The organism is Streptomyces sp. NPDC005435, from assembly GCF_040703155.1.
In the GTDB taxonomy this organism is placed as follows: domain Bacteria; phylum Actinomycetota; class Actinomycetes; order Streptomycetales; family Streptomycetaceae; genus Streptomyces.
Genome location: NZ_JBEXEQ010000007.1, coordinates 169736 through 224984, shown reverse-complemented (window position 1 = coordinate 224984; position 55249 = coordinate 169736). Strand labels below are relative to the sequence as shown.

The window sequence follows — 55249 nt, the reverse complement described above, 5'->3', positions numbered from 1 at the left end:
CGACGCCATGCTGGCCCAGATGGCGCGCGGCCTCGGCCACGCGCAGGACGCGGCCCGCTACGCCGCCCGCGCCCGGAACTACCGCAACGTCTTCGACCCCTCGACCGGCTTCTTCCGCGCCCGCGACGCCTCCGGCGCCTTCACCGGACCCGCCGACCCGGCCCGGGGCACCGGCTTCCACGAGGGCACGGCGTGGCAGTACCAGTGGCTCGTACCGCAGGACCTGCCCGGCATGATCGGCCTCATCGGCGGCCCGGCGGCGGCCGGACAGCGCCTGGACTCCTTCTTCGCCTACGACCGGCTCCTCGCCGACCCCGAGGGCACCGCCCGCGAGGTGTGGGTGCACGGCGATCCGTACGACTACTACAACGCCGCCACCTACAACCCGCAGAACGAGCCCGACCTGATCGCCCCCTACACCTATCTCTCCACGGGCCAGCCCTGGAAGACCACCGACGTGGTGCACGCCGCGCTGACCCTCTTCACCGACACCCCGGCCGGGATGACCGGCAACGACGACCTCGGCACGATGTCCGCCTGGATGGTCCTCTCCTCGATCGGGATCTTCCCTGTCCAGCCGGGCTACGACACCTGGGGCCTGTCCACCCCCGTCTTCGACCGCGTGGACCTCGCCCTGGACCGCCGCTACTGGCCGCGGGGCGCCCTCACCGTCACCGCGCCGGGCACCTCGGCCGACGCCCGGTACGTCCAGGGCGTCCGCCGGGACGGCACCGCACTGCGGCGGACCTGGCTGACGACGGGCGCCCTGCGCTCCCTGCGCACGCTGGCGTTCACGGTCGGCCCGCGCCCGTCCGAGTGGGGCACGGAGCCCGGGGCCGCGCCCCCGGTACTGAGATGACCTCATGGTCTGACGAGTCCCGCCCCCTCCCCGGGGGCGAGACTTTATCTGCTGTTAACTGAGCGTAACGTGATCGCACTTGACCGTAATCGGGGTTCGGGGATTGACTGCACACAACCACCCGTCGACGACGCGAGGCACGCCCTTGACTTCCGACCCGCTCGCTCCCCTCGACCTCGCCTTCTGGAACATGGAGTCCGACCGGCACCCGATGCACCTGGGCGCCCTCGGGATCTTCGCCACGCACTCGCCGGCCGCGGGCGCGCACGCCGCCGACCTGCTGGCCGCGCGCGCCGCCGCCGTGCCCGGGCTGCGGATGCGCATCCGCGACGTGTGGCAGCCCCTCGCCTTCGGCGGCGCCACCCGCGAGGAGGTCCCGGACTTCGACCCCCTCGACCACGTACGGCTGCACGCCCCGACCGCCGACTTCCACGCCATGGCGGGACGGCTCATGCAGCGCCCGCTCGGGCGCGGGCGGCCGCCGTGGGAGGCGCACGTACTGCCCGGCGAGGACGGTGTGTCCTTCGCCGTGCTGTTCAAGTTCCACCACGCCCTCGCCGACGGCCTGCGCGCGCTGAAGCTCGCGGCCGGCCTCCTCGACCCCGTCGAGCTGCCCGAGCGCGCCCCGCGCCCCGCCGAGCCGCCGCGCGGGCTGCTCTCCGAGGTGCGCGCGCTGCCCGGACGCGTCCCGGGGCTGGTCAGGGACGCCCTGTCCGACGTGGGCCGGGCCCTGGACATCGGCGCCTCGCTGGCCCGCTCCACCCTCGGGATGCGGCCCACCCCCGCGCTGACCTCCGCGCCCAGCGGCACCCGCCGGATCGCCGGGGCCGTGCTCGACATCGACGACGTGCACCGTATCCGCAAGAGCGTCGGCGGCACCGTCAACGACGTACTGATCGCCGTCGTCGCCGGAGCCCTGCGCCGCTGGCTGGACGAGCGCGGCGACGGCAGCGAGGGCGTCTCGCCGCGCGCCCTCATCCCCGTCTCCCGGCGCCGCCCGCGCACCGCCCACCCCCAGGGCAACCGGCTCTCCGGGTACTTGATACGGCTTCCCGTCGGCGACCCCGACCCCCTGGGCCGCCTGGACGCGGTGCGCACCGCGATGTTGCGCAACAAGGACGCGGGCCCGCACCGGGGCGCCGGCGCCGTCGCCCTGCTCGCGGACCATGTGCCCGCGCTCGGGCACCGGCTCGGCGGTCCGCTGGTCGGCCAGGCCGCCCGGCTCTGGTTCGACATCCTCGTCACCAGCGTGCCCCTGCCCGGCATCGGCCTGAAGCTCGGCGGCCACCAGCTCACGGAGGTCTATCCGCTCGCCCCGCTGGCCCCCGGCCAGTCCCTCGCGGTCGCCATCTCGACCTACCGGGGACGCGTCCACTACGGCCTCGTCGCGGACGCCCGCGCGGTGCCCGACCTGGACGTACTGGCCCGCGCGCTCACGGCGGAGACGGCCGCGCTGACCGCCGCCTGCGAGGACTGCTGAGCGACGGCCCGCCAGGCTTGCCGATCACGGTCCGGGAGATATCGGTCACCGGCCCCGGTCCCGGGTTTGGTCCCGGGGCCGGGCGCTCCGTAAAATTCCCCGTTCGACAGCGTGCGCCATTCCGGGCGCCGCTCGGCTGATCAGGGAAGCGGCAGCGCGATGACGGTGACAGAGGACGGCGCGGCGTCCATGGGCTCGGTGTCCACGGAGGCCGTCGACGAGGTGGTCCACGGACCCGGCATCGACCCGGAGCGCCTGGCCGTCTGCCTGAGCGTGCTGGAGGAGCTGGACCGGATCGACGTGGACCACCCCGACGCGATCGCGGTGCGCCGGGCCACCTCGCACATCTACCGCACGGTCAAGCAGCGCCGCCGCCAGGAGCGCCGCGCCGCCAAGACCGCGCACGACCGCGCCGTCACCGAGGCCACCGCCACCGGCTCCGCCGAGCGCATCGACGACGAGACCGAGGGCATCCTGCCCACCTCCAAGGTCGAGGCCGGCCGGATCGCGGGCATACTCCAGCGCCCGCGCTCCTGCTACACCTGCAAGACCCGTTACGTCGAGGTCGACTACTTCTACCACCAGCTCTGTCCCGACTGCGCCCGGCTCAACCGCGACAAGCGCGACGCCCGCGCCGACCTCACCGGCAAGCGCGCCCTGCTCACCGGCGGCCGCGCCAAGATCGGCATGTACATCGCGCTCCGGCTGCTGCGCGACGGCGCCCACACCACGATCACCACGCGCTTCCCCAAGGACGCCATCCGCCGCTTCAAGGCGATGGAGGACTCCGCGGACTGGATGCACCGCCTGGAGGTCGTCGGCATCGACCTGCGCGACCCCGCCCAGGCCGTGGCCCTCGCCGACCAGGTCGCCGACGCGGGCCCGCTGGACATCCTCGTCAACAACGCCACCCAGACCGTGCGCCGGCTGCCCTCCGCCTACGCCGCCCTGGTCGACGGCGAGAGCGCGCCGCTGCCCGCCGGCGAGCTGCCCGCCCACCACGTCATCGGCGCCTTCAACTCGGGCGCCGTGGACGGCCTGGCCGCGCTGCCCCTCGGCACCAGCGGCATCGAGGCCCAGAAGGTCGCCGACCTCGCCCTGGTCGCGGGCAACGCGAGCGTGGCCCGGCACCTGGACGGCACCGCCATCGACGCGGGCGGCCTGCTCCCCGACGTGGTCGACACCAACACCTGGGTGCAGACCATCGAGCAGATCTCCCCGGTGGAGCTGCTTGAGACCCAGCTGTGCAACTACACGGCACCGTTCATCCTGATCAGCAAGCTCCGCCCGGCGATGGCCGAGGCCGCGAAGAAGGCGGCGAGCGGACGGGCGTACGTCGTGAACGTCTCCGCCATGGAGGGCGTCTTCGCCCGTGGCTACAAGGGCGCGGGCCACCCGAACACCAACGCCGCCAAGGCCGCGATGAACATGGTGACGCGCACCAGCGGCCAGGAGATGTTCGACACCGACCGCATCCTGATGACCTCGGTCGACACCGGCTGGATCACCGACGAGCGCCCCCACTTCGACAAGCTCCGCCTCGCCGAGGAGGGCTTCCACGCCCCGCTCGACCTGGTCGACGGCGCCGCGCGTGTATACGACCCGATCGTGCGCGGCGAGCACGGCGACGACCTGTTCGGCGTCTTCATGAAGGACTACGCGCCCGGCAAGTGGTGAACCGCACCGGCACCGTGTGACGGTCCGTAGGCCGAGTGGGTGAACCCGGCGGACGGTCACGCGGTGCCCGTGTCATGAAATGGCAACACATCACGGGGTATTGAGGCCGGGGCGACCCACAATGCTTACGTCTTGTTTGCACTCACTGTCGAGCGGAGCCCCGCTCATTTGGTTAACCTGAACGGAGAGGGGCGACCCGACACAGAGGGAGTGCGCGGTGACACCGGAGAAGACGAATCGCGAACAGGGCCCCGACGAACGCCCGGAGCGGACCCGCCGCAGGCCCGGAGAACTCGGCAGCCTCGACGTATGGGCCCGCTCCGCCCCGATCCGCCTGGCCGGCTACGAGGACGACCTCGCCGAGCCGCACATCCTGCCCAGCGTGGACTGACGCACGGCACACCGTCGTGATCACCTCTGTGTGGGCGTGACACACTCGCGCCCATGCAGATCAGAGAAGCCGTGGCCGCCGACTGGCCGCGGATCTGGCCGTTCTGGCACCGGATCGTCGCCGCCGGGGAGACCTACACCTGGGACCCCGGCACCCCCGAGGAAGCGGCCCGGCGACTGTGGACCGACCCGCCCCGCCGGGTCTACGTCGCCGAGGACGCGGACGGCACCCTGACCGGCTCCGCCTACCTCACCCCGAACTACGGCGGCCCCGCCGAGGGCATCGCCAACGCCGCCTTCATGGTCGACCCCGACCACGGCGGACGCGGGGTCGGCCGCGCCCTCGCCGAACACGTCCTCGCCGAGGCACGGGCCCACGGCTACCGCGCGATGGTCTTCAACGCCGTCGTGGAGACCAACCCCGCCGTCCGCCTGTGGACCGGCCTCGGCTTCACCGTCCTCGGCACGGTCCCGGACGCCTTCGCCCACCCCCGGCACGGCCGGGTCGGCCTGCACATCATGTACCGGGCGCTCTGAGGCCCGACAGGCGCTACGGCTCCAGCGGCGCCGTACGCGGCCACGGCAGCCGCCGCTCCAACTCCTCGGCCACCGCCAGCAGTACGGGCTCGCTGCCCGGACGCCCCACCAGCTGCACCGCGCACGGCGCACCCGAGTCGGAGAGCCGGCCCAACGGCACCGACATCGCGGGCCAGCCGGTCAGGTTCCAGGCCGGGGTGAAGGGCGAACAGGCGCTGTTCACCGCGAGGTTGGCCGCCCAGCCGCGCTCGTGCCAGGCCTCGGCCTTCGGACCGCGCCGGGCCAGCGCCGGGGTCAGCAGCACATCGTGCTCGGCGAAGAACGGCTCAAGGCGCGCCCGCAGCCGCTCCCGCGCCTTCCCGGTGCGCACCGAGTCCAGGAAGCGACGGCCGACGGCCGCGTGCGTCCGGGTGCGCGGGGCGAGCAGCGCCTGGTCCAGTTCGGCCGCGTCCACCGCCGTACCCGCCGTCCACGTGCTCAGCGCGGTCACGCCGAGGTCCAGCGGATAGGGCGGCTCGGCCCGCTCGACCGTGTGACCCGCCTCCGCCAGCAGGTCCGCCGCCCGCCGCACCGCGGCCGAGTACGCCCCGTTCACGGGGAACCCGGCCATCGGACTGCGCAGCCCCACCGCGATCCGGCGCGGCGCGGGCTCGGCGGGACCGGTGAACTCCGTGTCCGCGAGCACCGACAGCATCAGCCGCAGATCCTCGGTCGTGGTCGCCAGGGGACCGTTCTCGGACATCCCGAACCAGTCGCCGTTGCCGATCCCGGCCGGCACCACCCCGTGCCCCGGCTTCAGCGTGACCAGACCGCAGTGGGCGGCCGGGATGCGCAGCGAGCCCATGCCGTCGTTGCCCACCGCGAGCGGCACCATGCCCGCCGCCACGGCCGCCGCGCTGCCCCCGGAGGAGCCGCCCGCCGTGCGCGTGAGGTCCCACGGGTTGCGGGCGATGCCGTACACGCTGTCGGAGGTGCCGAAGACGCACAGCTCCGGCACGTTCGTCAGCCCCACGACCACCGCGCCCGCCGCCCGCAGCCGGGCCACCGTGACATGGTCCTCGGCGGCCGGGGTGTCCGGCGTCGCCGCCGAGCCGTTGCGCACCGACTCACCGCGCACCGACAGGTTGTCCTTCACCGCCACCGGCACGCCCGCGAGCGGGAGGCGGTCCAGATCGCCCCGGGCCGCGACCTCGTCCGCCTCCGCGAGCGCCGCCTCGGCCCGTACCGCACGGAAGGCGCCCACCCGCCCGTCGAGCCGTTCGATCCGCGCCAGATGGTCGGCGACCACCTCGCGCGGGGTGGCGCGCTTCTCGCGCACGGCGGCGGCGATCTCGGCGGCGCTCCGGCCGGCCCAGTCGTTCACGGACGCTCCTCGTTGCTGTCTGGGCGCGCCCGACGCTGGACGCGCAGGGGCCAACTGTGCACGCTCGCGCGCTCCGCGTCGAGAGCCCGGCGTGGCATCCCGCCTGTGAGATGCGCCTGCTCAGCGGCTTGCCGTGAGCCGGGTCGGCGGCAGATAGTCCCGCACGTACGTCCGCGCCCAGCACGCGCCCGTCTCCCGCAGTTCCCGCCGGTCGGTGAATCGGTAGCGGAAGAGCCGGGCCCGGATGTGGCGCGGCGGGGCCTCCGGTGGGAAGGGGGAGCGGCGCAGCAGGCGCAGCGTGGCCCGGTCGCCCTCCAGGAGCCGTTCCACCAGCCCGCCGAACCACTCCCCGGCATAGCCCGGCGACAGCGCGGCGAACCACATCAGCCAGTCCAGGCGCAGATGGTACGGCGCGAACTGGCGGGGCCAGTGCCCGAGTTCACCCGGTTTTCCCCGGAACTCGTACGCCCGCCAGTCGGAGTCCTGCCGGGGCGGATCGTCGTAGGTGCCCTCGATCACCACCTCGTAGCGCACCCGGCCCACGCTGCCGAACGCGCCGTAGGTGTTGACCAGGTGCAGCGGGTCGTAGGAGCGGTTCATCACCTGGCGGCGGGAGACCATGTTCAGCACCGGGCGATGGCTGAGGAAGAGCAGTCCCGCGCCGACCGCGAGCACCAGGACCTCGTACCAGAGCGGCGCCGGCGGCACGGAGGGCGCGTCCGTGGGGAGGAGCAGCGCGGAGAACGCGAGCACGATGGTGATCCAGTTCAGCCAGGCGAAGTTGCCGGAGAGCACCAGCCAGAGCTGGGTCACGATCATCAGCGCGGCGGCGGCCGAGGCGATCGGCTGCGGGGTGAACAGCAGGAAGGGGACGACGAGTTGGGTGAAGTGGTTGGCAGCCACCTCCAGCCGGTGCAGGGGCTTCGGCAGCTGGTGGAAGAAGCGGCTCAGCGGGCCCGGCATCGGCTGGGTCTCATGGTGGTAGTAGAGGCACGTCAGGTCGCGCCAGCACCGGTCGCCGCGGATCTTGATCAGCCCGGCCCCGAACTCCACCCGGAACAGCACCCAGCGCAGCAGGAACAGCACGACGACCGGGGGCGCCACCTCGTCGTTGCCGAGGAAGGCCGAAAGGAAGCCGACCTCCAGGAGCAGCGACTCCCAGCCGAACGCGTACCAGGTCTGGCCGACGTTCACGATCGACAGGTACAGCGCCCACGGCACCAGCCACAGCAGCACCCCGGCCCACAGCGGCAGCAGCGAGTCCACCCCCGCGAGCAGCGCCGCCGACACCGCGCAGCCCGCCCACGCGCACCCGGCGAAGAGACGGTCCGAGTAGCGCAGGTGGAACAGGCTCGGTGCCCGGCGGAAACTCGTGCGCGCCAGATAGCGGGGGACCGGCGTCATCCCGCGCTCGCCGAGCAGCGCCCGGAACTGGAGGGCCGCCGTCAGGAACGCCACGAGATACAGCGCGGCCAGGCCCCGCTGGAACACCAGCCGGCTCAGCCAGTACCCGGGTGCGGTGAACCAGTCCACGACGCTCCTGCCTCCCGCGCGGCCGCTCCGGACGCGGCCGCTCGACGCCCGCCACTCCATGTACCGCGCGCCCCCGCCCCGCTAACCGGACGCCTGTGCAGCACTCGAAGAATCCGCCGATTGCTGGCAAGGTGGCTCCATGGCTGAACGGGGAGCGAGTGCCCTGTCACTCCCGGAGGACTCGCCCGCCCACCCGGACACGATCCTGGCGCTCAACGGCATGGGCACCTTCGACTGGGACCTGGACGCGGGTCTCTTCCACATGGACGCCCGCGCCCACGAGGTGTTCGACCTGCTCCCCGAGGAGTACGACGGCCGCCTGGCGTCCCTCTCCGCGCGGATGCCGCCGCCCGAGGCCGCCCACCTCGACGCCGTCGTCGCCCGCGCCATCAAGGACGGCAGCGAGCACTACGGCACCTACTTCCGCGTCCGCCGCCGCGACGGCAGCTACCGCTGGACCCACAGCCAGGGCGCCATCCGCCGCGACCCCACCGGGCGCCCGCACCGGGTCGTCGGCATCGTCCGCGACGCCACCCGGGAACTCGCCGAGAGCCCCGTGCACGGGCCGCGCACCCTGCGCGACGAGGCGTTCCGCCGCCAGTCCAACGTCGTCCAGGTCATCACCGCCGCCCTCGCCCACGCCCGCAGCGTCCACGACGTGATCGACGTCCTCAAGGACACCCACGGCATCCGCCACCTCGGCGTGGCCAGCGTGGTCATGGGCCTGGTCGAGGCCGGGCGCATCCGGCTGGTCGCCGAGGGCCTGGCGGGGAGCTTCGTACCCGGCACCCGGATCACCCGCGTCGACGAGCCGTACCCGATGAGCGAGGTCGTCCGCACCCTCGCGCCCCGCTTCATCGAGTCCCCGGAGGAGTTCGCCGACGGCTACCCCATCCTCTGGCCGCACCTCACCGGACTGCACATCACCTCCGCCGCCTACCTCCCGCTCATCGCCCAGGGCCGCCCCATCGGCGCCCTCGGCCTGCTCTACAGCGACCGGCGCGGCTTCTCCGCCGAGGAGCGGGCCGTCCTGGTCGCGCTCGGCAGCAGCATCGCGCAGAGCCTCCAGCGCGCCATGCTCTACGAGCAGGACAAGGACCTCGCCCAGAACCTCCAGCAGGCCATGCTGCCCCGCACCATTCCCAGCGTGCGCGGCGCCGAGGTGGCCGTGCGCTACCGCTCGGCGGCCCTCGGCCGCGACATCGGCGGCGACTGGTACGACCTGATCCCGCTGCCCGGCGGCCGGGTCGGCGCGGTCATCGGCGACGTCCAGGGCCACGACACCCACGCCGCCGCCGTCATGGGCCAGCTCAGGATCGTGCTGCGCGCCTACGCCGCCGAGGGGCACACCCCGGCCGCGGTGATGGCCCGCGCCTCCGTCTTCCTGCACGAACTCGACACCGACCGGTTCGCCACCTGCCTCTACGCCCAGGCCGACCTGTCCACCGGCGTCGTCCAGATGGTCCGCGCCGGCCACCTCGACCCGCTCCTGCGCTACTCCGACGGCACCTGCCGCCGCGTCTTCGTCGAGGGCGGGCTGCCGCTCGGCCTGTCCGCCGAGTTCGGCCGTCTGGAGTACCCGGTCACCACCCTGGAACTCGACCCCGGCCGCACCCTGGTCCTGTGCACGGACGGCCTGGTCGAACAGCCCGGGGCCGACCTGGACGACGGGATGCGCGCCCTCGCCTCCGCCGTCGCCGCCGGACCCCAGGACGTCCGCGAACTCGCCGGGCGGCTGATCGGCATGGCCGAGGAGCGCGGCGGCGAGGACGACGTGGCCCTGCTCCTGCTCCGGCGCCGCGTCCCGGACGCGCCCCTCGCCGGCGGCCGGCTGCGCCGCCATGTCGCCCCCGGCGACCCCGAGGCCCTCTCCCGCGCCCGCCACATGATCCGCACCGCCGTCCGCGCCTGGGGCGCCCGGGACCGGGCCGACGACATCGAACTGGTCACCGACGAGCTGGTCACCAACGTCCTCATGCACACGGAGGGCTCGGCGGCCGTCACCCTCCGGGTGCTCGAAGGGGCCGGGCGCAGACTGCGCGTCGAGGTGGAGGACTCCTCCAGCGCCCTGCCGCGCCGCCGGGACGCGGGCGCGGAGGGGGTCTCCGGGCGCGGGCTGCTCCTGGTGGAGCTGCTGGCCGATCAGTGGGGCGTGGAGGCGCGGGGCGGGGGCAAGGCGGTGTGGTGCGAGTTCGAGGTGGGCGAGGCGGACGGCGGGGACGGCTGACGCACGCCTGCCGCCGGACGCCGGTCCGGACGCGTCCGCCTGGCACTGTCGGTGCCGGATGGCACCCTGGACCTATGCCGGAACTGCCCGAGGTGGAAGCGCTCAGGGACTTCCTCGCCGAGCACCTGGCGGGGCGCCGGGTGGTGCGCGTCCTGCCGGTGGCCGTCAGCGTCCTCAAGACGTACGACCCGCCGCCCGCCGCCCTGGAGGGCGCGGAGATCACCGCCGTGCGCCGGTACGGGAAGTTCCTGGACCTGGAGACCGACGGCGGCCTCCACCTCATCACCCATCTGGCCCGCGCGGGCTGGCTCCAGTGGCGCGACCAGCTCCCGGACGGCCCGCCCCGCCCCGGCAAGGGACCGCTGGCCCTGCGCGTCGCCCTGGACACGGGCGAGGGCTTCGACCTGACCGAGGCGGGGACACAGAAGCGGCTCGCGGTGTACGTCGTGCGCGACCCGGCCGAGGTGCCCGGCATCGCCCGCCTGGGCCCCGATCCGCTGGCCGACGGCTTCGACCAGGAGCGCTTCTCCGCGCTGCTCAAGGGCGAGCGGCGGCAGCTCAAGGGCGCGCTGCGGGACCAGTCCCTGATCGCCGGCGTCGGCAACGCCTACAGCGACGAGATCCTGCACGCCGCGAAGATGTCCCCGTTCAAGCTCGCGGCCTCGCTGACGCCCGAGGAGACCGCCCGGCTGTACGAGGCGCTGCGCACCACCCTCACCGAGGCGGTGGAGCGGTCGCGGGGAGTCGCCGCCGGGCGGCTGAAGGCGGAGAAGAAGAGCGGGCTGCGCGTCCACGGCCGCACCGGCGAACCCTGCCCGGTGTGCGGGGACACGATTCGCGAGGTCTCCTTCAGCGACTCCTCGCTCCAGTACTGCCCGACGTGCCAGACAGGCGGGAAGCCGCTGGCGGACCGGCGGCTGTCGCGGCTGCTGAAGTGAACGGGCCCTCTCCGTAAGGGCGTTCAGTGGGCCGGGAGGGTCACCAGGCGCTGGCCGTCCGAGGTGCGCACGTCGTAGTGGTCGATGTCGCCGGGGCTCATCGACGAGCCGACGGTCGTGGACGTGGTACCGCTCTCGTGCGCCCCGACGTTCCAGCCGCCGACCGCCTGCTCCGACCCGTCACGGCCGACCACGAAGAGGCGGCACGAGTGCGGACCGGAGGCGTCGCGCACCTTCACGCTCAGCCCGCTGCCCCAGTCCGCGCCCTCGGCCGTGACCTGGGCCCATACGCCGGTACGGGGATCGGTGGCCGCCGTAACCCGCGCTTCCGGCGCGGCACTCGACCCCAGCTGCAGCGCCAGCGCCGAACCGGCGACCGCCAGCACGACGGAGGCGGCGAGCCCGTACAGGAACTGCCGGCGCCGCGCCCTGCGCCGTACGCCGATCTCCCCGAGCAGCCGCTCCAGCAGCCGGGGGCCGGGCTGGGCGAGCGGCGGCACGAACTGCGGTGTAGCCTGCCGGAACAGCATCAACTGCCGTGCCGTGGGCCCGAATTCGGTCGCCCGTGCCGTGCACTGGGGACACTCCACGAGATGGTCCTCGAAGCGGAAGGCATCCGCCTCGTCCAGCACGCCGAGCGCATAAGCGCCGACGTCGCGATGCCTTTCCAGGGACCTCATGCCGAAACCTCGTGCCGGTGGGTGCGGGTGGGGGGTTACTCGTTGCACCCATCCGTACGCAGAGCACGGCCGAATCACTCAAGCCACACGCAGAATCACGGCGAAGAGATTCGGAGCGGGCGGCGGTTTGGATTGGTGCGAATTCCGGTCCGTTTCGGAGGCGGGGAAAGGGCCTGGTCAGAGGGTGTGGGACGGGGCCGGCGGGGGCCGCTCGCGGGCGCGTGGTCCGCTGGAACGGCTGGTCACATTCAGGTCTCGGCGACGGCCGAAGCGCGTTGTGGGGCTGGGCAGTTGAGGAAACCGGCCCACGCCGTGGCCGCGCTCCACCGTCGCCACGTGCGGCGTGTACCCCTGGTACCGGTCCGCGCGTCCGCGTTCCCGTGCCGATTCGCGGTCGACCGGTACGCCTGGTGTGTGCCAGTGTCTTCGACAGCGCGGGGCGGTACGCCTTCGCGGCAGGACGGGGGGAGCGACAGATGTGCCGGACGAATGTGGCCGCCAAGGAGGCGGAGATCGCTCGGTTCCTCTCCCGGTTCCCGCGGGCGGCCGACGCCGGCCGTGGCCATCCCGCTCTCCAGGGGTGTGAGGACGTCCGCTGGTCCGGGTTCCCGGAGTGCCCGGCCGGGATTCCGGTGCTGCTCCACAGCCTCCTTGACCGGACCGCCGCGTCCGAGGCCGACCGCGTGCTCACCAACTGCCTTTACAACAGCATCAGCGAGATGAACGTTGCCGTGCCGGTGGTGCTGCCGTTCCTGATCCGCCTTGCCGGTGACCCGCAGGTGCCCGTGCGGTCCGAACTGCTGGGCCATCTGGTCACGTTCGTCGAGTTCTCCGAGCCGGTCGACACCGAAGTCGAAGCCATGGTGCTCTGGTTCGGCAGCGACAGCGATCACCCCGAACGGGCACAGTGCCGGGCCGTGTTCGCGGAACACGCGAGCGCGGTGGCGATCCTCGCCGAGGAACTGCCCAGCCCCGACGACCGGGCGAAACTTCTTCAGGCCGCCGGACTCGGGTGAGTCTCCCGCGCTCACGTGGGCGACCTACCCAGGCCACGATGCCGCCCCGCGCGTCAGGGGCGACCCCGACCACGAACTCGTGATCCGGACCGCCCGACCGTTTCGCAGCACGGCAACGCGACCCTGATTCCAGGCCCTCAGTCGCCCACGAACCACAAGTAGCTCCCCGGTGTCGCCGCGCACGCTTCGAGGAATTCCGTGAGGTCGAGCAGGGCGGCCTTCTCGCGTTCGTCGGTGCATTCGCGGGCCAGGGCGGCCGCCTCCTCGCGGGCGACTTGGGCTTCCTGTTCGTTGAACAGGGTGTCGCCGTAGGGGTCCACCCAGCCGAGCTTGCCCGGGCCGTAACGGTCGAGGGGGCTCAGGGCGCTTGCCAGGGCTTCGCCGTGGCGGTGCGAGGAGCGCAGCAAGGTGTCCCGGGACGCTCCCTTGCGCTGGGGGCGCCCCGAGTGCAGTTCCAGGTCGATTCCCATGGCCTCTGCTTTCGTCTCGAAGTACTCGAAGAACTCGAAGAATCGGAGTCGGCTCACATCGGGAAGGACAGGAGCCGCACCGCCCCGCCGGGCCACCCCGCCCCCGCCCGCAGCGGTGTCCACATCGTACGGAGAGGCATGAGGGCGGGTCCCCCGGGCTGTTCGACCGAGACGTCCACGGTCAGGGCGTGCCAGCCGAGGTGTTCGTAGAAGGGGACGAGCGGGGGACGGCAGAAGAGGAGGCCGTGGGCGGGGCCCAGGGTGCGGGCGTGATCGAGGGCGGCGGTGAGGACGCGGCGGGCGAGACCCTGGCCGCGTACGTCCGGGGCGACGGCCACCCCGCCGATGCCGATGGCCTGCGTCGTCAAGGAGCCGATGGACAAAGGGAGTTCGAGCAGGCCCGTGTGGGCGGCCAGACGGCCGTTCAGCCGGATGCCGAAGTGGATCTCCTTGGGGAGGAAGGTCAGACCGGTGTCGGCGACGCCGAACGGGTCGGGGCCGCCGCCGAGGATTTCCGCCTGGTCGGCCGGGGTGTAGTGCGGGAGGCGGACTGCCGTTCCGGCCGGGGGAGGGGACACGTGATCCATCCCCGCATGATCGTCCCGCCTGCCGCTCCTTGGCCAGCCGCAGGGCTCGGAAAACGGCCGGCCACCCCGCAGCCGGTCAGAACAGATGGATCGCCAGATGCCCCAGCGGCAGCCCCAGCCGCCACGCCGGTGTCCACACCTTCGGCCCGTCGTCCTCCCCGAAGGGCGCCGCGCGGCCCGGGACCGCGTCCAGGTCCGGGGCGAGCAGTTCCGTTTCTTCCAGCCAGCGCCAGGCCGAGGTGGCGAGGGCCAGGTCGGGGGAGGGGCCGGTGGACTCCGCCGTCAACGTGGTCAGGCGCTCCTGGACCCAGTCCTGCCAGAGGTGGTCGTAGGCCGTCAGCGAGAGCCAGTGCTCCAGGTGGGAGACCACACGGACGCAGGAGAGTTCGCCGTCGGTGTCGGAGAGGAAGACGGTGAGGGCGAGGGCGTCGCGGCCCGCGCGGAACTCGAAGGACGTCGGGGGCATCAGATCGCCGGTGCGCAGCAGCTCGTCGGCGATGTACTCGGCGTACAACCAGGCCATGGGAACGGTGAGTTCACCGCCGCCGGCATCGCCTGTGCTCTCGTGACCTCTGTGCTGCATCCCAGCCTGCCTTCCTCCGGTGCGTGCGTACGTGTCGCCCGAACCCGGCCCCCGCCCGGAACACGGATGAGGACAGCTCATGGCCCCGGCACCGGTCACGGCAAGGCGCTTTGCCGAGACTTGACCCGGCATCCGGTTTCAGCGCGGTTCGGTCGCGTATCCGGGCAGCACACGGCGCAGGGCGCGCAGCGCGTAGTAGGCACGGGACTTCACGGTACCGGCCGGTATGCCCAGGATCTCGGCGGCCTCCGCCACGCTCGCACCGCGGAAGTACACGAGTACCAGGACGTCACGGTGCTCGGGTGTGAGAGTCTTCACGGCCTGCCGTACGTCGAGCGCGGCGGCGGCCCGTTCGGCGTGGTCGGCCGTGACGCGCGCGGTCTCGGGGATCTCGTCCACGATCTCCGGCGGCCGGGCCCGGCGGGCGCGCCGGGCGTCGATCGCCAGCCGCCGCGCGACCGTCAGCAGCCAGGGCCGTACGGACTCGAACCCGGCGGCGTGCAGCGCCTCGGGATGCTGCCACGCGCGCACCAGCGTCTCCTGCACGAGATCCTCGGCACGCTGGCGGTCCCCGTCGCTGAGCCGGAGGAGCAGGGCGAACAGGGGGCGGCCGTGCTCGCGCTGGAGCGCGGCCAGTTCGTGCTCGGCGGTCGTCGTCCCGGGTGCGGTGAAGGTCACGGCCGTCATGGCCGTATGGCAGCGCAGCGCGGCGGTGGGGGACAGGGCGCGCGCGGGGTTGTGCGACGGGCGGTCGATTCCGTCGGTGAGCGGTCCGACGAGCGGTCGCCCCGCGCGCCCTCGTGGCCTGTCGCCCGGTCCCCGCTGGGCCGATCGGGCCTCCCGGCCCACCCGCCCGGGGAGTCCCCTTCGTCCTCGCCCACCCCCATGGCTTCATCTGTCAATACGACAATTCCGGCTACGTGACCACGCAGGGGTGAGTCGATGATCCGACGCAAGCACCAGGTGGCCCTGGCGCTCACCGCCGTCCTGGCGGCGGCGGCCGCCTGTCAGAACCAGGAGCGGGGCGCCCCGGACGCCGGGCGGCAGGCGCCGGTCGCCACCCGGGGCTTCACCCTCGTCGCCTCGGGCGGCATCGTGCCGCACGCCACCGTCGCGGACCGGGCGGGCTTCGACGCGAACGGCAATGGCAATGGCAACGGCAGCGGTGACGGCAGCGGCGACGACGGGACCAACGGCGACGGCGGCAGCCCCGGCAGCGGCTACGACTTCGGCCCCATGCTCGCCGCCGTGCAGCCCGCCGTCTCCGACGCCGACCTCGCGCTCTGCCGCCTCGACCCGGTACCCGGTGACGACACCGGCCCCGCCGCCGCGTCCCTCCCGCAGCTCGCCCGCGCGCTCGCCGCCACCGGGTACGACAGCTGCGCGACCGCCGCCGCCGACGCCCTCGTGGACCCCTCGGGCGTCCCGCGCACCCTCAACGCCCTGGACGGCGCCGGACTCCGGCACGCCGGCACCGCGCGGACCCAGGCCGAGGCGGGCACGACGCCGCTGCTCCAGGCGGGCCCGGCCAAGGTCGCGCATCTGTCGTACACCTACGACCCCGGGCAGCGGGCCGGCGACAGCCCCGAGTGGACCGTCGCCGCGCTCAACGAGCAGCGGGTGATCGCCGGTGCCCGCGCCGCGCGGAAGGCGGGCGCCGATGTGGTCGTGCTGTCCCTGGACTGGGGCGACGGCTGGCAGGACGCGCCCAACGACGCGGTGACCGCGCTCGCCGGCCGGCTGACCGCCTCCAAGACCGGCGGCCGCCCGGACATCGACCTGATCCTCGGCTCCGACGGCCACCTCCCGCAGGCGTACGGCAAGGTCAACGGCGTCTGGGTGGTCTACGGCACCGGCGACCAGATCGGCCCCGGCACGACCGGCGCCCAGGGCGTACGGGACTGGCGCGGCGGCGAGTCCACCACCGCCCGCTTCACCTTCGCCCCGCCCGCCAGGCCCGGCGGCCGCTGGGAGATCCGCCGGGCGGAGTTCCTGCCGCAGTTCTACGACCAGGACTCCGGCCGCCTCCTGGACGTCAACGCGGCCATCGCCCAGGGCGCCGACCTCACCGGGGTGCGCGACCGGATCAAAGACGCGGCCCTCGGCGGCGGGGGCGCCAAGACGGGGCTGACCATGGCGCCCTGACACGAACCCGCCAAGGCGCCCTGAGGCGTACTCAGACCCGCCGCCCTCACCCCTGCCGCTCCGGCGCCGGCCCGCCCGCCAGCGTCGAGCGGCGGTAGGAGTAGCCGAAGTAGATCACGCAGCCGATCAGGAACCAGATGGCGAACCGCACCCAGGTCTGCCACGCGAGGAACGTGATCAGCCAGATGGAGAAGACGACACCCAGCGCGGGCACGAACGGCATCCACGGGGTGCGGAAGGCGCGCGGCAGCTCCGGGCGCTTGTAGCGCAGCACGATCACCGCCACGCACACCACCACGAACGCCAGCAGGATGCCGATGTTGGTCAGCTCGGCGGCCTCGCCGATCGGCACGAACCCGGCGATGGCCGCGGAGCCGGCCCCGACGATCCAGGTCACCCGGGTCGGCACGTGCCGCGTCGGGTGCGTCTTGGCGAACCAGCGCGGGAGCAGCCCGTCGCGGGACATCGAGAACCACACCCGGGTCACGCCCAGCATGAACGTGAACATCACGGTGAGGATGCCGATGATCGCGCCCACCGCGATCACGTCCGCGAGCCCGCTCAGCCCGACCGACTCGAACGCCGAGGAGAACCCGCTCTCCGGGTCGATGTCCTTGTAGTTCTGCATGCCCGTCAGCACCAGGCAGGCCGCCACGTACAGCACCATGGAGATGATCAGCGAGTAGATGATCGCCCTCGGCATGTGCCGCTGCGCGTCCTTGGACTCCTCGGCGGCCGTGGACATCGCGTCGTAGCCGAACACCGCGAAGAAGACGGTCGCGGCACCGGTGAACGCGCCGGTGATGCCGAACGGGAAGAACGGGTGGTAGTTCGCGGTGCTGATGTGGAACACGCCCACCCCGATCACCAGCAGCACCACCAGCACCTTGAGCACGACGACGATCGTCTCGAAGCGGGCCGCGCTGCGGATGCCGAGCGTGAGCAGCCAGGCGATCAGCAGACAGAGCAGCGCGGCGAACAGGTCCACCCGGTGTCCGGCTCCGGTGCCGGGCGCGCCCAGCATCCACGCGGGCAGATCGGCGCCCAGCTGCTCCACCAGGAAGCTGAAGTAGCCGGAGATGCCGATGGCGACCACCGCCACGATCGCGGTGTACTCCAGGAGCAGGTCCCAGCCGATGAACCAGCCCGCGAACTCGCCGAGCACCGCGTACCCGTAGGTGTACGCCGAGCCCGCCTTCGGGATCAGCCCGGCGAACTCGGCGTACGACAGCGCCGCGCACGCGCTCGCGACACCGGCGATCAGGAAGGAGACCAGGACGGCGGGTCCGGCCTTGCCGTTGGCCACCGTTCCGGCCAGCGTGAAGATGCCGGCGCCGATGATGCCGCCCACGCCGATGGCGGTGAGCTGCCACAGGCCGAGCGAGCGTTCGAGGCCGCCGCTCTCGGCCGCCTCGGACTCGTCGATGTGCTCAATGGGTTTGCGACGGAGAATCCCCTCACCCGCACGGATCTTGGCCACACGCCTCACCTCTTCCCCGACGGCAAACGGCTGACGGCGGATCATGATGACTCAGCCCCGCCGGGGAGGGAAGACGCCACGCACGGGCCACCGGGCCGGGTGCGCGTGCGCAGCGGCCGCGGTGCCGCGTGGCCGTCCGCTACGGCACGACCGTCACCGGCCAGCGCCCCGCCTTGACCAGCCGTACCGCCACCGAGCCGACGATGCGGTGTCCCGCCTGCTCGGAGGCGCCCACCACCACCGCGTCCGCCTTCAGCTCGTCGGCGGCGCGCACCAGGCCGTTGTACGGGTCGCCGCGGAAGGTGTGGAACTCCCAGCGCACCTCGAATATCCCCTTCACGCGCTCGGCCGCCGCCCTGATCTGCGCGATGAGGTCCTCGGCGATCTCGTCGGTGGTCTCCGCCACCGGCGCCCCGAGCGCGGCCCCGGCCACGAGCACCGGCTGCACGTACACCACCGCGAGGAGCGCGCCCTGCCGCCGTGCCAGGCCGCCCGCGTACGCCGCGGCCCGCAGCGAGGACTCGGAGCCGTCCACCCCGGCCAGGATCACCCTGGGTCCGTCCGTACCCCGCTCGAACTGATGCGCGTTCTCCGCGTGCTGTTCCCTCACGCGGGCGAGGCTATCGAAACCGTCGCCGAGCACAAGCGGCACGTCCGCGCCATGTTCCGCTCGTCGTATTCGTCATACCGCTGGACGCGCCATCCGTCCGCCGAGCGGGTGGAATCGCCGGGCCTCGCGGTGTCGATGTGGGGGCCACGCGTCGGGCGGGGCGACTGATGGGGGATGCAGAAGCATCGGTTGTTCACACGGCGTCGGCTGCTGCTCGGCTCGGCCGCCGCGCTCGGGGCCGCCGGGACCGGGGGTCTCCTTCTGGCGGGCGGCGGCGAGAAGCCCGCCGTCACCGCCCCCCTCGCCGGACCGCAGGCGCGCCAGGCCCTCAAGCCCTCCGCCTTCCGGCTCCAGCCCCTCGCCGGCTACGGCACCCCGCGCACCGCGCCCGGCAGGCCCAAGGTCCGCCACCAGCCGTTCGTACGCATCTCCACCCAGGGCCGGCAGATGATGCTGACCTTCGACGACGGACCCCACCCGGACTACACCCCGCACATCCTGGACACCCTCGCCAAGTACGACGTGCGCGCCATGTTCTTCGTGTGCGGCGAGATGGCCGTCCAGTACAAGGAACTCCTCGCCCGCATGGCCGAGGCGGGGCATGCGGTCGGCAACCACACCTGGACCCATCCGCTCCTCACCCAGCTGCGCCGCGCGGACATCCGCGACGAGCTGGAGCGCACCTGCGACGTGATCCAGGACGCCTACGGCGACCGCCCGCAGTGGTTCCGCGCCCCCTACGGCGCCTGGAACCGCGCCACCTTCCAGCTGGAGGCCGAGCTGGGCATGGAGCCCATGGCCTGGACCCACGACACCACCGACTGGATGACCCCCGGCACCCGCACCGTGATCGACCGGGTGGAGAAGAACGCAGGACCCGGCGTCGTGATCCTCTCCCACGACGCCGGGGGCGACCGGACCCAGAGCGTCCAGGCGATCCGCGAGTACCTGCCCTATCTGCTGGACCACGGCTACCACCTCACCGTCCCGCCCCGCCGCACGGCCTGAGCGGACGCGCGCCGCCCGGCCGCCGCCGGTTCAGCCGACGGCGGCCAGGCGGGCGAAGACGACCACGTTGCCGTCGTAGCCGTTCTGCTTCGTGAAGCCGCCGCCGCAGGTGATCACCCGCAGCTCCGGCGTGCCCTTCGAGCCGTAGACCCGGTCGCCGGGGAACTTGTTCTTCTCGAAGACCTCGACGCCGTAGATCTCGAAGACCGCCGTACGGCCGTCCTCGCGGTCCACCTCGATCCGGTCGCCCTTCTTGAGCGCGCCGAGCCCGTAGAACACGGCGGGGCCCCGCTGGTTGTCGACATGGCCGACGATCACGGCGGTGCCCCTCTCGCCGGGGGAGACCGCGCCCGTGAACCAGCCCGCCAGATTGGTGTTCTCCGGCGGCGGCGCGCCCACCGAGCCGTCCGCGTCCAGGGCGACCGGGGTGACGGGGGCGTCGACGTGGATGGCGGGGACGCGCACCCGGTCCGGCGCGGAGAACGCCAGCGAGGCGGCCGCGGGGGCGGCGGAGTCCGGCGCGGCCGGGACGGCGCCGGAGGAGGGGGCGGTCGCGGGGGTGCCGGCGTCCAGGGCGGCCGCGGCGGCGGGCTGGGGCGGGCCCACGTCGAACTCGCCGGAGCCGTTGCGGATCAGGGCCAGACCGGTCAGCAGGACGAGCGCTATGACCCCCCAGGGGGCGCGCCTCCTCGGCCGCTCCTCCCACTCCGCAAGCTCGGAGGCAGACATTCGCCATCCCTTCGTCACGTGGTCGCGGCCACGTCCACAGCGCATGGGAAGAAATTAAGTCCCGTGCGCGGGGGGCGGCGACGGGGCGAGGCGCGAACGGGTGGCCCGTCAGTCCTTCGGTGCGCCATCCGAGTTGCGGTTCCCGGGAAATTTCTGACGGCACATGACCTGCGGCGATATCCGATTGTGTGCTTGTCGTACGGAGCCTGCGCTCACCAGGACGGAGCATTCTCGACATGCGGGCGTGTTCCGCGCCCCCGATGGTGCTGTCGGGAGGTCTTTTCTCGCCGATCTCCCCGGGAACCGGACCCGGGGTGCCTCCCGCGGAGGATTCAGATGCGCAACCAAGGTGCCTTGGCGGCGGTGTGCGCCGCCATCGCCGTGCTCGCGGTGACGGCGCCCGTGGCCGTCGCGGACGGCATGGGCAACGGGAACGGTGTGGCGGGGACGTCGGGAGTCGTCCCGGTTCCGGTCCCGGTGCCCGGCAACGGGAACTTCAACGGGAACGGCAATTTCAACGGGAACAACAACTTCAACAACAACGGGCACGGAAACGGGAACGGGAACGGCAACAACAACTTCAACGGCAACAACAACGGGCACGGGAACGGCAACGGGAACAACAACTTCAACGGGAACGGCAACGGGAACGGGAACTTCAACGGCAACAACAACGGCAACGGGAACGGCAACAACCGGGGCAACGACGATTTCGGCGGCCGTGACAACGACTTCGGCGGTGGCGGCGGTCACGGCGAGGGCGGCAACCGCGACATCGTCGTGAGCCCCAACGTGCTCCCGGCCGGCGGCCGCATCACGGTGACCGTGGAGGGCTGCCGGGGCGGCAGCATGTACTCCGAGGTCTTCCGTACGACCCAGCTCCGCCCGTTCCGCGACAACAGCGCGCGCGGTGTCGCCACCATCGACCGCGACGCCCGGCCCGGCCGGTACTCCATCACCGTCGACTGCGGCGGCCGCACCCGGACCAGCCCGAACGCCTTCACCGTGCTCGGCGGGGTCAACGGCGGTTTCGGCGGCAGCAGTTCGAGCGGTCCCGCCCCGGCCGACATGGCCATCGGCAGCGGGCTCGTCGCCTCGGCCTTCCTCGGCGGCGGGGTGTTCTGGCTGCGCCGCCGGGGCGAGAGGCGGGTCTGACGGCCCTGCGCCACCGCCCTGCCCACCCCGGATGCCGCCGCCGACCGTAGCGGGACGCGGCGGCATCTTCGTGTGTACGAGGGGTACTTGGCGCTATCCTCCGGCGCCCGGGAACAGGCTCAGGAAGGGTTCCGCCGTCGCCGAGATGCCCCGGCTGAAGGGGGCGTCGAAGTCCCAGATCAGGAAGAGCATGAAGGCGATGGTCGCGGAGAAGAGCCCGGCGAGGATCAACTCCCTCGCCGTGCGCCGGATCTGGAGCGCGAAGACCATGCCGACGGTGATCACCGCTCCGGCGAGCAGCCCCCACCACACCACGGGCGGCATGGTGTCCCCGGTGGAGTCGGCGCGCGCGTTGCGTGCCTGGTCGGCGGCGGCCAGCTGGTCCAGGACCGGCTGGTACGCCTGGGCCTCGAAGTCGTTCTTCGGCCGGTAGTCCGTGACGTCGTGCCGGACCTGGGCCAGCAACTGCCCGCCCTTGTCCGTCACTTCGCCCTTGTCGGTCATCGACCTCCACTCGGTGGTCACGACGTAGGAGACGTAGGTGTCGATGTCGCCCCGGATGCGGTCGCGCACGTCCGGCGGGTAGACGCGGACGCGCTCCGAGATCTCGTGCAGCGCCTGGGCCTCGCTCTGCACCTGGTCCTGCGCGGCGCTGCGGGCCTCCCACACGCCCGCGATCGCGAGGCCGAGGACGATGGCGTAGACGACACCGATCCACATCGTCATGTACTCGATGACGTCCGGGGTCTCGCTGGGGTCCTCGTCCTCAGGGGCGCGCTTGTGGCGTACGAGGGTGATGATCACGACCACCGCGCACGCGCCCAGCATCGCGAGGAGCAGGACAAGCCAATCGGACAAGTGGTTCCTCCAGGGTGAGGCACGGCCGCGTCAGCGCGGGCGCAGGGCGGCTACGGCGACGATCGGGGGGACGGTGATGAGCAGCACGTAGGTGACCGGCGAGGTGTGGGAGGCCGCCGGTCCCCGGGTGGGCTTGGGGTGGTAGGCCGGGTAACTCACCGGGGTCGCGGTGGGGCGCGGGGTGGGCTTCGGCTTCGGCTTCGGTGGCGGGGCGGGCCTGGGGGTCGGCTTCGGCGGGGGCGGCGGTGCCGGGGGCGGAGCGGGCGCGGGTGGCGGGGGTGGTGGTGCGGGCCGGGCGGGCGGCCTCGGCTCGGGGGCCGGTTTCGGCGGCGGGACCGGGCGAGGGGTGGGCGTGGGGGTCGGCTTCGGTTTCGGTGGCGGGGGAGGGGGCGGAGGCGGGGGTGGTGTCGGAGTGGGGGCGGGCGTGGGCGTCGGTGTCGGCGGGCAGGGCGGCGGGGGCTCCTGACACGGCGGGGGCCACGGGCCGTCCCCCACCGCCACGATCGCCACGGTGCCGTCCGGCCCCGTCGAGGCGTAGGCACAGACGTCCGCCGACGCGGTACCGGCCGGACACCCCACCACGGCCCAGGCCACCGCCAGCACGGCCAACGCCCTTACGGCGACCGTGACTCGGGTTCCTTCGGGTCCTTGCACGACAAGATCATGAGGCGCCCGCCCGCCTCCCACGCCCCGCCTTGAGCGGATTGATCCGAAGGAAGGACATCCCCCGACCAGCGGTTTGACCCCCCACCACCCCCGATCCCCCACAAAGGCACACCCGTACGACCCCCACCTCCCCGGCAGCCCGTCGAAAGTTTTTCGCCAGTCCGTTGAACGCCCGCGCGGCGCCCCCCGTACCCATGGCCGTGCGGCGGCGCGGTAGGCGCTCCGAAGCTATATCCAGGCAGAAAATGGGGAGTTGAGGATGAAGACCTCCTGGCGGACCGCCTCACTGATGGTCACGGCAGCCTCGGTGCTGGCGCTGACCACGGCGTGCGGTCAGGAAAACGCCACGGCACCGGCGGCGCAGAACGTCGGCGCGGCGGGCGCGGCGGCGTCGCCCACGGCCGGTGGGTACGGCGACCCCGGCGCGGGCAACGGCTACGGCGCCGACGGCAGCAAGGCCTCCGCCTCCCCGGCCACCGCCGTCCCGGCGGGCAAGCTGACCGTGGCCCCGGACGTCAAGCTCGGCAACGTGCTCACCGACGAGGCGGGCATGACGCTGTACCGGTTCGACAAGGACACCGCCAAGCCGCCGGCGTCCAACTGCGAGGGCGACTGCGCCACCGCCTGGCCCCCGGTCCCCGCCGACGACGCCGCGGCCGGCGCCGGTGTGGAGAAGTCGGCTCTCGGCGAGGTCACCCGCCCCGACGGCAGCAAGCAGCTGACCGTCGACGGCTGGCCCGCCTACCGCTTCGCCAAGGACACCGAGCCCGGTGACATCAAGGGCCAGGGCGTCGGCAAGACGTGGTTCGCGCTCGCCCCCAACGGCAAGAAGGCATCCCTGGCCGCGCTGCCCGGCCTCTCGGTGCACAAGGACGCGAAGCTCGGCGACATCATCGTCGACCGCAAGGGCCGTACGGTCTACCGCTTCCTCAAGGACAAGGCATGGCCGAAGTCGGTCTCCGCCTGCACCGGCGCGTGCCTGGACAAGTGGCCGGCCGTCGCCCCCGTCGAGGAGAGCGACACCAAGGGCATCCTGAAGAAGGGCCTGATGCCGTTCACCCGCCCCGACGGCGTGAAGCAGATGACGGTCAACTGCTGGCCGATCTACACCTTCTCCGGTGACAAGGCCCCCGGCGACACCAACGGCCAGGGCGTGGGCGGCACTTGGTACGCCGTCTCGCCCGACGGCAAGCCGATCGGCGCCCCCGCCGCCTGACGGGAAGCCCCCGGGCAACCCGAACTCCCCCCCAACGGCGCCCGCCCTCCTCCGTACTTCACGGAGGGAGGCGGGCCGTCGTCATGCCCGCCGGACGTCACTCAGCGGGGTCGGACGCGTACTTCCCGCAGGCAGTGACCGGGAACGGATGGTCAATTTCCGTTTCGGGTCGCTCCATTGGCAAGCGATCAGTAGCCTCAGCTCGAACACCGGATCGCCTGCCCCGTCCCCTACGCCTTGGAGTGATACATGGAGCGCCCCGCCTGGGCCCCCCGGAGCATCGACATCTCGGTGCCGAGCGTCTCGCGCATGTACGACTACTACCTGGGCGGTTCGCACAACTTCGAGGTCGACCGGGAAGCGGCCCGCAGCGCGATGGAGTTCATCCCGGGCCTGCCGAAGATCATGCAGGCCAACCGGGCCTTCCTGCGCAGAGCGGTGCGCTTCGCCACCGACCAGGGCGTCACCCAGTTCCTGGACATCGGCTCCGGCATCCCCACCTACGGCAACGTCCACGAGATCGCCCAGTCCGCCGTACCCGGCGCCCGCGTCGTCTACGTGGACCACGACCCGGTGGCCGTCGCGCACAGCGAGGCCGTCCTCGCGGGCAACCCCGACGCCGAGGTGGTCGCCGCCGATCTCCGCAAACCCCAGGAGATCCTGGCCAGTTCCCAGGTGGAACGGCTGCTCGACCTCGAACGCCCCGTCGCCCTGCTGCTCGTGGCCGTCCTGCACTTCGTGGAGGACTCCGACGACCCGCACACCGCCCTGGCCGAGCTGCACGCGGCCCTCGCCCCCGGCAGCCTGCTGATCCTCACCCACGCCGCCTACGAGGGCATACCCGTGGACGCCGAACGGGCCGAGGGCGCGGTGGACGTGTACAAGGACATCCGCAGCCCGCTGATCATGCGCTCGCGCGACGAGATCGCGCGGTTCTTCGAGGGATACGACATGGTCGAACCCGGACTGGTCCCGATGCCCGAGTGGCGTCCGGAGTCGGCGCCGGAGGACGAGGACGCGTACGCGTTCTCCGGGTTCGCGGGCGTGGGGCGCAAGCGTTGAGCGCGGCGCCGGACGGGCCGGAGGGCAGACTGCGCCGCCTGACGACGATCTGGAGCCGCGCGGTGTACCCCGTCACCGCCACCTCGCTGACCCGCGCCGAGTTCGAGGCCCAACTGCTGCCGCTCGCGGCCCGGCTGAGCCGCGCGCTGCGCGCCCGCAGCTTCGACCCCGGGGAGGCCCGGGCCGTCGGCGCCGCCCTCGTCGAGGCGCACGGCACCGACCCCGAGGTCCTCACCCGCACCCTGGACTGCGTGGACGCCTATCTCGTCCTGTACTGCGGCGAGGACGGTCCGCAGGACGAACTGCGCCTGCGCTCCTCCCGGTTGCAGCACGCGATGGCCGCCGGCTACGCACAGGCGCTGCGCGACCGCACCCTCGCCGAGCAGGAGGCCGTCGCCCAGGCCGCGCTGCGCGCCCAGGGCGCGGTGGCCGAGGCGCTGCACGCCAGCGAGGCCCGCTTCCGCGCCGTCTTCGAGGGCGCCGCCATCGGCGTCAGCATCGCGGACCTGGACGGCAACGTGCTCCAGGTCAACGGCGCCCTGCTGCGCATGTTCGGCCTCTCCGAATCCGCCCTGCGCGGCCGCCGGGTACGGGACTGGAAGCACCCCGAGGACGCGCCCCAGACCTGGCGGCTCTACGACGAACTCGTGGCCGGCGAGCGCGAGCACTTCCATGTGGAGAAGGCGTTCAACCGCCCCGACGGCACCGTGCTGTGGACCAACCTCACGGTCTCCCTGCTGCGCGACGCCGACGGCATCCCGCAGTACCAGCTGGCCCTGATGGAGGACACCACGGAGCGCCGGCTGCTCCACCTCCGGCTGCGCTACGAGGCCACCCACGACGCCCTGACCGGACTGCCCAACCGCACCCTGTTCTTCGAGCGCCTGGAGAAGGCGCTGGCGGCGGGCAAGGGCCAGCGCTTCGGGCTGTGCTACCTCGACCTCGACGGCTTCAAGGCCATCAACGACAGCCTCGGCCACGCGGCCGGCGACCGGCTCCTGGTGGAGGTCGCCGACCGGCTGCAGTCCTGCACGGCAGCGCCCGGCGAGATGGTCGCCCGGCTCGGCGGCGACGAGTTCGTGGCCCTCACCACCGGTCCCCACACCGAGCAGGGCGTGGACGAACTGGCCGACCGGATCATGAACGCGCTGGTCACCCCGGTGAGCATCGACGGCCGCGACCTGCTGGTACGCGGCAGCCTCGGCATCGTGGAGGGCCCGGCGGGGGAGCGTACGGCGGCCGAGGTGCTGCGCAGCGCGGACATCACGATGTACCGGGCGAAGTCGGCGGGCGGCAACCGCGCGGAACTCGCGGACCCCGAGGCCGACGCCCGCGCCATCACCCGGCACGGTCTGACCACCGCACTGCCCACCGCCCTGGAGCGCGGCGAGTTCTTCATCGAGTACCAGCCCCTGGTGCACCTCGGCGACGGCACCGTCCGGGGCGCCGAGGCGCTGGTGCGCTGGCTGCATCCGCAGCACGGGGTGCTCGGCCCGGACCGCTTCATCCCGCTCGCCGAGCACACCGGACTGATCGTCCCGCTGGGCCGCTGGGTCCTGGAGGAGTCCGTACGGCAGGCCCGCGCCTGGCAGGAGGCCGAGAGCGAGGGCGGCAAGGACCGGGCGCCGCTGCGCATCAACGTCAACCTCTCGCCCTGCCAGCTGACCCATCCCCGCCTGGTCCAGGACACCGTCGACATCCTGGAGCGCACCGGGGTCACCCCGGACGCGCTCTGCCTGGAGGTCACCGAGTCCGCCCTGATCGGCGCCGACGACGGCCTCCTGAAACCCCTGCGCTGTCTGGCGGAGATGGGCGTCGACATAGCCCTGGACGACTTCGGCACCGGCTACTCCAACCTGGCCAACCTCCGCCGCCTCCCGGTGAGCATCCTCAAGCTGGATCGTTCCTTCACCCGGGGCATGCAACAGTTCCCCGCCGACCCGGTCGACCTCAAGATCGTCGAAGGCATCGTCTCCCTGGCCCACAGCCTCGACCTCGCGGTCACGGTAGAGGGCGTCGAAACCAGCGCCCAGGCCGAACAACTCCGCCTCCTGGGCTGCGACACGGCCCAGGGCTGGTACTACGCGCGACCGGGCCCCCCGGAGAACCTGCACACCCTGCACTTGGCGAACGCGACGAGTTAGCGATCGGGAGGGTGGTCACCGGCGAAGCCAGGTGACCACCCTCCCGAGGGGCGCGGGGAACTGCGCGACAAGCCACGACGCCCCCGCACCCGCGCGACGGCAGCACAAGGCAGACGCAAAGGCGCCGCAGCCACCCCTCACCGCTCCAAGAGCATCCGCTGCAACTCCCGAGCCCCCCGAGGCGGAGCCACATCACTCCGATGCGCCAATGCAATGGTCCGCTGCAACCCGGGCCGAGCCAACGGAGTAACCCGAAGCCCCCGCCCCGCCCGGGTGGCAACCATCCGAGGTACGACGGCAACCCCGAGCCCGGCCCGCACAAACCCCAACACCGCGTCCATCTCACCCCCCTCAACAGCAAACTCCGGCTCAAACCCAGCGGAGCGACACGCCGCGACGGTCAGCTCCCGCAAGTCGTATCCATGCCGGAACATCACCAGCCGCTCGTCCGCCAGATCCGCGATCTCCACCGTCCGCCGCCCCCGCCCGGGCGCCGGCTCCTCCGGTGAGGACACCACCACCAGGTCCTCCCGCAGCAGCTCCACCGTGGTCAGCGCGGGCGCCGGCGCCGGGAGGGGCAGCACGATCAGCGCGAGGTCGAGCGCGCCGCGCGCCAGCTCCCGCACCAGGTCGCGCGAGCCGCCCTCCTCGATGAGCAGCTGGATGCCGGGATAGCGGTCGTGGAAGGCGCGCAGCACGTCCGGGAGCAGCCCGGTGCAGAGGCTGGGCGTGGCACCGAGCCGTACCCGGCCGCGCCGCAGCTGCACCAGCTCCTGCACCTCCTGCCGGGCGGTGTCCGCGTCCGCGAGGATGCGGCGGGCCAGCGGCAGCAGGGCCTCGCCCGCGTCGGTCAGCGCGATGTTGCCGCGCGCCCGGACGAACAGGTCGGCGCCCAGCTCGCGCTCCAGCGCGCGGATCTGCTGGGACAGCGAGGGCTGGGCGACATGGACCCGCTCGGCGGCCCGGGTGAAGTGCCGGGTCTCGGCGACGGCCACGAAGTACTGGAGCTGCTGGAACTGCATCCTTTCAGCATAGTCACAGCCTATGGAGATCAGCTCAACCATGTCTTGGACCGATCGGTGTCCCCGGCTCTAGCGTCCTGTCCATGGCTCTGGCAACGCGGACGGACCGTCGTCCGTCCATGGCGCGCGCGATGTGGGACAGCTCCGTCGGCAAGAAGACGGTGATGGCCGTCAGCGGACTGATCATGCTGCTCTACCTGATCGTGCACATGATCGGAAACCTGAAGATCTACTTCGGGGCCGCCGAGTTCAATCACTACGCCCACTGGCTGCGCACCGTCGGCGAACCCTTCATGCACTACGAGTGGACCCTCTGGCTCGTCCGGATCGTCCTCGTGGCCGCGGTGATCGCCCACGCGACCGCCGCCTTCCAGCTCAGCCGGCGCGACATCAAGGCGCGTCCCGTCAAGTACGCGCACAAGAAGGCGCGTTCGAGCTATGCGACCCGCACCATGCGCTGGGGCGGGATCATCCTCGGCCTCTTCATCGTCTGGCACATCCTGGACCTGACCACCGGCACCGTGCACTCCGGCGGCTTCCAGGAGGGCCACCCGTACCAGAACGTGGTGGACACCTTCTCCACCTGGTACGGCAACGTGATCTACATCGTCGCGATGCTCGCGCTCGGACTGCACATCCGGCACGGCTTCTGGAGCGCCGCCCAGACCCTCGGCGCCGGCAGCCGCACCCGCGACCGCGCCCTGAAGACCGTCGCGAACGTCCTCGCACTGCTGCTCACGGCCGGGTTCATCGCCGTACCCGTGGGTGTCATGACCGGAGTGGTGAGCTGACCATGACGTACACCGACTACCCGACCGGCGAGCCGGTCGCCGACGCCAAGGCCCCCGCCGGGCCGATCGCCGAGCGCTGGGACACCCGCCGCTTCGAGGCCAAGCTCGTCAACCCGGCCAACCGGCGCAAGCACACCGTGATCGTCGTCGGCACCGGCCTCGCGGGCGGCTCCGCCGGGGCCACGCTCGCCGAACAGGGCTACCACGTCGTCCAGTTCTGCTACCAGGACTCCCCGCGCCGCGCCCACTCCATCGCCGCGCAAGGAGGCATCAACGCGGCGAAGAACTACCGCAACGACGGCGACTCGGTGCACCGGCTCTTCTACGACACCGTCAAGGGCGGCGACTTCCGCGCCCGCGAGTCCAACGTGCACCGGCTCGCGCAGATCTCGGTCGAGATCATCGACCAGTGCGTGGCCCAGGGCGTCCCCTTCGCCCGCGAGTACGGCGGACTGCTCGACACCCGCTCCTTCGGCGGCGTCCAGGTCTCCCGCACCTTCTACGCCCGAGGCCAGACGGGTCAGCAGCTCCTCCTCGGCGCCTACCAGGCGCTGTCCCGGCAGATCGCCGCCGGGAACGTGGAGCTGCACCCGCGCACCGAGATGCTGGACCTGATCGTGGTCGACGGCCGGGCGCGCGGGATCGTGGCCCGCGATCTGATCACCGGGAAGATCGACACGTACTTCGCGGACGCGGTGGTGCTGGCCAGCGGCGGCTACGGCAACGTCTTCTATCTGTCGACCAACGCCATGAACTCCAACGCGACCGCGATCTGGCGGGCGCACCGGCGCGGCGCGTACTTCGCCAACCCCTGCTTCACCCAGATCCACCCCACCTGCATCCCGCGCACCGGAGACCACCAGTCCAAGCTGACCCTGATGAGCGAGTCGCTGCGCAACGACGGCCGGATCTGGGTGCCGAAGGCGAAGGGCGACACCCGGCCGCCGAACGAGATCCCCGAGGACGAGCGCGACTACTACCTGGAGCGGATCTACCCCTCCTTCGGCAACCTGGTCCCGCGCGACATCGCCTCCCGCGCCGCGAAGAACGTCTGCGACGAGGGCAGGGGCGTGGGCCCCGGCGGCCAGGGCGTCTACCTGGACTTCGCCGACGCCATCGCGCGGATGGGCCGCAAGGCCGTCGAGGCGAAGTACGGCAACCTCTTCGACATGTACCAGCGGATCACCGACGAGGATCCGTACGCGGTGCCGATGCGGATCTACCCCGCCGTGCACTACACGATGGGCGGACTGTGGGTCGACTACGACCTCCAGACCACGGTCCCGGGCCTGTTCGCCATCGGTGAGGCCAACTTCTCCGACCACGGCGCCAACCGGCTCGGCGCCTCCGCGCTGATGCAGGGCCTGGCCGACGGCTACTTCGTCCTGCCCGCCACCATCAACGACTACCTGGCCCGCAACCCGCACCAGGACCCGGTCACCGACGAACACCCCGCCGTCCAGGAGGTGCTGGCGGAAACCGAGGACCGGGTCAACCTGCTCCTCGCCGTCGACGGCGACCGCACCCCCGACTCCTTCCACCGTGAACTCGGCGAACTGATGTGGGAGTTCTGCGGCATGGCCCGCACGGACGCCGGGCTGCGTAAGGCACTTGAGGAAATCCCGCGCATCCGCGAGGAGTTCTGGCGCCGGATCAAGGTCCCCGGCACCGGCGAGGAGTTCAACCAGTCGCTGGAGAAGGCCAACCGCATCGTCGACTACCTGGAACTCGCCGAGATGATGTGCCTCGACGCGCTGCACCGCGCCGAGTCCTGCGGCGGCCACTTCCGCGAGGAGTCCCAGACCCCGGACGGGGAAGCCGCCCGCCGGGACGAGGAGTTCGGCTACGCGGCCGCCTGGGAGTTCACCGCCACCGGCGAGGCGCCCGTCCTGCACAAGGAAGACCTGGTCTTCGAGTACGTCCACCCCACCCAGCGGAGCTACGCATGAGGCTCACCCTGCGCGTCTGGCGGCAGCGCGACGCCGCCGCCGAAGGCGCCATGTCCACCTACGAGGTGGACGGCATCTCGCCCGACATGTCCTTCCTGGAGATGCTGGACCAGCTCAACGAGCGGCTCATCCTGGAGGGCGAGGACCCCGTCGCCTTCGACCACGACTGCCGCGAGGGCATCTGCGGCGCGTGCAGCCTCGTCATCAACGGCGACGCGCACGGCCCGGAGCGCACCACCACCTGCCAGCTCCACATGCGGTCCTTCCGCGACGGCGACACCATCGACGTCGAGCCGTGGCGGGCGGCCGCCTTCCCGGTGATCAAGGACCTGGTGGTGGACCGCTCGGCCTTCGACCGGATCATCCAGGCCGGCGGCTACATCACCGCCCCCACCGGCGCCGCCCCCGAGGCCCACTCCACGCCCGTCCCCAAGCCGGACGCCGACCTCGCCTTCGAGCACGCCGAGTGCATCGGCTGCGGCGCCTGCGTGGCCGCCTGTCCCAACGGCGCGGCGATGCTGTTCACCTCCGCCAAGGTCAACCATCTGAACGTGCTCCCGCAGGGCGCGCCCGAGCGCGAGACCCGGGTGTTGGACATGGTCACGCAGATGGACACGGAGGGCTTCGGCGGCTGCACCCTCGCGGGCGAGTGCGCCACCGCCTGCCCCAAGGGCATCCCGCTGGTGTCGATCACCCGCATGAACAAGGAGTGGCTGCGCGCCAACCGCAAGGCGCGGCGCTAGCCCCCATCAGGCACGGCGCCGGGCGCCGTCACACACGTTCGCCGACAGCGCGGACGGGCGGGGCCGGGGATGGTGCTCATCCCGGCCCCGTCTGGCATGTCAGTGCTCCTGGATAGGCTCCCGGCATGATCTTCGGAGAAGAGGGGACGGAGCGGTTCTCCGAGGCCGTCACCGGCTTCGAGACCGCTGTGCGGGAGCGGGACGGCGACCGCTCGGAAAGCGCGTTCCAGCAGCTGTACCAGCACTTCGCCGACGCCTCCGCCCAGGAACCGGCACAGGCGGCGCCCCGCCTCGCCGCCCTGCTCCCCGAGGTGCCGACCGGCGCCCGGGGGACGGTCGCGGTGGTCGTCGGCGCCTGTGTCGAGCGCGGGGCCGACGCCACGGTCTGCGCGCCGCACGTCTTCGGGGGCCTGACCGAGAACCTCGCCGGGGTCCAGCGGTTCTGCGAGCGCTGGCGGGCCACCGGCGGCGGGGACTTCCCCGACCCCGAGGAGACGGGTGCCGACGTGCTCGACCGGGTGGGCGCGGAGGAGACGCTGTCCTGGATCGCCCTGCCCCAGTGGGAGATGGCGGCCGTGGCGATGCTCAACCACGCCGCCGTGCGCACCGCCCTGACCACCGAACGGCGCGCGGACCTCCTTCACCGCCCTGCGCTCGATCGAGGAGGCGTCCGGGCACGACTTCAAGTGCCTCACCTACGCGCTCCTGGTCCTGGACGAGCCCCTGGTGGTGCTCCACCGGCCCACCGGCACCGGCTACGCGCTGCGGATGAGCGGCATCGGCGACAACTTCCAGCTGCACACGCTCCTCGCCGACGTCCTGATCGGCGGCGGCCACGTCTCCGGCGAGGCGCCCTCGGCCGAGGAGGCCGCCGTGTGCCGCGACCGGCCGGGCCAGGTGCCCACCACCGGCGCCTTCAACCTCGTCACCCCCGGCGGGGAGTGGGTGTGGAACGAGGGCACGCCGTCGGACATCCCCGTCGTGGACGGCGTACGCCTGCTCGTGCTGGACCCGCCGGCGTACGCGCGGAGCCGGCCCGCGGGCCGCTTCTTCCCGCACATGACCGGTGACCTGGTCCTGGGCCGGGTCCTCGGCGCGGAGGAGGCCGGGCGGCTGCTGGCGTCCTGCGTGACCAAGGAGTCCTGACCGGCTGGAGTCCTGACCGGCTGCGGCCGAGAAGTCCTGACCGGCCCGGGGCCGGGAACGGCCGGCCGGGTGGACACCGCGACGACGCGGTGTCCACCCGGCGGGTGTCCGGTTGCTCAGGAGTCGCCCTTGCGGCCGCGCCTGCGGTCCTGGGAGAGGTCGCTCCCGGCCACGGAGCGGTCGTCCTCCGAGATGTTCTTGTCGTCCAGGAGCTGGCCCGCCTCGGAGGCGACCCGCTTGCTGGTGTGGTGGCCACGTTCGGCGTCGGACAGGGCACTGGCGGCTACGGAGCGCTCTTCCGGCGTGGCGTTCGGGTCGGCCATGATGCGTGCGGCCTCTGATGCGTCCATCTTGCCCGTCATGATCGCTCACCTTCTGTGTCGGGGAGCGTCGTGCCCGCACCCCTCGGTCAGCGGCCGTACACGCTCCGAACGGCTCGGGGGCACGGCCATCTCCATGCTACCGATATTCATCGGATATGCAGATAAAACCGGGCAAGTTGGATCTCGGTGCACCGGCTCCCGGTGCGCCCGCGCCGACAGCCGGCGGCCCAGATGGTCGGCGGTCGGGGTGCCGCCCTTCCGTGCGACCTCCTCGGGCCGGCCCTCGGCGACGATCCGGCCGCCGTCGTCGCCCGCGCCGGGGCCGAGGTCGACGACCCAGTCGGCGGCGGCCACCGTGCGCAGGTCGTGTTCCACCACGACGACCGTGTTGCCCGCGTCCACAAGGCGCTGCAACTGCCCCACGAGCAGGTCGATGTCGGCCGGGTGCAGCCCGCTGGTGGGCTCGTCCAGGAGGTACAGGCTGTGCCCGCGCGGGGCCCGGTGCAGTTCGCTCACCAGCTTGATGCGCTGGGCCTCCCCGCCGGACAGCGTCGTGGCGCTCTGGCCGAGCGAGAGATAGCCGAGGCCGATGTCGGAGAGCAACTTCAGGATGCGGGCGGCGGGTTGGACGTCGTGGAGGAACTCCAAAGCCTCCTCCACGCTCATCGCCAGCACGTCCGCGATGGTCTTGTCGCGGTAACGCACCATGAGCGTCCCGGGGTTGTAGCGCGCGCCCGCGCAGACCGGGCACGGCGAGGTCTCCGTGGGCAGGAAGAGGAGTTCGATGCTGACGACCCCGTCGCCCAGGCAGTGCGGACAGCGCCCCTGCGTCACGTTGAAGGAGAACCGGCTGGCGGTGTAACCGAGTTCGCGGGCGGCGGGCTGGGCCGCGAACAGCTTGCGGACGCTGTCGAACAGGCCCGTGTAGGTGGCGAGGTTGGAGCGCGGGGTGCGCCCGATGGGTTTCTGGTCCACGACCACGAGCCGGTCGACGCGCTCGAGTCCCTCGGCGGACCGCACCGTCACACGGTCCTCCGCGAGGGCCCAGGGCGGCACCCCGGCCTCCTCCTCGTCGGCGGTCTCCACCGAGGCGGGGTTGCGGGCGAGGTCCGCCTCGGTCTCGTCGGCGTGCAGATGGTCGCGGACCGTCTCCGCGAGGGCACGCCGTACGAGCGTCGACTTGCCGGACCCGGAGACACCGGTGACCGCCGTGAGCGTGCCGAGCGGGAAACTCGCGTCCAGATCACGGAGGTTGTGCCCGGTGACCCCGAACAGGCGCAGCCGGCCGTCCGGTTGGCGGGGCTTCTCCGGACCGGGTACGGGGGGCGCGCTCGCGGAGAGGTAGCGGGCGGTCACCGACTCCTCCGCCTCGCCGAGCTGTCCGGCGGGACCGTCGTAGAGGACCCGTCCGCCGTGCCGTCCCGCGCCCGGACCCATGTCCACGATCCAGTCGGCCGACGCCAGCACCTGCGCGTTGTGCTCCACCACGAAGACGCTGTTCCCGGCGCCCCTGAGCCGTCGCAGGGCGGTGAGCAGCAGCTCGGTGTCGGCGGCGTGCAGGCCGGCCGAGGGCTCGTCCAGGACGTACAGCACCCCGAACAGGCCGCTGCGCAGCTGGGTGGCCATGTGCAGGCGCTGGAGCTCGCCGCTGGAGAGGGTGGAGGTCGCGCGTGCCGTCGCGAGATAGCCCAGGCCCAGGTCGGTCAGCGTGCCCAGCTGGTCCTGGAGGCCGGAGATCAGGGCGTGGGCGGCCTGCCGGCGTTCGGCCGGCAGGGCCAGGGTGTCGGGGTGGTCGCGCGCGGTCTCCAGGAAGGCCGAGAGCTGGGTCAGGGGCATCGCGGTGGCGACCGAGATGTCCTCCCCGGCGATCGTGACCGCCAGCGCCTCCGGATTGAGCCGCTTGCCGTGGCAGGTCGGACAGATCTCCTCCGTCATGAACGAGGCGGCCTTCGCCCGCAGATGCGCCGCCTTGGAGGTGGCGAAGGTGTGCAGCACCCACCGGCGGGGGCTCATGTACGTGCCCTGGTAGGAGCGGGCCACCCGGTGCGCGTCCCGCACCGGGTGCACGGTGACCGTCGGCTGCTCGTCGGTGGTCAGCAGCCACTCCCGCCGCGCGGCGGGCAGCGTACGGAACGGTACGTCGATGTCGACGCCCAGCTCCGCGAGGATGTCGCGGTAGTTCTTGCCCTGCCAGGCGCCCGGCCACGCGGCGATGGCGCCCTCCCGGATGCTCAGCGAGTCGTCGCCGACCAGCTTGCCCTCGTCGACCGTGTGCAGCCGCCCCAGGCCGGAACAGGTCCGGCACGCGCCCACCGCCGTGTTCGGCGAGAAGCTGTCCGAGTCCAGCGGGGCGGCGTCCCGGGGGAACGTGCCGGCGAGATCCTCGGGGGTCCGGCCCGCCGGGTACGTACCGGCGCGGGAGTACAGCATCCGCAGCACGTTCGACACCCGGCTCACCGTGCCCACCGTCGAGCGGGTGCTGCCCCCGCTGTGCTGCTGGCGCAGCGCGACGGCCGGGGGCAGCCCGGTGATCTCGCCGACCCGGGGCGCCGAGCCCTGGTCGATCAGCCTGCGGGCGTACGGCGCGACGGACTCCAGATAGCGCTGCTGCGCCTCGGCGTAGATGGTCGCGAACGCCAGCGAGGACTTGCCCGACCCCGACACCCCGGTGAAGGCCACCACCCGGTCGCGGGGCACGTCCACGTCGACGTGGCGCAGATTGTGCTCGGTGGCGCCCCGGACCTTGATCAGTCCGTCGTGACCGGCGTCCGGGAGTCCGTCGTGCGACGGTGCGCCGTGTGACGCTGCGGACGTGGGGCGGGTCCGTGATGCCATGGTCACCAACCTAGCCCGCCCCGTGGGACGGGAAAGCGATCGGATGGTCCGGCCACGTGGAAGCCCCGCCGCCCGTCCGCGGGCAGCGGGGCCTCCAGGAGGATGGTGCGCGTGGCGGTCCGCGTGGTCAGGAGTGCGGCGGGTTGTCGCGGTGCTGGGTGCCGAACTGGTCCTTCAGCCGGTCCTGCGCGGAGTCCACCTGGGACTGGTGCTTGTTGCCGGTCCGCTGGTCGATGTAGTCCCCGCCCTTGTCGATGCCCTTGTCGGCCATGTCCTCGTGGCCCTTGAGCATTCCCTTGATCTTGTCCATGATGGACATGGCAGCCCTCCTCGTCGTTTGAGGCTTCCACTCCCAGAGTCACCGGCCCGCGCCGCACTCGCATCTCGGGGACCAGGGCACTCGCTTCCCGGCTAGGGTTCGGAACGTGGCAGACAGCAGCAGCCGGCGCCCCGTGGCCGTGTTCGATCTCGACAACACCCTCGCCTCGACGGCGCACCGCCGGCACTTCCTGGAGCAGCGCCCGCGCGACTGGGACGGCTTCTTCGCCGCCGCCCCGGCCGACCCGCCGCTGGCCGAGGGGATCGCGCTGGTGCGCAGGTCGGCCCGCGCGTGCGAGATCGTCTATCTGACCGGACGGCCGGAGCGCTGCCGGGCGGACACCGCGGACTGGCTCGCCGCCCACGGACTGCCCGAGGGCACCGTGCACATGCGGGGCGACGGCGACCGCAGGCCCGCCCGGGTCACCAAGCTGGAGATCCTGCGCCGGCTCGCCCGGAACAGGACGGTACGCGTCCTCGTGGACGACGACGAACTGGTCTGCGACGAGGCCGAGCGGGCCGGATTCACCGTCCTGCGGGCCCGCTGGGCCGGGCACTCGGCCGCGCTGGAGGCGGCACAGGAGCGCGAGGGCCGTACCTGAGCGCGGAGGCCGTACCTCAGCGCGCCGTCGCGGGTCGTACGACGGTTCAGGTCGTCTCCTCCAGGCGGAAGCCGACCTTCATGCACACCTGGTAGTCCTCGATGCGCCCGTTGTCCAGCCGGCCGCGCACCTGCGTGACCTCGAACCAGTCCAGGTTGCGCAGGGTCTGGTCGGCGCGGGCGATGCCGTTGCGGATGGCCTGGTCGACGCTCTCGTGGGAGGTGCCGACGATCTCGGTGACCCGGTAGGTGTGGTTCGACATGCGCGGGTGCTCCTCTCCGCCGTGAGGCCGTGGGGGCGCGCCTCACGTCCGGCGTGACCGGTCCGTCACGCCGTATCCACCGTGCCGTATCCGTGCCCGGCGCGCGAGGCGTCGCCCGCCGGGCACGGCAGGCGGGGCGGGGTCCGTCAGCGGGCCACGCTGAGCGACAGCGCGAAGCGGCCCTTGGCGTCCGTCCACCAGTGGGTCAGCTCCAGGCCGGCCGCGGCCAGTTCCGCCGTGACGCCCTCGGGGCGGAACTTCGCCGACACCTCGGTGCGCAGGTCCTCGCCGGCCGCGAAGTCCACGACCATGTTGACCCCGGGCAGCTTGACGGTCTGCGCCGTGCGCGAGCGCAGCCGCATCTCGATCCACTCGTGGCGGGGGTCCCACACGGCGACGTGGTCGAAGGCGTCGAGGTCGAAGTCGGCGCCCAGTTCCCGGTCGAGCACGGCCAGCACGTTCTTGTTGAACGCCGCCGTGATCCCGGCGACGTCGTCGTAGGCGAGCCGCAGCACCCGCTCGTCCTTGACCAGGTCGGTGCCGAGCAGCAGGGCGTCGCCCGGAGCCAGCAGGCCGCGCACGGCGGCCAGGAACTCCGCCCGCTCCCCGGGCAGCAGATTGCCGATCGTGCCGCCGAGGAAGGCGACCAGGCGCGGTCCTGGTGTGTCCGGCAGCTCCAGCGGGGCGGTGAAGTCCGCGATCAGCGCGTGCACCGCGAGACCGGGGCGCTCGGCGGCGAGCGCCTGTCCGGCCCCGAGGAGCGCGGACTCGCTCACGTCGACCGGCACGTACGCCTCAAGGGAGGTAAGCGCGTCGATCAGATGCCAGGTCTTCTCCGAGGAGCCGGAGCCGAGTTCGACCAGGGTCCGCGCGCCGCTCGCGGCCGCGATCTCCCCGGAGCGGTCGCGCAGGATCTCCCGCTCGGCCCGGGTCGGGTAGTACTCCGGCAACTCGGTGATCAGCTCGAACAGTTCGCTGCCGCGCGTGTCGTAGAACCACTTCGGCGGCAGCGACTTGGGGGTGCGGGTCAGGCCGTCCACGACGTCGGCGCGCAGCGCGGCGCCCGTGGCGTCCTCGGGGAGGGTGCGGGTGACGTGCAGGCTCACGTACAGGGCTCCTTCGGTGGAGTGGGGGAGGACGCGGGGTCCCCGGCCGGAGCCAGCAGCACTCCGGCGGCCCGGCTCGCGGTGAGCACGGTGCGGTCGGGGACCTCCCGCCAGTGGGGGTCGTCGTCGTACGGTTCGGAGGCGACGGTCACCGCGTCACCGGGGCCGGTGCGGTACCAGAGGCTGTCGCCCCAGGCGGTGGCCGCGATCGTGGTGCCGTCGGTCAGCAGCAGGTTGAGCCGGGAGGCGGGGGCGGCCTCCGCGACCTGGCGAACCGTTTCACCAAGAGCGGTGCCCGGCTCGGCGCCCGCGCGCAGCCGGTGCAGCACCAGCGCCCAGACGAACGCCGAGTCGGTGCGCGCCTCCAGCGACAGCAGCTCCACCGGGGGCAGCGACGGCACCAGCGGGGCGGCCGCGTCCGGCCAGCCCGCCACCGCGCCGTTGTGGCTGAACAGCCACCGCCCGGCCGCGAACGGCGCCGCCGCGGCCTCGCCGTCCGCGCCCGCCAGGGTCGCGTCCCGCACCGCCGCCAGCACCGCCCCCGCGCGGATCACCCGCGCGAGGTCGGTGAAGAACGGATCCGCCCAGACGGGCCCGGAGCGCCGGTAGCGGGCCGGGACCGGATCGTCCGCCGGGTACCAGCCCACCCCGAAACCGTCGGCGTTCACCGTCCCGTTGCGCTGCCGCCGGGGAGCCCACGCCTGCCGGTACAGGCTGTGCGCGGGCTCCACCAGCAGCGCTCCGAGCGGCAACTCCGGTCCCAGATAGGCGAGGTGACGGCACATCAGGCGGACTCCGCGTCACGGGCGGTGCGGAACCCGGAGAAGATCTGCCGGCGGATCGGATAGTCCCAGTTGCGGAACGTACCCCGGCAGGCCACCTGCCCCACGGCGAACGAACCGCCGCGCAGCACCTTGTACTCGGGCCCGAAGAACACTTGCGAGTACTCCTTGTACGGGAACACCGTGAAGCCCGGGTACGGCAGGAAGTCGCTCGACGTCCACTCCCATACGTCACCGATCAACTGCCGCACACCGTGCGGCGATTCACCGGCCGGATAGCTCCCGGCGGGCGCCGGCCGCAGATGCCGCTGGCCCAGGTTGGCGTGGGCGGCCGTCGGGTCGGCGTCGCCCCAGGGGAAGCGGCGGGAGCGGCCCGTCTCCGGGTCGTGCCGGGCCGCCTTCTCCCACTCGGCCTCGGTGGGCAGCCGCCGCCCGGCCCAGCGGGCGTACGCGTCCGCCTCGTACCAGGACACATGCAGCACCGGCTCCTCCGGCGGCACCGGTTCGGTGACGCCGAAGCGGCGCCTGAGCCACTGCCCGCCGTCCCGGTGCCAGTACAGCGGCGCCTCGACCGAGTGCCGCCGGATGTGCGCCCAGCCCTCCGGGCTCCACCAGCGCTCGGTGCCGTAGCCGCCGTCCTCGATGAACGCCCGGTAGGCCGCGTTCGTCACCGGGGCGGTGTCGATCCAGTACGGCGCCACCTCCCGTGGGTGCGCGGGGCGTTCGTTGTCCAGCGCCCAGGGCTCGGTGGAGGTGCCCATGGTGAACGGGCCGCCGGGGACCAGGACTTCGGCCGGACCGGTGAAGGGCGGCGCCGGGTCCGGGTCCGGGGCGGTGAGCGCCTGGGGGCCGGTGCGGAGCTGATGGGTGATCAGCATCGTCTCGTCGTGCTGCTGTTCATGCTGCGCGATCATCCCGAAGGCGAAGCCCGACTCGGTCAGCCGGTCGCCCTCGAAGGTGGCGCCCTCCAGCAGGTCGAGGACCCGGCCGCGCACCTCGGCCGCGTACGCGCGCGCCTCCTCGGGGGCCAGCAGCGGCAGCGAGGGACGCTCGGAGCGCGGATGCTCGAAGGCGTCGTACAGGCCGTCGATCTCCGGCCGCATCGCCTCCCGGCCGCCGACCGCCCGCAGCAGCCACAGCTCCTCCTGGTTGCCGATGTGGGCGAGGTCCCACACCAGCGGGGACATCAGCGGCGACACCTGGGCGGTCAGGTCGGGATCCTCGACACACGTGGTCAGCAGGGTCGTGCGGGTGCGGGCGGTCACCAGCGAGGCGAGCGCGCGGGCGCGCAGCGTCTCCGGTGCCGCCGCGGGCGCCCCGGTCTCCTGGGCGGTCATGTGCGCGTGTCCTTCCTCCCGTGGGCCGGACGGCCGATGCCGTCCGGGCCGTCCAGCAGGTCGTCGGCCGGGCAGCGGCCCCGGGCGACATAGCGGTCCAGATACCCGGCGACGGCGGCCACCACCTCGGGCCCGGCGCCGAGCCGGGGCAGCGCCCGCAGCGCCGCCGTGAAGCAGGCGGCGGCCGCCTCGCGCAGCCCCGGATCGGCGAGGCCCAGCCGGGCCGCGTCCGCCCACAGCGGGTTGTGCGGCGCGGGCAGGTCCCGGGCGCGTTCGGTCAGCGGCTTCACGGCCCGGTGCGCCGCCTCGGCGGCCTCCGGATCGTCGAAGAGCGCCGCCGTCACCGCGAGCGGCACGATCCAGCCGTCGTCCCCCGGCTGCGCGTCGATCATGCGCAGTTCCAGGTGGCCGCGCGGTCTGACCGGCGGGAACAGGGTGGTCAGGTGGTAGTCGAGGTCCGCCCGGGTGGGCGGACGCGGGGACCGCGAGCGGGTCCACTCGCGGAAGGTCAGGTTCTCCGGCACCTCCCAGGGGCCGTCGTCCCGGCGGACGCACATGACGGGGGAGTCCAGCACGTGCCGGGCCCAGTCGGCGCGCGGCTCGCCGTCGGTCGCCGGGGCACCGGCGCGGCCGGGCCCGATCTGCGCCCAGTACGACTGCCGGACGGACCGGCGGCCGCTCGGACGCCCGTCGACCAGCGAGGAGTTGGCGAACGCGGCGACCAGGACCGGGCCGAGCCGGTGGGCCAGCCACCAGCGCTGCTCGTGGCCCAGCGGGCCGGGCTCCTCGTATCCGGCGTCCACACAGACCTGCACGGACGCCGAGGCGCGCATCATGTGCCGTCCGGCCGGGCCGGTGCGGTCCAGACACGCCTCCATGGCGTCGTAGCGTGCCTCGCGCAGGAAGCGGGACGGGGTGTGCCAGGGGTGATGGCCCAGGCCGACCAGGGCCAGACCGTCGTCGGCGAGGACCGCGCGGACGGTGTCCAGATCGGCGGAAACGGTGCCGACGCACTCCATGAGCGAGCCGGCGGGCGGCGAACTCAGCTCCAGCTGGCCGCCGGGCTCGACGGTGAGCGCCGAGCGCAGGGGGACGGGACGCAGGGTGGTGTAGAGGGCTTCGAGGCGTTCGGACGGGACCGGGTGGCGGGGGTGGCGCGGGTCCATGACCAGCCACTCCACCTCCACCCCGAGGGTGCGGGGCGGACCGGTCTTGAAGCAGATGCCCCGGATCAGGGCGTCGACCTCGGCTTCGGTGATCGCGGTGCGGTGATCCGTACAGTCACCGCAGTCGCTCAGCGAGTCAGACATGTCGGGATTCTCCTGTTGGGATTCCACCATGCCGCCTGCCCGGCCTCCGGTGTGCCGGGCGGGCCTCGTCCCACCCAAGACCCTCGGACCGAATCGCACAAGGGTGCCCCACGGGACGTTCGGGACCGGTCATCTCCGCTTCCTCGCGCGTTTCCTCCCGTGCGGTTCTCGGGCCGCGGCGCCACGGAAACTCCGTTGCGCCGCGGGAACAGCATCGCTCAGGATGACCGTATGAGCACGACGGGGGAGGCCGCGCGGGCGGCGGTCACGGCGCGCACGGGGGTGGCGCCGTGAGCGCCCGCCTGCGCGGCGTGGCGACGCAGACGGAACGGATCGTCGCCGAGGGGGGATACGCCCTGCCGGACGGCCGGACGGTGCCGCTCGCGGACCTGATCGAGGCCGCCCGCACCGGTACGCGGCTGTACGGCCCGGAGCCGGTCCAGGTGCCGGCACGGGCGGCGGAGACCGGCACGTTCTTCGAGGTCACGGGCGAGAGCAGCCTCGCCGCGGCCCGGCGCCTGACCGGCGCGGGAGCCCCGGTGGCCGTCCTCAACTTCGCCTCCGCCCGCAATCCCGGCGGCGGCTACCTCAACGGCGCCCAGGCCCAGGAAGAGGCTCTGTGCCGCGCCTCGGCGCTGTACACCTGTCTGGTCGAGGCGCCCGGCTACTACGAACACCACCGCGCGGAGCGTGACCCCTTCTACTCCGACCGGGTGATCCACAGCCCGGCCGTGCCGGTCTTCCGCGACGACCGGGGGCGCCTGCTGACCGAGCCGTACACCGCGGGTTTCCTCACCTCGCCCGCCCCCAACGCGGGCGTGATCCGGCGCCTGGCCCCCGAGCGCACCGGCGGGATACCGGCCGCCCTCGCCCTGCGGGCCGAACGGGTCCTGGAGACCGCCGCCGCCCACGGCTACCGGCACCTGGTGCTCGGCGCGTGGGGCTGCGGCGTCTTCCAGAACGACCCGGAGCAGGTGGCGAACGCCTTCCGCACCCTGCTCGTGCCCGGCGGCCGGTTCGCCGGGACCTTCACGCACGTGGTGTTCGGCGTCCTGGACCGCACGGCCGGGGCGACGGTACGGAACGCCTTCGCGCGGGTCTTCGCCGCCGAGACGCGCCCCGGACCGTCACCCGTGGCGGCTCAGGTCCAGCCGTAGCGCTCGTAGAGCCGCTGTCGGACCAGGTTGAACCGCATCCGGTCCAGCGCGCACGCCTCGCGGCGCATCCCGTTCTCGTGCAGCCGCAGCACCCGGTCGACGGCCACCCAGGAGTCGCGGTCCGAGCGGTCCCAGGGGCCCTGGCCTATCCCCACCCAGTCGCGGTGGTTGTCGTGCCGCTTGCTGGAGAGCTGCACGGCGAGGAGGGTGCCGGCCACCTCCCGCGCGACGACCAGCACCGGGCGGTCCTTGCCCCGGCCGTCGTTCTCCTCGAACGGCACCCAGGTCCAGACGATCTCGCCGGGATCGGGGTCGCCGTCGTAGGCGGGGGAGTACTCGGTCCGCACCCGGCCGATCTCGCGCGGGTCGGCCTCGGTGGTGGCGTGGGGGCCGTGACGGCCGGGAACGTTGTCATCGTTGAACGTGCTCACGCCACGCACCCTAGCCGAACTGCAACAACGCGCAGAGCGGCGGCCGTTCAGGCGCCCCCGAGGGCTACGGCCGCCGCCCGTGCGTCAGTTGTCCGTCAGCTGTCCCCCTCCACCGGAACCCGCGTCGCCGTCACCCCGTTGACCGAGGGTGAAGTGGCGCCCGGCGCCTGGCTCTTGCCGTCCATGGTGGCGAGCAGCTGACGCGCGAGCCCCAGGCCGGTGCCGCCCATGGTGAGCGCCTTGGCGAACAACTCGCCCATGCCGTCGGCGCCGTTGAGCAGCACCATGTTGTCCACGTTGCCGAACGCGTCGGCGCCCGCGCGGACGATCTCCGGCCACTTCTCGGCGAGTTGCTGGGCGACGACCGCCTCCTGGTTCTCGGCCAGGGCGGCGGCCCGCGCCTTGATGGACTCCGCCTCCGCGAGACCCTTGGCCCGGGCGGCCTCGGCCTCCGCGAGACCCTTCGCCTGCGCGGCGGCGGCCTCGGCCTCACCGGTCGCGCGGGTCGCCGACGCGGTGGCCGCACCCCGGCTCTTGGTGGCCTCGGCCTCCGCTCCGGCGGCCGTCTTGACCCGGGTCGCCTCGGCGGCGGCCGCCAGTTCCGTCTCCTTCGCCTTGGCCTGGGCGGCCGAGATCCGCGCGTCGCGCTCGGCCTCGGCCAGCGTCCGCTTCTCGTACGCCGTGGCGTCGGCCGGCTTGCGCACGTCCGCCTGGAGCTGCTGCTCGCGGCGGTTCGCCTCCAGCTCCGCGACCCGGGTCTCCTGGACCACGACCTCCTGCCGCGCGGCCGCGTCCGCGAGCGGCCCGGCCTGCCGGGACTTCGCCGCCGCCTTGTCCCGCTCGGCCTGGTAACCGGCCTGGAGGATCTCGCTGTCCCGGGTGGCCTCGGCCATCCGGGCGTACGACTGCTGCTCGGCCTCGGTGGCGAGCCGGTTGGCCTCCGCCTGCGCGATGCGCGCGTCCCGCTGGACGGCGGCGGCGTGCGGCATCGCCAGGTTCTGGATGTACCCGGTCGGGTCCTCGATCTCGTGAATCTGGAGCGAGTCCACGATCAGACCCAGCTTCTCCATCTCCGTACCGCAGGCCGCCCGGGTCTGGCCGGTCAGCTTCTCCCGGTCACGGATCATCTCCTCCACCGTCAACCCGCCCACGATGGAACGGAGATGACCGGCGAAGACGTTGTGCACCCGCTCCGACATCAGCTTCTGCTGATCCAGGAAACGCCGGGCCGCGTTGGCGACCGACACATAGTCGTCGCCCACCTTGAAGATGACCACGCCCCGCACCTTCAGCGGGATGCCCTGCTGGGTCACGCAGTCCACGTGCAACTCGGTCTCGTTCAGGTCCAGCGAGAGCTTGCGCACCGCCTGCACGCCGGGCAGCACGAGCGTGCCGCGCCCCGTGACGATGCGGAATCCCATGCCCTCCTCGACACCCTCGGTACGGTGCCTGGACCCGGAGATGATGAGGGCCTCGTTGGGTTCCGCGACCCGCCACATCATCTTGAACACACCGATCAGTACGAGGACGGCGGCAACCGCCGCCCCCGCAACGACGCCGACGATCATCGGCAAACGCCCCCTTGACATGGTGCCCTCGACGGCACCGGACGAAGGGAGTGTGCACCTGCGAGGAGGCGGGGAGAAGACCCCGGCCAAGCCTTGTCGCAATCTTGACGAACAAGGCTCTCACCTGCGACGGGGCGCGCTCAACCGTCGTACGCGGGCGTGACGTAGACCGTGCGCGGCGGCAGGTGTTCCACCACCATGACGACCGTGCCCGACTCGATCCGGGCGCCGCTGTCGGCCGCGTACGCGAGGAAGTGCTCGGCGCCGCCGCGCACCCGGACGATCACCTCGCCGACCAGCCCCGGGCCGACCGTCCCCGTCACCCGTCCCATCAGCCCGACCATCGACGCATCGCCCATGCGCACAGGGTAAGCGCGGAGAGCCGCGCTCCGGGGTGGGCCTAGTGGTCCAACAGGCGTCGCAGCCAGTCGAATCGGGCCGCGCGGGCCGCGCAGGACAGCGCGGTCTGCGGCGCGAGGCCGTCGAAGCCGTGGAAACCGCCCGGCCAGACGTGGAGTTCGGCCACTCCACCGCAGCCCCAGATGCGGGAGGCGTACGCCACCACCTCGTCCCGGAAGGTCTCCGCCGAACCCACGTCCAGGAAGGCCGGGGGCAGCCCTGCCAGGTCGGTCGCGCGCGCCGGGGCGGCGTACGGCGGGACGTCCGGGCCGCCCCGGCGTTCGCCGAGCAGCGCCGACCAGCCGGTCTCGTTGGCGCGGCGGTCCCACACGTCGACCCCGGCCATCTGATGGCTGGAGCCGGTGTCGTTGCGGTCGTCCAGCATCGGGTACATCAGCAACTGGCCCAGCACGGGCGGGCCTTGGCGGTCGCGCAGCAGCAGCGCCAGCGCGGCCGTGAGTCCGCCGCCCGCGCTGGCGCCCGCGAGGACGATGCGGTCCGGGTCGCCGCCGAGGTCCTCCGCGTGCCGCGCGGTCCACAGGAGTCCGGCGTACACGTCCTCCACCGGTGCGGGGTAGGGGTGTTCGGGTGCGAGCCGGTACTCCACGGAGACGACCACCGCGCCGCCGAGATCGCGGGCCCAGTGCAGCGGGGCGTCCACCCCGGCCCGGTTGGTGCCGAGGATCATGCCACCGCCGTGGACGTGGTAGAGCACCGGCAGCCGGGCGCCCGGTGCGGCGCCGGCCGGGCGGCAGATCAGCAGGGAGATCTCCGGCGCCCCCTCGGGCCCGGGCACCGTACGGTCCTCGGCGGTGAAGGCGCCGCCGAGCGTGACGTCCATCAGCTCGGCGGGCAGCGCCTCGACGGTCTCCCGCGCGGCGGCGATCCCGTCCGGGGTGAGGGGCGGGGCGTCCCGGAACGGTTCGAGCGCGGGGGTCAGCTCCGGGTCGATCGGGGGCGGCTCCGGACGCATGGGATCTCCTCGGGCTCGCGCGGCGGGACATTGCTCCGTCTGCCCATGGTCCGCCGGTTCGCGCATGCCGTACGACTCCGATACGGCGCGGGTCCGGGTCCGGTGCGGGGGTACGGACCCGGATAAGCCGCGGCTCCGGGGCCGTGACAGCGCGAAAGGGGGCCGGAGCCCGCACGGCTCCGGCCCCCTCACGGGGCTGCTGTGGCTCAGGCGGCCAGGATGTCGTCCGCGCTGCCGTGCAGGCGCGCGACGACCTCGGTCAGCTGGGCGGCGACCTCGGCGTCGTCGACCGGGTGCGTCTCGGCGAAGCGGGTCACGGAGCCGGGGATCGAGAGCTTGATGTCCTCGATGACCTTGCCGCCGGCGATGCCCACGGCCTTGCGGGCGTCGTCCTGGGCCCACACGCCGCCGTACTGGCCGAAGGCGGTGCCGATGACGGCGACGGGCTTGCCGGTGAAGGCGCCGGCGCCGTACGGGCGGGACAGCCAGTCGATGGCGTTCTTCAGGACGGCCGGGATGGTGCCGTTGTACTCGGGGGCGAAGAGCAGGAAGGCGTCGGCGGCCTGGGCGGCCTCGCGCAGCTTGGCGGCGGTGGCCGGGACCTGGCCCTCGACGTCCAGGTCCTCGTTGTAGAACGGGACGTCGGCGAGGCCCTCGAAGATCTCGACCTCGGCGCCCTCGGGGGCGAGCTTGGCGGCCGCCTCGGCGAGCTGGCGGTTGTGCGAACCGGCGCGGAGGCTGCCGACGAGCGCGAGGATGCGTACGGACATGGGAGTACTCCAAGGGGGTGGCTGAAACACGCTGGAAACGATCCGGACCGAGGTCCGTTTAAGTTTCTACCACCCTAAGCGGACCGGGGTCCAGTTTTGTTCCCCGTGCTTTACGCTGTCTTCATGTCCAGCGTCCTGCCGCCCTGTCCGCAGCCCGAGGAGCCCGTCGACGAGCCCCAGCTGCTGGAGGTGGGCCCCGCCCCGGCCGCCGACGAGCCGTGCCTGCGCGCCGACGCGGCCCGCAACCGCGCGCGCCTGCTGGAGGCGGCCTCCCGGCTGATCGCGGAGCACGGCGCGGCCGGGGTGACCATGGAGGCGGTCGCGGCGGCGGCCAAGGTCGGCAAGGGCACCGTGTTCCGCCGCTTCGGCGACCGCACCGGACTGCTGACGGCGCTGCTCGACCACTCGGCGCGCACGCTCCAGGAGGACTTCCTCGCCGGACCGCCCCCGCTCGGCCCCGGCGCCCCGCCCCGGGAACGGCTGCGCGCGTTCGGCGTCGCCGTCCTCTACCGCGCGGCGGAGCAGCTGGACCTCCAGCTGGCGGCCCAGCCGGACCCGGGCCGCCGCTACAAGCACCCCTCCGCGCAGGCGCTGCGCGCCCACGTCACGATGCTGCTCCGCCGGCTCGTCCCCGACGCCGACTGCGAACTGCTCGCCCAGCCGCTCCTGGCCTACCTCGACCCGGCCCTGATCCACCATCTGACCCGCCAGTGCGGGATGCCGATGGAGCGGCTGGAGGCGGGCTGGCTGGACCTGGTGGACCGCCTGACGGAGCAGCGGGGCTGAACAGGAGTTCCCACCCCGCACCTCCGTGCCCCTTACCCCTAGGGAGTGTCTCCACCCCTAGGGGGTGTCTCCACCCCTAGGCCCCCGTGAACATCGCCGTCAGCAGCTGGGCGGAGTCCTCGCGGAACAGGACCTTTCCCTGCTGCGCGGAGTCGGCCGCGGAGGCTTCCGCCCGGCGGAACATCTCCGTCTCGTAGGCGGTCAGGGCCGCCTCCGTGTCGTCGGGGTGGGTGGCGATCGCGAGGCCGAGTTCGGCGCCGTCCAGGAGGGCGAGGTTGGCGCCCTCGCCGGCGAACGGGGACATGAGGTGGGCGGCGTCGCCGAGCAGGGTGACGCCGGGGACGCGCTCCCAGCGCAGGCCGACGGGCAGGGCGTGGATGCGGCGCGGCACCAGCGGTCCCTCCGCGTCCCTGACCAGCGCCTTCAGGGTGTCGTCCCAGCCGTCGAACTCCTTCAGCACCGCGTCCTTGGCCGCCTCGGTGTCCGTGAAGTCGATGCCGTCGAGCCAGTCCTCCGGCGCCTCGACGGCCGTGTAGACGTGCAGCCCGCCGTCCGTCTCGCGGTGCGCGAGGAAGCCCCGCCCCGCGCCCAGCGCGAACAGCATCCCGGCGCCGATCACCTGAGCGCTCACCGGATGCCGCTCGTCCGCGTCGGGCAGGTCGGTCTCGACGAACGAGATCCCGGTGTACGCGGGCACCGCGTCCGAGACCAGCGGCCGTATCCGGGACCAGGCGCCGTCCGCGCCGATCAGCAGATCGGTGGTGAAGACACCGCCGTCCGCGAGCGCGACCTCGTGCCGTCCGTCGCCGAGCGGCCGCGCCCCGGTCACCTTCGCGCCCCACCGGACCGTGCCCTCGGGCAGCGAGCCGAGCAGCAGGTCGCGCAGGTCGCCCCGGTCGATCTCGGGGCGGCCGCCCGCGCCGTCGTCCGGCGCGTCGTGGTGGACGTGGGCGTGCCGGTCCAGGACGCGGGTCGCCTGGCCGCCCCGGTGCACCCGCGCGAGGAACGCGTCGTACAGCCCGGCCGCGTGCAGCGCCTTCTGCCCGGAGTCGTCGTGGATGTCGAGCATCCCGCCCTGCGTGCGCGCCTCGGGGGAGGCGTCGAGGTCGAACAGGGCGGCCTCGACGCCCCGGGTGTGCAGCACCCGGGCGAGCGTGAGCCCGCCGAGCCCGGCGCCGACGACGGCGATCGGGTGGTGGGGTACGGGAGCGGATGCGGTCATGGTGGCCTCCTGGGGGCTCACTCGGGTACGGCGGTGCGCTCGATGCCGTTGATCAGGGTCTGGAACGCCCACGAGACGCGGTTCTCGGGCGTGCCCGAGAGCAGCGCGTGGGCGGCCGCTGCGATGTGCGGACGGGTGGGGTCGTCGGCCGCCCGGCGCAGGACGCCGATCAGCTGCTCCCACTCCTCCGGGTCGTCGCCGCCGGCGTGTTCGGCGGCGGTCGCGACGGCGTGCTGGAGCAGCAGATCGACACCCCAGGCGGCCTGGGCGCGCGGCACCCCGCCCTCGTCGAGCAGGGCGAGCAGGGTCTCGATCAGATTCAGGTAGTGCGGGCCGCGCGGCCGGGCGGTGAGCGCCGCGCGGGCCAGCTCCGGATGGGCGAGGAGCATCCCGGTGCAGGCGACGAGCACATGCTCAAGGCGCTGCCGCCAGGTGCCCCCGTCCGGGGCCGGGGGGACGGTGCCGAGCAGTTCGTCCAGGACGGCGGCGTGCAGCTCGTCCGTGTTGCGCACGTAGACGTACAGCGAGGCGGGACCCGTGTCCAGCTCCTGCGCCAGCCGCCGCATGGTCACCTTGCGCAGCCCTTCGGCGCGCATCACGGCCACGGCGGTCGCGACGATGACCTCACGGCTGAGCGCGGCCTTCGCGGGGCGCTCGCGGCGGGAACGGGGGGAGTGCTGGGGAGAAGCGGGCATGGGTGAGAGCGTAACGAACATGTTCGTCACGAACAAGTTCGTAGCGAACGTGTTCGTTCATCGTCCGGTTCCGTACGACCTCGCCCCGCCCGAAGCGGCCCCCGGCGGCTCTGCCAGGATGCGTTCCGTCATGGTGCAGCTACCGAACACGCCCACGAGCGCCGATGTCGCCCGCCTGGCCGGGGTCTCCCGCGCGACCGTGTCCTACGTCCTCAACGACACCGGCGCCGTCCGGATCAGCGAGCCGACGCGCCGCCGCGTCCACGCGGCCGCCCGCGAACTCGGCTACGTCCCGCACGCGGCCGCCCGCACCCTGCGCGCCGGGCGCAGCCGCATGGTCGTGATGCCCGCCCCCGCCGTCCCGGCGGGCCCGCTCCACAGCCGCTACCTCGGCGAACTCCAGTCCGCCCTCGGCCGGCTCGACTACACCGTCGTCCAGTACGGCGCCCTGGGCCTCCAGGGCGACGAAGCCGCCCGCGTCTGGGCCGAGTTACGTCCCGTCGCCGTACTGATCCCCGGCACCGGACCCGGCCCGCAGGGCGTCGAGATCCTCAAGCGCGCCGGTGCCCGCGCCGTGGTGACCCTCGGCCCCGGCCGCGTCCAGGGGGCGCACGCCCTGCTCATGGACCACGCGGTGGTCGGCCGGCGCGCGGGCGCGCATCTGTACGCGCGGGGACGGCGCCGCATCGGCGTGATCGTCCCCGAGGAACCCGGCCTGGACGCGTTCTCCCGCCCCCGCCTGGCCGGCGTGCGCGAGGCGCTGCGCGGCACCGACGCCACCGTCACCGAACTCCCGCTCGCCCCCGCCGAGGCGGCCGCCGCCCGGCTCGCGGCCCAATGGCCCGGCCTGGACGGGGTGTTCGCCTACGACGACGAGTACGCGATGCTCCTGATGCGCGCGCTGGAGGACGCGGGACGCCGCGTCCCCGGCGAGGTGGCCGTCGTCGGCGCCGGGGACCTCATGCTCGGCAGGCTGCTGCGCCCCCGGCTCAGCACCGTCCGCCTGGACGTGCCCTCGGGGCGGGAGCTGGCCGCGTTCGTGGACGGCGTCGTACGCGACCCCGGGCGGGAACCCGGGGTCCGCGCGGTCCTGGACGCCTCACTGATCCACCGCGACTCCAGCTGACCCGCACCAGGCGGGTCGACTCCCTTCGCGGCGGCCGGAGTTGCCGGGGTCTACTCCGGCCCCTGTCCCTGCCCCTCCTGCTCCGCGATGTTCTTGCGCACCTCGTCCATGTCCAGCTTGCGAGCCTGGTCGATGATGTCGGTGAGGGCCGGCTCGGGCAGCGCGCCCGGCTGGGCGTAGACCGCCACCTGGTCCCGGACGATCATCAGCGTCGGGATCGACTGGATGCCGAACGCCTGCGCCAGCTCCGGCTGGGCCTCGGTGTCCACCTTGGCGAACACCAGGTCGGGGTTCTCCTGCGCGGCCTTGTCGTAGACCGGCGCGAACTGCTTGCAGGGTCCGCACCAGTCCGCCCAGAAGTCGATGAGGACGAATTCGTTGTCCTGCACCGTCTGGTCGAAGTTCTCCTTGGTCAGCTCCACGGTCTTGCCGCTCATGGCATCTCCCTCTTCCTGGTGTGGGGGTGCTGCCCTCGGCACAAACACGCCCTCCGGTCCGCCTATTCCGGCGCACATCTCACCCGTACCCCCAGAAACCGCACCCGTACCCGCCCGATCCCCCCCCGCACGCCCCGGACCCGCGCGCGTACCGTGTGGCCCCCGCGCCCGCCACCCACCACACTGGGGCCCATGACGGAAACGGAAGCCATCGCGTACGACGTCGTGGTGCTCGGGGCCGGACCCGTGGGGGAGAACGTGGCCGACCGGACCCGCGCGGCCGGTCTGTCCACCGCCGTGGTGGAGAGCGAACTCGTCGGCGGCGAGTGCTCGTACTGGGCCTGCATGCCGAGCAAGGCGCTGCTCAGGCCGGTCATCGCGCAGGCCGACGCCCGCCGCCTGCCCGGCCTGGCCGAGTCGGTGCGCGGGCCACTGGACACGTCCGCCGTGCTCGCCCGCCGGGACGGTTTCGCCTCGCACTGGAAGGACGACGGCCAGGTGAGCTGGCTGGAGGGGGTCGGGGCCGACCTCTACCGGGGACAGGGGCGCCTCGCCGGGCCGCGCACGGTCACCGTGACCGCCTCGGACGGCACGGTCACCACCCTCATCGCCCGGCAGGCGGTCGTCGTCGCCACCGGCACCCGCGCGGCGCTTCCAGGGCTGCCCGGGCTCGCCGAGGCCGAGCCGTGGACCAGCCGCGAGGCCACCAGCGCCCGGCAAGCACCCGGCACTCTGATCGTCGTCGGCGGCGGAGTCGTCGCCACCGAGATGGCCACCGCCTGGCAGTCCCTCGGCTCCCGGGTCACCCTGCTGGTCCGGGGCGAGCGGCTGCTCGGCCGCATGGAGCCCTTCGCCGGGGAACTGGTCGCCAAGTCCCTCACCGAGGCGGGCGTCGACATCCGCACGCACACGTCCGTCGCGTCCGTCACGCGGGAGGACGGCAAGGTCGTGGCCGTCACCGACGGCGGCGAGCGCATCGAGGCCGACGAGATCCTCTTCGCCACCGGACGCGCCCCGCAGACCGACGACATCGGGCTCGACACCGTGGACCTGGAGCCGGGCACCTGGCTGGAGGTGGACGACACCCTGCGCCTGCCGGACTCCGAGTGGCTGTACGCGGTCGGCGACGTCAACGGGCGCGCCCTGCTCACCCATCAGGGGAAGTACCAGGCCCGGATCGCGGGCGCCGCCATCGCGGCCCGCGCGGCGGGGGTCCCGCTCCAGGACGAGCCCTGGGGCGCGCACGCGGCCACCGCCGACCACTACGCCGTGCCCCAGGTCGTCTTCACCGACCCCGAGGCCGCCGCCGTCGGCCTCACCCTCGCCGAGGCGGAGGACGCGGGCCACCGGGTCCGCGCCGTGGACGTGGACTTCGGCTCGGTCGCGGGCGCCTCCCTCTACGGCGACGACTACACCGGCCGCGCCCGCATGGTGGTCGACCTGGAGGAGGACATCCTGCGGGGCGTCACCTTCGTGGGTCCCGGCGCGGGTGAACTCGTGCACTCCGGGACGGTCGCCGTCGCCGGCCGGGTCCCGCTGGACCGGCTCTGGCACGTGGTCCCGCCGTTCCCGACGCTGGGCGAGGTGTGGCTGCGGCTGCTGGAGGCGTACCGCGACAACTGACCGGCTCCGTCAGGGGAGTTCAAAGCCCAGGACCTTCGCGGCGGTCCCGGGCGCGGGCTGGGCCCACAGCGCGGCGACCGCCTCGTTGGTGGACAGCGAGCGCAGTTCCGCGCGGTCCAGATAGAGGGTGCCGTTCAGGTGGTCCGTCTCGTGCTGCACGATCCGGGCGGGCCACCCGGACACCTCCTCGTCCAGCGCCCGGCCCCGCTCGTCCTGCCCGGTCAGCCACACCCGCGCGGCCCGGGCCACGACCGCCTGATAGCCGGGCACGCTCAGGCAGCCCTCGTAGAACGCGGCGAGCTGCGGACCGGCCGCGTCGTACGCCGGATTGACCAGCACCCGGAACGGCAGCGGCGCCCGGCCCCGGGCCGCCGCGACCTCCTCGGGCACCGTCGCCGGGTCCTCCACGACCGCGATCCGCAGCGGCACGCCCACCTGCGGGGCGGCGAGACCGACGCCGGGAGCGGCGTGCATGGTGACGCGCAGCGCCTCGACGAAACGCGCCAGGAGGGCGGGGGAGAGCTGGCCCTCGTACGGCTCGGCGGGGCGGCGCAGGACCGGATGGCCGGCCGCGACGATGGGCAACGGTCCTTCGGCGGCGAGGAGTTCCTCGACCCGCTCGGCCAGGGGCGCGTGATCGCTGGGGAGTGACATCGGGTCAGGATGCCACGGCGGCGCGGACGCCGGCCCGGCGTGGGCCGCAACGCCCGCGCCGGGCCGGGGAGACCGCGCCGCCGTCACCGCCGGGCCCCGCCGGTCACTCCTGCGGGAAGTCGCCCGCGAGCGCGGACGCGATCCGCAGGTGTGGCTCCGCCTCCGCGTTGCGGGACTGGCGCTGGAGCGTGCGGCCCAGCATCAGACGGGCGTAGTGCTCCACCGGGTCGCGCTCCACGATGGTCCGCAGCTCCGCCTCCGCGCGGCCGAGCTGCGCGGAGTGGTAGTAGGCGCGGGCCAGCAGCAGCCGGGGCGCGGTCTGCTCCGGCACCTCCTCGACCAGGCCGGTGAGGACCTGCGCGGCGCGCGCGTAGTCCTTGGCGTCGAAGAACATGCCCGCCCGCTCCCAGCGGTCGGCGAGGGTGCCGTGGTCGTAGTACGTGGTGTCCACTGATGACCTCCTTCGACGGGTGCAACCCACCGGGGTGGTTGAATATTCCACTACCCCGGTCATGGCCGTCACGCCGCCCGGCGCCCGCCGCCCCGCACCGGACGCGCCATCCCCAGCCGTACGTCCCGCACCGGCCGCGAGAAGCGCACGACGGGCTCGCCGAGCGGGGCGGGCAGGCCCGCCGCGGCCGTCAGGTTCTCCTCCAGCGCCTCGATCCTCGCGCTGCTCAGCGGCCACGGCTCGTGCTCCACCGGGCTCTCCCACAGCCGGCCCGCGCGGCGCGTGTACGCCCGCCAGCGGGAGACCAGCCAGTGGTCCCGCTCCGTCGGCTCGACCGGGGCGCCGGGCCGGACGGCCAGCCGGTAGAAGGCGTCGCCGGTCCAGCGCGAGCCGGTGTAGACGACGGTGTCCCCGCTCACGCACAGGCCCACGCTCGCCGGGGTGTACGGCGCCCCCATGGCACGCGCGGCCCACATGGCGGGGCAGCCCACGTCGACGGAGAACAGCCACAGCCCGTCCCGCCCGTCGCGGCGGCGGACATAGGTGCGCAGATTGGTCTGCGGGAAGTCCGGGAGCGCGGGCAGTGCCGAGGGCATCCCCGGGAGACGGGCGTCCGCCATGAGGAGCGAGACGAGTGACACCCAGGCGGTTCCGTCGTACCGGTCGACGGTCAACTCCTCGGGCAGCAGCGCCTGTATCGCCTCCGGGCGCACGGGCCAGTGGACGAACGTCAGCGTCCGCCATCGCGCCCGCAGGACGGGCAGCCGCACCCGCTCCTCCGCCTCGCGGGTCACCATGCCCGGCGAGTCCCCCGGGCGCGCGCCGGGGAAACCCGCTCATGAGGCGTCTTACCTTCGCCCGCTATGTTGAGCCGATCGTATGAAGAACGGCTGACGGGTCGGGGCGGGATGCAGCAGACGCAGGAACGGGTCCAGGAGACAGCCGCGCCACCGGGCTCCGCCGCACCGGTGCTGCTGCGCAACAAACCCCTTCTCTTCCTGGGCGCGGCTCTGCTGCC

At 72.9% G+C, this 55249-nt stretch carries 56 protein-coding genes (2 of these 56 cut by a window edge); 24 read left to right on the top strand and 32 right to left on the bottom strand.

Translation table 11 applies throughout. From position 1 onward, the window contains the following. From AB0898_RS11480 to AB0898_RS11460, 5 genes are all read left to right on the top strand, one after another. Positions 1–859 carry the final stretch of a GH92 family glycosyl hydrolase gene (locus AB0898_RS11480; protein ID WP_366802657.1) on the top strand. It extends 1502 nt beyond the left edge of the window, so the window shows 859 of its 2361 coding nt (coding positions 1503–2361); the start codon falls outside the window, past its left edge; it ends in the stop codon at positions 857–859. A gap of 145 nt (positions 860–1004) precedes the next feature. Next, positions 1005–2339, top strand: a complete 1335-nt coding sequence (locus AB0898_RS11475; protein WP_366802656.1) for a wax ester/triacylglycerol synthase family O-acyltransferase — start codon at positions 1005–1007, stop codon at positions 2337–2339. Positions 2340–2498: 159 nt separating this feature from the next. After that, positions 2499–4016, top strand: a complete 1518-nt coding sequence (locus tag AB0898_RS11470) for an SDR family NAD(P)-dependent oxidoreductase (protein ID WP_366802655.1) — start codon at positions 2499–2501, stop codon at positions 4014–4016. A 217-nt stretch (positions 4017–4233) separates the two neighbouring features. Continuing rightward, positions 4234–4407 (top strand): hypothetical protein, encoded by a 174-nt coding sequence (locus AB0898_RS11465; RefSeq protein WP_018549338.1) that lies wholly within the window; start codon positions 4234–4236, stop codon positions 4405–4407. A gap of 53 nt (positions 4408–4460) precedes the next feature. After that, a complete protein-coding gene (locus tag AB0898_RS11460; protein WP_366802654.1) occupies positions 4461–4943 on the top strand; it encodes a GNAT family N-acetyltransferase in 483 nt (160 codons plus the stop codon). Between the two features lie 13 nt (positions 4944–4956). Here the strand turns inward: AB0898_RS11460 and AB0898_RS11455 are convergent, their stop codons facing one another. Both AB0898_RS11455 and AB0898_RS11450 read right to left on the bottom strand, forming a co-directional pair. Beyond that, positions 4957–6306 carry an amidase family protein gene (locus AB0898_RS11455; RefSeq protein ID WP_366802653.1) on the bottom strand — a complete coding sequence of 450 codons (1350 nt, stop codon included), beginning with the start codon at positions 6304–6306 and terminating at the stop codon, positions 4957–4959. 120 nt (positions 6307–6426) lie between these two features. Continuing rightward, a complete protein-coding gene (locus tag AB0898_RS11450; RefSeq protein WP_366802652.1) occupies positions 6427–7839 on the bottom strand; it encodes a lipase maturation factor family protein in 1413 nt (470 codons plus the stop codon). Between the two features lie 139 nt (positions 7840–7978). Here AB0898_RS11450 and AB0898_RS11445 point away from each other — a divergent pair, with 139 nt between their 5' ends. Next, a complete protein-coding gene (locus AB0898_RS11445; protein ID WP_366802651.1) occupies positions 7979–10066 on the top strand; it encodes a SpoIIE family protein phosphatase in 2088 nt (695 codons plus the stop codon). A gap of 74 nt (positions 10067–10140) precedes the next feature. Next, a complete protein-coding gene (locus AB0898_RS11440) occupies positions 10141–11004 on the top strand; it encodes a DNA-formamidopyrimidine glycosylase family protein (protein ID WP_366802650.1) in 864 nt (287 codons plus the stop codon). 23 nt (positions 11005–11027) lie between these two features. Here the strand turns inward: AB0898_RS11440 and AB0898_RS11435 are convergent, their stop codons facing one another. Next, positions 11028–11684, bottom strand: coding sequence for a zf-HC2 domain-containing protein (locus tag AB0898_RS11435; RefSeq protein ID WP_366802649.1), 657 nt, complete (start codon positions 11682–11684; stop codon positions 11028–11030). A gap of 476 nt (positions 11685–12160) precedes the next feature. Between AB0898_RS11435 and AB0898_RS11430 the strand changes: the two genes are divergently transcribed. Next, on the top strand, positions 12161–12700 hold the full coding sequence (locus tag AB0898_RS11430; protein ID WP_366802648.1) for a hypothetical protein: 540 nt from the start codon (positions 12161–12163) through the stop codon (positions 12698–12700). 137 nt (positions 12701–12837) lie between these two features. On the opposite strand, the gene AB0898_RS11425 is transcribed toward AB0898_RS11430, so the two are convergent. The 4 genes from AB0898_RS11425 to AB0898_RS11410 all read right to left on the bottom strand — a co-directional run bounded on the left by AB0898_RS11425 (position 12838) and on the right by AB0898_RS11410 (position 15027). Next, positions 12838–13170 (bottom strand): hypothetical protein, encoded by a 333-nt coding sequence (locus AB0898_RS11425; protein WP_366802717.1) that lies wholly within the window; start codon positions 13168–13170, stop codon positions 12838–12840. Between the two features lie 53 nt (positions 13171–13223). After that, positions 13224–13757, bottom strand: a complete 534-nt coding sequence (locus tag AB0898_RS11420) for a GNAT family N-acetyltransferase (protein WP_366802647.1) — start codon at positions 13755–13757, stop codon at positions 13224–13226. A 76-nt stretch (positions 13758–13833) separates the two neighbouring features. After that, positions 13834–14340 carry a hypothetical protein gene (locus AB0898_RS11415; protein WP_366802646.1) on the bottom strand — a complete coding sequence of 169 codons (507 nt, stop codon included), beginning with the start codon at positions 14338–14340 and terminating at the stop codon, positions 13834–13836. Positions 14341–14478: 138 nt separating this feature from the next. After that, a complete protein-coding gene (locus AB0898_RS11410; RefSeq protein ID WP_366802645.1) occupies positions 14479–15027 on the bottom strand; it encodes a sigma-70 family RNA polymerase sigma factor in 549 nt (182 codons plus the stop codon). A gap of 255 nt (positions 15028–15282) precedes the next feature. Here AB0898_RS11410 and AB0898_RS11405 point away from each other — a divergent pair, with 255 nt between their 5' ends. After that, positions 15283–16485 carry a CapA family protein gene (locus AB0898_RS11405; RefSeq protein ID WP_366802644.1) on the top strand — a complete coding sequence of 401 codons (1203 nt, stop codon included), beginning with the start codon at positions 15283–15285 and terminating at the stop codon, positions 16483–16485. A gap of 46 nt (positions 16486–16531) precedes the next feature. Here the strand turns inward: AB0898_RS11405 and AB0898_RS11400 are convergent, their stop codons facing one another. Both AB0898_RS11400 and AB0898_RS11395 read right to left on the bottom strand, forming a co-directional pair. After that, positions 16532–17965, bottom strand: coding sequence for an amino acid permease (locus tag AB0898_RS11400; protein ID WP_366802643.1), 1434 nt, complete (start codon positions 17963–17965; stop codon positions 16532–16534). A 139-nt stretch (positions 17966–18104) separates the two neighbouring features. Continuing rightward, a complete protein-coding gene (locus AB0898_RS11395) occupies positions 18105–18575 on the bottom strand; it encodes a universal stress protein (protein ID WP_366802642.1) in 471 nt (156 codons plus the stop codon). Positions 18576–18749: 174 nt separating this feature from the next. On the opposite strand from AB0898_RS11395, the gene AB0898_RS11390 reads away from it, so the two are divergent. Next, a complete protein-coding gene (locus AB0898_RS11390) occupies positions 18750–19583 on the top strand; it encodes a polysaccharide deacetylase family protein (RefSeq protein ID WP_366802641.1) in 834 nt (277 codons plus the stop codon). A 30-nt stretch (positions 19584–19613) separates the two neighbouring features. Here AB0898_RS11390 and AB0898_RS11385 read toward each other — a convergent pair whose 3' ends face one another. Further along, positions 19614–20312 carry a class F sortase gene (locus tag AB0898_RS11385; RefSeq protein ID WP_366802640.1) on the bottom strand — a complete coding sequence of 233 codons (699 nt, stop codon included), beginning with the start codon at positions 20310–20312 and terminating at the stop codon, positions 19614–19616. A 336-nt stretch (positions 20313–20648) separates the two neighbouring features. Between AB0898_RS11385 and AB0898_RS11380 the strand changes: the two genes are divergently transcribed. Continuing rightward, positions 20649–21467, top strand: coding sequence for a hypothetical protein (locus AB0898_RS11380; RefSeq protein ID WP_366802639.1), 819 nt, complete (start codon positions 20649–20651; stop codon positions 21465–21467). 93 nt (positions 21468–21560) lie between these two features. Here the strand turns inward: AB0898_RS11380 and AB0898_RS11375 are convergent, their stop codons facing one another. Both AB0898_RS11375 and AB0898_RS11370 read right to left on the bottom strand, forming a co-directional pair. Next, on the bottom strand, positions 21561–22325 hold the full coding sequence (locus tag AB0898_RS11375) for a hypothetical protein (RefSeq protein WP_366802638.1): 765 nt from the start codon (positions 22323–22325) through the stop codon (positions 21561–21563). A 30-nt stretch (positions 22326–22355) separates the two neighbouring features. Continuing rightward, on the bottom strand, positions 22356–22484 hold the full coding sequence (locus AB0898_RS11370; RefSeq protein ID WP_366802637.1) for a hypothetical protein: 129 nt from the start codon (positions 22482–22484) through the stop codon (positions 22356–22358). A gap of 766 nt (positions 22485–23250) precedes the next feature. Between AB0898_RS11370 and AB0898_RS11365 the strand changes: the two genes are divergently transcribed. The 3 genes from AB0898_RS11365 to AB0898_RS11355 all read left to right on the top strand — a co-directional run bounded on the left by AB0898_RS11365 (position 23251) and on the right by AB0898_RS11355 (position 27413). Beyond that, positions 23251–24207: an SCO0930 family lipoprotein gene (locus tag AB0898_RS11365; protein ID WP_366802636.1), complete on the top strand. Its 957-nt coding sequence runs from the start codon at positions 23251–23253 to the stop codon at positions 24205–24207. Between the two features lie 249 nt (positions 24208–24456). Further along, on the top strand, positions 24457–25269 hold the full coding sequence (locus AB0898_RS11360) for an SAM-dependent methyltransferase (RefSeq protein ID WP_366802635.1): 813 nt from the start codon (positions 24457–24459) through the stop codon (positions 25267–25269). Next, positions 25266–27413, top strand: a complete 2148-nt coding sequence (locus AB0898_RS11355) for an EAL domain-containing protein (RefSeq protein ID WP_366802634.1) — start codon at positions 25266–25268, stop codon at positions 27411–27413. The genes AB0898_RS11360 and AB0898_RS11355 overlap by 4 nt, the downstream gene beginning before the upstream one ends. Positions 27414–27550: 137 nt before the next feature. Here AB0898_RS11355 and AB0898_RS11350 read toward each other — a convergent pair whose 3' ends face one another. Then, positions 27551–28435 carry a LysR family transcriptional regulator gene (locus AB0898_RS11350; protein ID WP_026249049.1) on the bottom strand — a complete coding sequence of 295 codons (885 nt, stop codon included), beginning with the start codon at positions 28433–28435 and terminating at the stop codon, positions 27551–27553. 119 nt (positions 28436–28554) lie between these two features. Here AB0898_RS11350 and AB0898_RS11345 point away from each other — a divergent pair, with 119 nt between their 5' ends. From AB0898_RS11345 to AB0898_RS11330, 4 genes are all read left to right on the top strand, one after another. Then, entirely contained in the window at positions 28555–29226 is a 672-nt protein-coding gene (locus AB0898_RS11345; protein ID WP_366802716.1) for a succinate dehydrogenase, read from the top strand. A gap of 2 nt (positions 29227–29228) precedes the next feature. Further along, positions 29229–31175, top strand: coding sequence for a fumarate reductase/succinate dehydrogenase flavoprotein subunit (locus AB0898_RS11340; protein WP_366802633.1), 1947 nt, complete (start codon positions 29229–29231; stop codon positions 31173–31175). Further along, complete coding sequence (locus AB0898_RS11335; protein WP_366802632.1) at positions 31172–31918, top strand: succinate dehydrogenase/fumarate reductase iron-sulfur subunit; 747 nt, start codon at positions 31172–31174, stop codon at positions 31916–31918. Before AB0898_RS11340 ends, AB0898_RS11335 begins: the two co-directional genes overlap by 4 nt. 726 nt (positions 31919–32644) lie before the next feature. Further along, complete coding sequence (locus AB0898_RS11330) at positions 32645–33064, top strand: hypothetical protein (RefSeq protein ID WP_366802631.1); 420 nt, start codon at positions 32645–32647, stop codon at positions 33062–33064. 116 nt (positions 33065–33180) lie between these two features. Here the strand turns inward: AB0898_RS11330 and AB0898_RS11325 are convergent, their stop codons facing one another. The 3 genes from AB0898_RS11325 to AB0898_RS11315 all read right to left on the bottom strand — a co-directional run bounded on the left by AB0898_RS11325 (position 33181) and on the right by AB0898_RS11315 (position 36541). After that, positions 33181–33426, bottom strand: coding sequence for a hypothetical protein (locus AB0898_RS11325; RefSeq protein ID WP_366802630.1), 246 nt, complete (start codon positions 33424–33426; stop codon positions 33181–33183). A gap of 6 nt (positions 33427–33432) precedes the next feature. Then, a complete protein-coding gene (locus AB0898_RS11320; RefSeq protein ID WP_366802629.1) occupies positions 33433–36222 on the bottom strand; it encodes an excinuclease ABC subunit UvrA in 2790 nt (929 codons plus the stop codon). Positions 36223–36349: 127 nt separating this feature from the next. Then, entirely contained in the window at positions 36350–36541 is a 192-nt protein-coding gene (locus AB0898_RS11315) for an antitoxin (protein WP_366802628.1), read from the bottom strand. Positions 36542–36647: 106 nt separating this feature from the next. Between AB0898_RS11315 and AB0898_RS11310 the strand changes: the two genes are divergently transcribed. Further along, positions 36648–37142 (top strand): hypothetical protein, encoded by a 495-nt coding sequence (locus AB0898_RS11310; protein WP_366802627.1) that lies wholly within the window; start codon positions 36648–36650, stop codon positions 37140–37142. Positions 37143–37188: 46 nt separating this feature from the next. Here the strand turns inward: AB0898_RS11310 and AB0898_RS11305 are convergent, their stop codons facing one another. The 5 genes from AB0898_RS11305 to egtA all read right to left on the bottom strand — a co-directional run bounded on the left by AB0898_RS11305 (position 37189) and on the right by egtA (position 41939). Next, positions 37189–37404 carry a dodecin gene (locus AB0898_RS11305; RefSeq protein WP_366802626.1) on the bottom strand — a complete coding sequence of 72 codons (216 nt, stop codon included), beginning with the start codon at positions 37402–37404 and terminating at the stop codon, positions 37189–37191. 146 nt (positions 37405–37550) lie between these two features. After that, positions 37551–38510 (bottom strand): L-histidine N(alpha)-methyltransferase, encoded by a 960-nt coding sequence (gene egtD / locus AB0898_RS11300; protein ID WP_366802625.1) that lies wholly within the window; start codon positions 38508–38510, stop codon positions 37551–37553. Next, positions 38507–39295, bottom strand: a complete 789-nt coding sequence (gene egtC, locus AB0898_RS11295) for an ergothioneine biosynthesis protein EgtC (protein ID WP_366802624.1) — start codon at positions 39293–39295, stop codon at positions 38507–38509. Before egtC ends, egtD begins: the two co-directional genes overlap by 4 nt. Beyond that, complete coding sequence (egtB, locus tag AB0898_RS11290; RefSeq protein WP_366802623.1) at positions 39295–40629, bottom strand: ergothioneine biosynthesis protein EgtB; 1335 nt, start codon at positions 40627–40629, stop codon at positions 39295–39297. The genes egtC and egtB overlap by 1 nt, the downstream gene beginning before the upstream one ends. Further along, on the bottom strand, positions 40626–41939 hold the full coding sequence (gene egtA, locus AB0898_RS11285; protein ID WP_366802622.1) for an ergothioneine biosynthesis glutamate--cysteine ligase EgtA: 1314 nt from the start codon (positions 41937–41939) through the stop codon (positions 40626–40628). Before egtA ends, egtB begins: the two co-directional genes overlap by 4 nt. A gap of 290 nt (positions 41940–42229) precedes the next feature. On the opposite strand from egtA, the gene AB0898_RS11280 reads away from it, so the two are divergent. Further along, positions 42230–43096, top strand: coding sequence for a TIGR02452 family protein (locus AB0898_RS11280; RefSeq protein ID WP_366802621.1), 867 nt, complete (start codon positions 42230–42232; stop codon positions 43094–43096). Here the strand turns inward: AB0898_RS11280 and AB0898_RS11275 are convergent. From AB0898_RS11275 to AB0898_RS11255, 5 genes are all read right to left on the bottom strand, one after another. Further along, complete coding sequence (locus AB0898_RS11275; protein WP_366802620.1) at positions 43081–43527, bottom strand: type II toxin-antitoxin system PemK/MazF family toxin; 447 nt, start codon at positions 43525–43527, stop codon at positions 43081–43083. The two genes, AB0898_RS11280 and AB0898_RS11275, sit on opposite strands and share 16 nt — an antisense overlap. A 95-nt stretch (positions 43528–43622) precedes the next feature. Then, the gene (locus tag AB0898_RS11270; RefSeq protein ID WP_407078329.1) at positions 43623–45101 is read right to left on the bottom strand and encodes a flotillin family protein; all 1479 of its coding nucleotides are present in this window, start codon (positions 45099–45101) and stop codon (positions 43623–43625) included. 134 nt (positions 45102–45235) lie between these two features. Next, positions 45236–45454: a hypothetical protein gene (locus AB0898_RS11265; protein ID WP_366802618.1), complete on the bottom strand. Its 219-nt coding sequence runs from the start codon at positions 45452–45454 to the stop codon at positions 45236–45238. 41 nt (positions 45455–45495) lie between these two features. Continuing rightward, entirely contained in the window at positions 45496–46467 is a 972-nt protein-coding gene (locus tag AB0898_RS11260; protein ID WP_366802617.1) for an alpha/beta hydrolase, read from the bottom strand. Positions 46468–46673: 206 nt separating this feature from the next. Continuing rightward, positions 46674–47237, bottom strand: coding sequence for an NAD(P)H-dependent oxidoreductase (locus AB0898_RS11255; RefSeq protein ID WP_366802616.1), 564 nt, complete (start codon positions 47235–47237; stop codon positions 46674–46676). Between the two features lie 105 nt (positions 47238–47342). On the opposite strand from AB0898_RS11255, the gene AB0898_RS11250 reads away from it, so the two are divergent. Further along, positions 47343–48023 (top strand): TetR family transcriptional regulator, encoded by a 681-nt coding sequence (locus AB0898_RS11250; protein ID WP_366802615.1) that lies wholly within the window; start codon positions 47343–47345, stop codon positions 48021–48023. A 76-nt stretch (positions 48024–48099) separates the two neighbouring features. Here the strand turns inward: AB0898_RS11250 and AB0898_RS11245 are convergent, their stop codons facing one another. Continuing rightward, positions 48100–49245, bottom strand: coding sequence for an NAD(P)/FAD-dependent oxidoreductase (locus AB0898_RS11245; RefSeq protein WP_366802614.1), 1146 nt, complete (start codon positions 49243–49245; stop codon positions 48100–48102). Between the two features lie 17 nt (positions 49246–49262). Next, positions 49263–49940, bottom strand: a complete 678-nt coding sequence (locus AB0898_RS11240) for a TetR/AcrR family transcriptional regulator C-terminal domain-containing protein (RefSeq protein WP_366802613.1) — start codon at positions 49938–49940, stop codon at positions 49263–49265. 130 nt (positions 49941–50070) lie between these two features. On the opposite strand from AB0898_RS11240, the gene AB0898_RS11235 reads away from it, so the two are divergent. Continuing rightward, positions 50071–51066, top strand: coding sequence for a LacI family DNA-binding transcriptional regulator (locus AB0898_RS11235; protein WP_366802612.1), 996 nt, complete (start codon positions 50071–50073; stop codon positions 51064–51066). Between the two features lie 50 nt (positions 51067–51116). Here the strand turns inward: AB0898_RS11235 and trxA are convergent, their stop codons facing one another. After that, positions 51117–51503, bottom strand: a complete 387-nt coding sequence (gene trxA, locus AB0898_RS11230; protein ID WP_366802611.1) for a thioredoxin — start codon at positions 51501–51503, stop codon at positions 51117–51119. Between the two features lie 192 nt (positions 51504–51695). Here trxA and AB0898_RS11225 point away from each other — a divergent pair, with 192 nt between their 5' ends. After that, entirely contained in the window at positions 51696–53126 is a 1431-nt protein-coding gene (locus AB0898_RS11225) for an NAD(P)/FAD-dependent oxidoreductase (protein WP_366802610.1), read from the top strand. Positions 53127–53135: 9 nt separating this feature from the next. Here the strand turns inward: AB0898_RS11225 and AB0898_RS11220 are convergent, their stop codons facing one another. From AB0898_RS11220 to AB0898_RS11210, 3 genes are all read right to left on the bottom strand, one after another. Then, complete coding sequence (locus AB0898_RS11220; RefSeq protein ID WP_366802609.1) at positions 53136–53780, bottom strand: peptide deformylase; 645 nt, start codon at positions 53778–53780, stop codon at positions 53136–53138. Between the two features lie 103 nt (positions 53781–53883). Next, the gene (locus AB0898_RS11215; protein ID WP_366802608.1) at positions 53884–54231 is read right to left on the bottom strand and encodes a tetratricopeptide repeat protein; all 348 of its coding nucleotides are present in this window, start codon (positions 54229–54231) and stop codon (positions 53884–53886) included. A gap of 68 nt (positions 54232–54299) precedes the next feature. Then, positions 54300–55028: a DUF2071 domain-containing protein gene (locus AB0898_RS11210; RefSeq protein ID WP_366802607.1), complete on the bottom strand. Its 729-nt coding sequence runs from the start codon at positions 55026–55028 to the stop codon at positions 54300–54302. A gap of 111 nt (positions 55029–55139) precedes the next feature. Here AB0898_RS11210 and AB0898_RS11205 point away from each other — a divergent pair, with 111 nt between their 5' ends. Beyond that, positions 55140–55249 carry the start of a permease gene (locus tag AB0898_RS11205; RefSeq protein ID WP_366802606.1) on the top strand. 907 nt of this gene lie beyond the right edge of the window, so the window shows 110 of its 1017 coding nt (coding positions 1–110); its start codon is at positions 55140–55142; the stop codon falls past the right edge of the window.

Coding starts and splice junctions, on each gene's coding strand:
- AB0898_RS11470 (WP_366802655.1), top strand. CDS start 2,499: ATGACGGTGACAGAGGACGGCGCGGCGTCCATGGGCTCGGTGTCCACG.
- AB0898_RS11460 (WP_366802654.1), top strand. CDS start 4,461: ATGCAGATCAGAGAAGCCGTGGCCGCCGACTGGCCGCGGATCTGGCCG.
- AB0898_RS11445 (WP_366802651.1), top strand. CDS start 7,979: ATGGCTGAACGGGGAGCGAGTGCCCTGTCACTCCCGGAGGACTCGCCC.
- AB0898_RS11440 (WP_366802650.1), top strand. CDS start 10,141: ATGCCGGAACTGCCCGAGGTGGAAGCGCTCAGGGACTTCCTCGCCGAG.
- AB0898_RS11435 (WP_366802649.1), bottom strand. CDS start 11,684: ATGAGGTCCCTGGAAAGGCATCGCGACGTCGGCGCTTATGCGCTCGGC.
- AB0898_RS11430 (WP_366802648.1), top strand. CDS start 12,161: ATGTGCCGGACGAATGTGGCCGCCAAGGAGGCGGAGATCGCTCGGTTC.
- AB0898_RS11425 (WP_366802717.1), bottom strand. CDS start 13,170: ATGGGAATCGACCTGGAACTGCACTCGGGGCGCCCCCAGCGCAAGGGA.
- AB0898_RS11420 (WP_366802647.1), bottom strand. CDS start 13,757: ATGGATCACGTGTCCCCTCCCCCGGCCGGAACGGCAGTCCGCCTCCCG.
- AB0898_RS11415 (WP_366802646.1), bottom strand. CDS start 14,340: ATGCAGCACAGAGGTCACGAGAGCACAGGCGATGCCGGCGGCGGTGAA.
- AB0898_RS11410 (WP_366802645.1), bottom strand. CDS start 15,027: ATGACGGCCGTGACCTTCACCGCACCCGGGACGACGACCGCCGAGCAC.
- AB0898_RS11405 (WP_366802644.1), top strand. CDS start 15,283: ATGATCCGACGCAAGCACCAGGTGGCCCTGGCGCTCACCGCCGTCCTG.
- AB0898_RS11390 (WP_366802641.1), top strand. CDS start 18,750: ATGCAGAAGCATCGGTTGTTCACACGGCGTCGGCTGCTGCTCGGCTCG.
- AB0898_RS11385 (WP_366802640.1), bottom strand. CDS start 20,312: ATGTCTGCCTCCGAGCTTGCGGAGTGGGAGGAGCGGCCGAGGAGGCGC.
- AB0898_RS11380 (WP_366802639.1), top strand. CDS start 20,649: ATGCGCAACCAAGGTGCCTTGGCGGCGGTGTGCGCCGCCATCGCCGTG.
- AB0898_RS11365 (WP_366802636.1), top strand. CDS start 23,251: ATGAAGACCTCCTGGCGGACCGCCTCACTGATGGTCACGGCAGCCTCG.
- AB0898_RS11360 (WP_366802635.1), top strand. CDS start 24,457: ATGGAGCGCCCCGCCTGGGCCCCCCGGAGCATCGACATCTCGGTGCCG.
- AB0898_RS11350 (WP_026249049.1), bottom strand. CDS start 28,435: ATGCAGTTCCAGCAGCTCCAGTACTTCGTGGCCGTCGCCGAGACCCGG.
- AB0898_RS11345 (WP_366802716.1), top strand. CDS start 28,555: ATGGCGCGCGCGATGTGGGACAGCTCCGTCGGCAAGAAGACGGTGATG.
- AB0898_RS11340 (WP_366802633.1), top strand. CDS start 29,229: ATGACGTACACCGACTACCCGACCGGCGAGCCGGTCGCCGACGCCAAG.
- AB0898_RS11335 (WP_366802632.1), top strand. CDS start 31,172: ATGAGGCTCACCCTGCGCGTCTGGCGGCAGCGCGACGCCGCCGCCGAA.
- AB0898_RS11325 (WP_366802630.1), bottom strand. CDS start 33,426: ATGACGGGCAAGATGGACGCATCAGAGGCCGCACGCATCATGGCCGAC.
- AB0898_RS11320 (WP_366802629.1), bottom strand. CDS start 36,222: ATGGCATCACGGACCCGCCCCACGTCCGCAGCGTCACACGGCGCACCG.
- AB0898_RS11315 (WP_366802628.1), bottom strand. CDS start 36,541: ATGTCCATCATGGACAAGATCAAGGGAATGCTCAAGGGCCACGAGGAC.
- AB0898_RS11305 (WP_366802626.1), bottom strand. CDS start 37,404: ATGTCGAACCACACCTACCGGGTCACCGAGATCGTCGGCACCTCCCAC.
- egtC (WP_366802624.1), bottom strand. CDS start 39,295: ATGTGCCGTCACCTCGCCTATCTGGGACCGGAGTTGCCGCTCGGAGCG.
- egtB (WP_366802623.1), bottom strand. CDS start 40,629: ATGACCGCCCAGGAGACCGGGGCGCCCGCGGCGGCACCGGAGACGCTG.
- egtA (WP_366802622.1), bottom strand. CDS start 41,939: ATGTCTGACTCGCTGAGCGACTGCGGTGACTGTACGGATCACCGCACC.
- AB0898_RS11265 (WP_366802618.1), bottom strand. CDS start 45,454: ATGGGCGATGCGTCGATGGTCGGGCTGATGGGACGGGTGACGGGGACG.
- AB0898_RS11260 (WP_366802617.1), bottom strand. CDS start 46,467: ATGCGTCCGGAGCCGCCCCCGATCGACCCGGAGCTGACCCCCGCGCTC.
- AB0898_RS11255 (WP_366802616.1), bottom strand. CDS start 47,237: ATGTCCGTACGCATCCTCGCGCTCGTCGGCAGCCTCCGCGCCGGTTCG.
- AB0898_RS11245 (WP_366802614.1), bottom strand. CDS start 49,245: ATGACCGCATCCGCTCCCGTACCCCACCACCCGATCGCCGTCGTCGGC.
- AB0898_RS11240 (WP_366802613.1), bottom strand. CDS start 49,940: ATGCCCGCTTCTCCCCAGCACTCCCCCCGTTCCCGCCGCGAGCGCCCC.
- AB0898_RS11235 (WP_366802612.1), top strand. CDS start 50,071: ATGGTGCAGCTACCGAACACGCCCACGAGCGCCGATGTCGCCCGCCTG.
- trxA (WP_366802611.1), bottom strand. CDS start 51,503: ATGAGCGGCAAGACCGTGGAGCTGACCAAGGAGAACTTCGACCAGACG.
- AB0898_RS11225 (WP_366802610.1), top strand. CDS start 51,696: ATGACGGAAACGGAAGCCATCGCGTACGACGTCGTGGTGCTCGGGGCC.
- AB0898_RS11220 (WP_366802609.1), bottom strand. CDS start 53,780: ATGTCACTCCCCAGCGATCACGCGCCCCTGGCCGAGCGGGTCGAGGAA.
- AB0898_RS11210 (WP_366802607.1), bottom strand. CDS start 55,028: ATGGTGACCCGCGAGGCGGAGGAGCGGGTGCGGCTGCCCGTCCTGCGG.